At 61.8% G+C, this 57396-nt stretch carries 50 protein-coding genes and 5 tRNA genes (1 of these 55 cut by a window edge); 36 read left to right on the forward strand and 19 right to left on the reverse strand.

Annotated elements, in window-relative coordinates; translation table 11 throughout:
- Positions 1-432 precede the first annotated feature (432 nt).
- On the forward strand, positions 433-1851 hold the full coding sequence (locus J3A71_RS08470; protein ID WP_172901753.1) for an amino acid permease: 1419 nt from the start codon (positions 433-435) through the stop codon (positions 1849-1851).
- A gap of 75 nt (positions 1852-1926) precedes the next feature.
- On the opposite strand, the gene J3A71_RS08475 is transcribed toward J3A71_RS08470, so the two are convergent.
- The gene (locus tag J3A71_RS08475) at positions 1927-2811 is read right to left on the reverse strand and encodes a LysR substrate-binding domain-containing protein (RefSeq protein WP_016488508.1); all 885 of its coding nucleotides are present in this window, start codon (positions 2809-2811) and stop codon (positions 1927-1929) included.
- A 152-nt stretch (positions 2812-2963) separates the two neighbouring features.
- Here J3A71_RS08475 and J3A71_RS08480 point away from each other — a divergent pair, with 152 nt between their 5' ends.
- A complete protein-coding gene (locus tag J3A71_RS08480; protein ID WP_096426613.1) occupies positions 2964-5984 on the forward strand; it encodes an FAD-binding and (Fe-S)-binding domain-containing protein in 3021 nt (1006 codons plus the stop codon).
- 137 nt (positions 5985-6121) lie between these two features.
- Here J3A71_RS08480 and J3A71_RS08485 read toward each other — a convergent pair whose 3' ends face one another.
- From J3A71_RS08485 to phhA, 4 genes are all read right to left on the reverse strand, one after another.
- Positions 6122-7321: an MFS transporter gene (locus tag J3A71_RS08485; protein WP_096426612.1), complete on the reverse strand. Its 1200-nt coding sequence runs from the start codon at positions 7319-7321 to the stop codon at positions 6122-6124.
- Between the two features lie 90 nt (positions 7322-7411).
- Positions 7412-7540, reverse strand: coding sequence for a hypothetical protein (locus J3A71_RS31675; protein ID WP_016488505.1), 129 nt, complete (start codon positions 7538-7540; stop codon positions 7412-7414).
- 292 nt (positions 7541-7832) lie between these two features.
- Positions 7833-8189, reverse strand: a complete 357-nt coding sequence (locus J3A71_RS08490; RefSeq protein WP_016488502.1) for a 4a-hydroxytetrahydrobiopterin dehydratase — start codon at positions 8187-8189, stop codon at positions 7833-7835.
- 39 nt (positions 8190-8228) lie between these two features.
- Positions 8229-9017, reverse strand: a complete 789-nt coding sequence (gene phhA, locus J3A71_RS08495; protein ID WP_016488501.1) for a phenylalanine 4-monooxygenase — start codon at positions 9015-9017, stop codon at positions 8229-8231.
- A 257-nt stretch (positions 9018-9274) separates the two neighbouring features.
- On the opposite strand from phhA, the gene J3A71_RS08500 reads away from it, so the two are divergent.
- Complete coding sequence (locus J3A71_RS08500; RefSeq protein WP_016488500.1) at positions 9275-10834, forward strand: sigma-54-dependent phenylalanine hydroxylase transcriptional regulator PhhR; 1560 nt, start codon at positions 9275-9277, stop codon at positions 10832-10834.
- 151 nt (positions 10835-10985) lie between these two features.
- Here J3A71_RS08500 and J3A71_RS08505 read toward each other — a convergent pair whose 3' ends face one another.
- Entirely contained in the window at positions 10986-11240 is a 255-nt protein-coding gene (locus tag J3A71_RS08505; RefSeq protein ID WP_003254526.1) for a DUF2790 domain-containing protein, read from the reverse strand.
- A gap of 398 nt (positions 11241-11638) precedes the next feature.
- Here J3A71_RS08505 and acs point away from each other — a divergent pair, with 398 nt between their 5' ends.
- From acs to mgtE, 21 genes are all read left to right on the forward strand, one after another.
- Positions 11639-13600 (forward strand): acetate--CoA ligase, encoded by a 1962-nt coding sequence (gene acs, locus J3A71_RS08510; RefSeq protein ID WP_016488499.1) that lies wholly within the window; start codon positions 11639-11641, stop codon positions 13598-13600.
- A 505-nt stretch (positions 13601-14105) separates the two neighbouring features.
- Entirely contained in the window at positions 14106-14891 is a 786-nt protein-coding gene (locus J3A71_RS08515) for an ABC transporter substrate-binding protein (protein WP_016488498.1), read from the forward strand.
- A gap of 88 nt (positions 14892-14979) precedes the next feature.
- Positions 14980-15669 (forward strand): ABC transporter permease, encoded by a 690-nt coding sequence (locus tag J3A71_RS08520; protein ID WP_016488497.1) that lies wholly within the window; start codon positions 14980-14982, stop codon positions 15667-15669.
- A complete protein-coding gene (locus J3A71_RS08525; RefSeq protein ID WP_016488496.1) occupies positions 15666-16364 on the forward strand; it encodes an ABC transporter permease in 699 nt (232 codons plus the stop codon). Before J3A71_RS08520 ends, J3A71_RS08525 begins: the two co-directional genes overlap by 4 nt.
- A gap of 22 nt (positions 16365-16386) precedes the next feature.
- On the forward strand, positions 16387-17151 hold the full coding sequence (locus J3A71_RS08530; RefSeq protein ID WP_016488495.1) for an ATP-binding cassette domain-containing protein: 765 nt from the start codon (positions 16387-16389) through the stop codon (positions 17149-17151).
- Positions 17152-17249: 98 nt separating this feature from the next.
- Complete coding sequence (gene argR / locus J3A71_RS08535; protein WP_016488494.1) at positions 17250-18230, forward strand: transcriptional regulator ArgR; 981 nt, start codon at positions 17250-17252, stop codon at positions 18228-18230.
- 343 nt (positions 18231-18573) lie between these two features.
- Positions 18574-19794, forward strand: a complete 1221-nt coding sequence (locus J3A71_RS08540) for an aspartate aminotransferase family protein (protein WP_016488493.1) — start codon at positions 18574-18576, stop codon at positions 19792-19794.
- Positions 19795-19929: 135 nt separating this feature from the next.
- Positions 19930-20949 (forward strand): arginine/ornithine succinyltransferase subunit alpha, encoded by a 1020-nt coding sequence (gene aruF / locus J3A71_RS08545; protein ID WP_016488492.1) that lies wholly within the window; start codon positions 19930-19932, stop codon positions 20947-20949.
- 78 nt (positions 20950-21027) lie between these two features.
- Entirely contained in the window at positions 21028-22056 is a 1029-nt protein-coding gene (gene astA / locus J3A71_RS08550) for an arginine N-succinyltransferase (protein ID WP_096426610.1), read from the forward strand.
- A complete protein-coding gene (gene astD, locus J3A71_RS08555; protein ID WP_096426609.1) occupies positions 22057-23520 on the forward strand; it encodes a succinylglutamate-semialdehyde dehydrogenase in 1464 nt (487 codons plus the stop codon).
- Positions 23521-23543: 23 nt separating this feature from the next.
- Entirely contained in the window at positions 23544-24893 is a 1350-nt protein-coding gene (gene astB / locus J3A71_RS08560; protein WP_060519129.1) for an N-succinylarginine dihydrolase, read from the forward strand.
- A 14-nt stretch (positions 24894-24907) separates the two neighbouring features.
- Positions 24908-25198 carry a hypothetical protein gene (locus J3A71_RS08565; protein ID WP_016488488.1) on the forward strand — a complete coding sequence of 97 codons (291 nt, stop codon included), beginning with the start codon at positions 24908-24910 and terminating at the stop codon, positions 25196-25198.
- Positions 25199-25208: 10 nt separating this feature from the next.
- Positions 25209-26216 (forward strand): succinylglutamate desuccinylase, encoded by a 1008-nt coding sequence (gene astE, locus J3A71_RS08570; RefSeq protein WP_016488487.1) that lies wholly within the window; start codon positions 25209-25211, stop codon positions 26214-26216.
- A gap of 398 nt (positions 26217-26614) precedes the next feature.
- A complete protein-coding gene (alaS, locus tag J3A71_RS08575) occupies positions 26615-29239 on the forward strand; it encodes an alanine--tRNA ligase (protein WP_157754421.1) in 2625 nt (874 codons plus the stop codon).
- Between the two features lie 147 nt (positions 29240-29386).
- The gene (locus J3A71_RS08580) at positions 29387-30622 is read left to right on the forward strand and encodes an aspartate kinase (RefSeq protein WP_016488485.1); all 1236 of its coding nucleotides are present in this window, start codon (positions 29387-29389) and stop codon (positions 30620-30622) included.
- A gap of 166 nt (positions 30623-30788) precedes the next feature.
- On the forward strand, positions 30789-30977 hold the full coding sequence (gene csrA / locus J3A71_RS08585) for a carbon storage regulator CsrA (RefSeq protein WP_003254503.1): 189 nt from the start codon (positions 30789-30791) through the stop codon (positions 30975-30977).
- A 72-nt stretch (positions 30978-31049) separates the two neighbouring features.
- Positions 31050-31140 (forward strand) — tRNA-Ser (locus J3A71_RS08590).
- A 106-nt stretch (positions 31141-31246) separates the two neighbouring features.
- Positions 31247-31323, forward strand: a tRNA-Arg gene (locus J3A71_RS08595).
- Positions 31324-31395: 72 nt separating this feature from the next.
- Positions 31396-31472, forward strand: a tRNA-Arg gene (locus J3A71_RS08600).
- 72 nt (positions 31473-31544) lie between these two features.
- Positions 31545-31621 (forward strand) — tRNA-Arg (locus J3A71_RS08605).
- A gap of 420 nt (positions 31622-32041) precedes the next feature.
- Positions 32042-33484 (forward strand): magnesium transporter, encoded by a 1443-nt coding sequence (gene mgtE / locus J3A71_RS08610; RefSeq protein WP_016488484.1) that lies wholly within the window; start codon positions 32042-32044, stop codon positions 33482-33484.
- A gap of 219 nt (positions 33485-33703) precedes the next feature.
- Here mgtE and J3A71_RS08615 read toward each other — a convergent pair whose 3' ends face one another.
- The gene (locus tag J3A71_RS08615; protein WP_003254499.1) at positions 33704-34030 is read right to left on the reverse strand and encodes an Arc family DNA-binding protein; all 327 of its coding nucleotides are present in this window, start codon (positions 34028-34030) and stop codon (positions 33704-33706) included.
- A gap of 344 nt (positions 34031-34374) precedes the next feature.
- Between J3A71_RS08615 and phnN the strand changes: the two genes are divergently transcribed.
- Both phnN and J3A71_RS08625 read left to right on the forward strand, forming a co-directional pair.
- On the forward strand, positions 34375-34968 hold the full coding sequence (gene phnN / locus J3A71_RS08620; RefSeq protein WP_016488483.1) for a phosphonate metabolism protein/1,5-bisphosphokinase (PRPP-forming) PhnN: 594 nt from the start codon (positions 34375-34377) through the stop codon (positions 34966-34968).
- A gap of 111 nt (positions 34969-35079) precedes the next feature.
- Positions 35080-35156 (forward strand) — tRNA-Arg (locus J3A71_RS08625).
- On the opposite strand, the gene J3A71_RS08630 is transcribed toward J3A71_RS08625, so the two are convergent.
- The 4 genes from J3A71_RS08630 to J3A71_RS08645 form a co-directional block, all read right to left on the reverse strand.
- Entirely contained in the window at positions 35135-36547 is a 1413-nt protein-coding gene (locus J3A71_RS08630; RefSeq protein WP_096426607.1) for an amino acid permease, read from the reverse strand. The two genes, J3A71_RS08625 and J3A71_RS08630, sit on opposite strands and share 22 nt — an antisense overlap.
- Positions 36548-36862: 315 nt before the next feature.
- A complete protein-coding gene (locus tag J3A71_RS08635; protein WP_096426606.1) occupies positions 36863-37807 on the reverse strand; it encodes a dihydrodipicolinate synthase family protein in 945 nt (314 codons plus the stop codon).
- A gap of 37 nt (positions 37808-37844) precedes the next feature.
- Positions 37845-39218 carry a fosfomycin efflux MFS transporter AbaF gene (gene abaF, locus J3A71_RS08640; protein WP_096426605.1) on the reverse strand — a complete coding sequence of 458 codons (1374 nt, stop codon included), beginning with the start codon at positions 39216-39218 and terminating at the stop codon, positions 37845-37847.
- Positions 39219-39565: 347 nt separating this feature from the next.
- A complete protein-coding gene (locus tag J3A71_RS08645; protein ID WP_096426987.1) occupies positions 39566-40186 on the reverse strand; it encodes a GntR family transcriptional regulator in 621 nt (206 codons plus the stop codon).
- A 273-nt stretch (positions 40187-40459) separates the two neighbouring features.
- On the opposite strand from J3A71_RS08645, the gene J3A71_RS08650 reads away from it, so the two are divergent.
- Entirely contained in the window at positions 40460-41458 is a 999-nt protein-coding gene (locus J3A71_RS08650) for a diguanylate cyclase (RefSeq protein WP_016488479.1), read from the forward strand.
- A 115-nt stretch (positions 41459-41573) separates the two neighbouring features.
- Here J3A71_RS08650 and lpdA read toward each other — a convergent pair whose 3' ends face one another.
- From lpdA to J3A71_RS08670, 4 genes are read right to left on the reverse strand one after another with little or no spacing between them, the layout of a single operon-like run.
- Entirely contained in the window at positions 41574-42953 is a 1380-nt protein-coding gene (gene lpdA / locus J3A71_RS08655) for a dihydrolipoyl dehydrogenase (protein ID WP_096426604.1), read from the reverse strand.
- 2 nt (positions 42954-42955) lie between these two features.
- Positions 42956-44227: a dihydrolipoamide acetyltransferase family protein gene (locus J3A71_RS08660; protein ID WP_096426603.1), complete on the reverse strand. Its 1272-nt coding sequence runs from the start codon at positions 44225-44227 to the stop codon at positions 42956-42958.
- On the reverse strand, positions 44228-45286 hold the full coding sequence (locus tag J3A71_RS08665; RefSeq protein ID WP_016488476.1) for an alpha-ketoacid dehydrogenase subunit beta: 1059 nt from the start codon (positions 45284-45286) through the stop codon (positions 44228-44230). It lies immediately after the preceding gene.
- 1 nt (position 45287) lies between these two features.
- Complete coding sequence (locus J3A71_RS08670) at positions 45288-46520, reverse strand: 3-methyl-2-oxobutanoate dehydrogenase (2-methylpropanoyl-transferring) subunit alpha (protein ID WP_016488475.1); 1233 nt, start codon at positions 46518-46520, stop codon at positions 45288-45290.
- A 198-nt stretch (positions 46521-46718) separates the two neighbouring features.
- On the opposite strand from J3A71_RS08670, the gene bkdR reads away from it, so the two are divergent.
- The 3 genes from bkdR (at position 46719) to J3A71_RS08685 (ending at position 50189) form a co-directional block, all read left to right on the forward strand.
- Complete coding sequence (gene bkdR / locus J3A71_RS08675) at positions 46719-47204, forward strand: Bkd operon transcriptional regulator BkdR (RefSeq protein ID WP_012273540.1); 486 nt, start codon at positions 46719-46721, stop codon at positions 47202-47204.
- A 274-nt stretch (positions 47205-47478) separates the two neighbouring features.
- Positions 47479-48720 (forward strand): glutamine synthetase family protein, encoded by a 1242-nt coding sequence (locus J3A71_RS08680; protein WP_161775557.1) that lies wholly within the window; start codon positions 47479-47481, stop codon positions 48718-48720.
- A gap of 128 nt (positions 48721-48848) precedes the next feature.
- Positions 48849-50189 (forward strand): MFS transporter, encoded by a 1341-nt coding sequence (locus J3A71_RS08685; RefSeq protein ID WP_096426602.1) that lies wholly within the window; start codon positions 48849-48851, stop codon positions 50187-50189.
- A 152-nt stretch (positions 50190-50341) separates the two neighbouring features.
- On the opposite strand, the gene J3A71_RS08690 is transcribed toward J3A71_RS08685, so the two are convergent.
- The 4 genes from J3A71_RS08690 to flgA form a co-directional block, all read right to left on the reverse strand.
- Positions 50342-51085, reverse strand: coding sequence for a flagellar brake protein (locus J3A71_RS08690; protein WP_016488472.1), 744 nt, complete (start codon positions 51083-51085; stop codon positions 50342-50344).
- A gap of 79 nt (positions 51086-51164) precedes the next feature.
- Entirely contained in the window at positions 51165-51632 is a 468-nt protein-coding gene (locus tag J3A71_RS08695) for a flagellar protein FlgN (protein WP_016488471.1), read from the reverse strand.
- A gap of 49 nt (positions 51633-51681) precedes the next feature.
- On the reverse strand, positions 51682-51996 hold the full coding sequence (gene flgM / locus J3A71_RS08700) for a flagellar biosynthesis anti-sigma factor FlgM (protein ID WP_016488470.1): 315 nt from the start codon (positions 51994-51996) through the stop codon (positions 51682-51684).
- A gap of 162 nt (positions 51997-52158) precedes the next feature.
- A complete protein-coding gene (gene flgA, locus J3A71_RS08705) occupies positions 52159-52911 on the reverse strand; it encodes a flagellar basal body P-ring formation chaperone FlgA (protein WP_016488469.1) in 753 nt (250 codons plus the stop codon).
- A 76-nt stretch (positions 52912-52987) separates the two neighbouring features.
- Here flgA and J3A71_RS08710 point away from each other — a divergent pair, with 76 nt between their 5' ends.
- From J3A71_RS08710 to flgE, 6 genes are all read left to right on the forward strand, one after another.
- Positions 52988-53917, forward strand: coding sequence for a chemotaxis protein CheV (locus tag J3A71_RS08710; RefSeq protein WP_016488468.1), 930 nt, complete (start codon positions 52988-52990; stop codon positions 53915-53917).
- A 51-nt stretch (positions 53918-53968) separates the two neighbouring features.
- Complete coding sequence (gene cheR, locus J3A71_RS08715; RefSeq protein WP_016488467.1) at positions 53969-54796, forward strand: protein-glutamate O-methyltransferase CheR; 828 nt, start codon at positions 53969-53971, stop codon at positions 54794-54796.
- A gap of 367 nt (positions 54797-55163) precedes the next feature.
- A complete protein-coding gene (gene flgB, locus J3A71_RS08720) occupies positions 55164-55574 on the forward strand; it encodes a flagellar basal body rod protein FlgB (RefSeq protein WP_096426601.1) in 411 nt (136 codons plus the stop codon).
- 2 nt (positions 55575-55576) lie between these two features.
- Positions 55577-56020: a flagellar basal body rod protein FlgC gene (gene flgC, locus J3A71_RS08725; RefSeq protein WP_024087485.1), complete on the forward strand. Its 444-nt coding sequence runs from the start codon at positions 55577-55579 to the stop codon at positions 56018-56020.
- Between the two features lie 12 nt (positions 56021-56032).
- Positions 56033-56734: a flagellar hook assembly protein FlgD gene (flgD, locus tag J3A71_RS08730; RefSeq protein WP_016488464.1), complete on the forward strand. Its 702-nt coding sequence runs from the start codon at positions 56033-56035 to the stop codon at positions 56732-56734.
- A gap of 28 nt (positions 56735-56762) precedes the next feature.
- Positions 56763-57396, forward strand: partial view of a flagellar hook protein FlgE gene (flgE, locus tag J3A71_RS08735; protein ID WP_095117252.1) — the start only. The gene runs 689 nt beyond the window's last position; the window shows 634 of its 1323 coding nt (coding positions 1-634); it begins with the start codon at positions 56763-56765; its stop codon lies off the right edge, out of view.

Consider the following 57396-nt stretch of genomic DNA (forward strand, 5'->3'; position numbering starts at 1 on the left):
GGCGTCCATGTGCCAAAGCCGCGCCCCTGGCCCGACCCACCCTTGCCCAAACCCCCGTCCCCACGGTGTTATAGCCACCATTGCCGTGTGCAACAGCCCGTCCACAGCGCCGGGCTGACAAAACAACAAATGGAGGCGCCATGTACGCCGATCACTCCGCCTTTGAAGGCCCACACCACAGGATCGCTGCGTTTTTTCCGGATGGAAGGACGCAACGCGTTGACGCCTGCGCGTTTGCAGGGGTATACAGTGCGCCGCGTTTTACCTGTGACCCTCTTGCGTACCGCGCACTCTTGATCACGCCTGGTTGACCCGCTCCGGCGGCACCTGAGGTCAAGAAACCCAAGGTAACCACCTTGCTCATTCCGCTGCGCCACGAGCGCGGTGGGTCCGATTCCGTCACAGATAAAAACAATGCAGGTGACTTCGTTCATGAGTGGACAAAACATGCATTCAGGCGAGCTCAAGCGGGGCCTGAAGAACCGCCATATCCAGTTGATCGCCCTTGGTGGTGCGATTGGTACCGGCCTGTTCCTCGGCTCGGCAGGCGTGATGAAATCCGCCGGCCCGTCAATGATCCTTGGCTACGCCATTTGCGGCTTCATCGCTTTCATGATCATGCGCCAGCTTGGCGAAATGATTGTTGAAGAGCCGGTGGCCGGCTCGTTCAGCCATTTTGCCCACACCTACTGGGGTGGTTTCGCCGGCTTCCTGTCGGGCTGGAACTGCTGGGTGCTGTACATCCTGGTCGGCATGTCGGAGCTTTCGGCGGTCGGCAAGTATGTTCACTACTGGTGGCCGGAGATCCCGACCTGGGTCACGGCGGCGGCGTTCTTCGTGCTGATCAACGCCATCAACCTGATGAACGTGAAGTTCTTCGGTGAAGCCGAATTCTGGTTTGCCATCATCAAGGTCGTGGCCATCGTCAGCATGATCGGCCTGGGTGCCTACCTGCTCACCAGTGGCAGCGGTGGCCCGGACGCCACCATCGCCAACCTGTGGTCGCATGGCGGTTTCTTCCCGAACGGTGTCAGCGGGCTGGTAATGGCCCTGGCGTTCATCATGTTCTCCTTCGGTGGCCTGGAAATGCTCGGCTTCACCGCTGCCGAGGCCGACAAGCCGAAGACCGTGATCCCCAAGGCGATCAACCAGGTCATCTACCGCATCCTGATCTTCTATGTCGGTGCGCTGGTGGTGCTGCTGTCGTTGACCCCGTGGGACAACCTGGTTGCCAGCATCGATGCCTCGGGTGGCAGCTATGGCAGCAGCCCGTTCGTGCAGGTGTTCTCGCTGCTGGGCAGTGATGTGGCCGCCCACTTGCTGAACTTCGTGGTGCTGACCGCAGCGCTGTCGGTGTACAACAGCGGCACCTACTGCAACGCCCGCATGCTGCTGGGCATGGCCGAGCAGGGCGATGCCCCGGCGTCGCTGGCCAAGGTCGACAAGCGTGGCGTGCCAGTGCGTTCGATCCTGGTGTCGGCCGCGGTGACCTTTGTCGCCGTGCTGCTCAACTACCTGATGCCTCAGAACGCCCTGGAGCTGCTGATGTCGCTGGTAGTGGCCACCCTGGTGATCAACTGGGCGATGATCAGCTATTCGCACCTGAAGTTCCGTCAGCACATGGACCGTACCGGCCAGAAGCCGCTGTTCAAGGCGCTGTGGTACCCCTACGGCAACTATGTGGTACTGGCCTTCGTGGTGCTGATTCTGGGCATCATGCTGATGATCCCGGACATCCAGGTTTCGGTGTATGCGATCCCTGTGTGGCTGTTTGCGATGTTTGTTGTCTACATGGTCAAGCCGCGCCGCAGGATGAATGCCGGTGGGGTGGCGGGTACCGCAGCCAAGTAAGCAACCCAGCGTAGTAAGAAGAAACCCCAAGCCAGGTGACCGGCTTGGGGTTTTTTATTGCCTGTGCCGGCTTCTTCAGATCTGTTCCAGCAACCAGCCCCTGAATGCCCGTAACGACGGCAAGGCCTCATTCCTGGGCGGGTAGATCAGGTAGTAACTGCGCTGGCTGGCAAACGCCACCCCAGGGCTGTACAGCTCTGCCTTGGCCAATTCCTCCTCTACCAGAATGCGCGGCACCAGGCCAATGCCAATCCCGGCGCGCACTGCCTGAATCAGGTGCGAAGTCAGCTCAAAGCTCGGCCCCAGGCGCATCGAGCGGTGCGGCAGGCCATGGTGCGAGAACCACTCGCCCCAGGCGTGCGGGTTGTTCGCCACATTCAGCAGCACCTCTTCGCTTATCCTTGCCGGGCTCCAGGCCTGGCTGTCCGCGGCGGCCTCTGGCGGCAGGATCACCACCAGTTCCTCGGCATGCAGGCGATGGCAGATGAGCCCCGGCAGATCGTGGCTGGCCACACCGATGGCCGCATCGATTTCGCTGGTGTCGAAGTTGATGGCTTCGATGCGTGAATGAATGTGCACCAGCATGCCTGGGTGGGCGTTATAGAACGCATGCAACCTCGGCAGCAGCCATTTCGAGCCGAAGGTAGGCAGCGTGGCCAGGCGCAAGGTGCCTACCCCTGACTGGTAGGCCAGTGCCTGCAGGGTGGCGCTGCGGATGCGCCCCAGTGCCTCACTGAGCTCGCGCTGGTACAGGCGGCCGACATCGGTCAGTTGCACCTGGCGGCCCTCGCGGCGGAACAGGGTCAGGCCCAATTGCTGTTCCAGCGCCTGCACCTGGCGGCTGACCGCGCTCTGGGTCAGTGACAGCTCGGCAGCGGCGCGGGTGTAGCTTTCATGCCGGGCGGCGGCCTCGAATGCCAGCAGCAGCGACATGGAAGGTGTCAGGTGGCGGTAATTCATTCATGAAAGTCATTGATAGCGGCAGGATTATCCGTTTGCCCTTGAGGCGAAACTACAGGAACATTGGCCTATACGTCATCCCCGCATGGCAACACTTATGCTGCGGTGACAGGAATCCCGTGAATTAGCCAATATCAAGAGGCCATCCTTCGATGATCGCCCAGCTGCCGACCGTTGCACCGAGCGCCGACTACCCAGAATTCCTCGAAGCCTTGCGCAACAGCGGCTTCCGTGGCCAGATCAGTGCCGACTACGGCACCCGCACCGTACTGGCCACCGATAACTCGATCTACCAGCGGTTGCCCCAGGCGGCGGTGTTCCCGCTGGACGCCGATGATGTGGCGCGGGTTGCCACGCTGATGAGCGAGGCGCGCTTCCAGCAGGTCAAGCTGACCCCGCGCGGCGGTGGCACCGGCACCAACGGCCAGTCGCTGACCGATGGCGTCGTCGTCGACCTGTCGCGGCACATGAACAAGATCCTCGAAATCAATGTCGAGGAGCGCTGGGTACGGGTGCAGGCCGGTACGGTGAAGGACCAGCTCAATGCTGCGCTCAAACCGCACGGTCTGTTCTTCGCCCCCGAGCTGTCCACCTCCAACCGCGCCACCGTTGGCGGCATGATCAATACCGACGCCAGCGGGCAGGGCAGTTGCACCTATGGCAAGACCCGCGACCACGTGCTGGAGTTGCACAGCGTGCTGCTCGGTGGCGAGCGCCTGCACAGCCTGCCGATTGACGATGCCGCGCTGGAACAGGCCTGTGCCGCCCCCGGCCGGGTCGGCGAGGTCTACCGCATGGCCCGCGACATTCAGGAAACCCAGGCTGAGCTGATCGAAGCCACCTTCCCCAAGCTCAACCGTTGCCTGACGGGCTACGACTTGGCGCATCTGCGCGATGAGCAGGGCCGTTTCAACCTCAACAGCGTGCTGTGTGGCGCTGAGGGCTCGCTGGGCTATGTGGTTGAAGCCAAGCTCAACGTGCTGCCGATCCCCAAGTACGCGGTGCTGGTCAACGTGCGCTACACCAGTTTCATGGATGCCCTGCGCGATGCCAACGCGCTGATGGCGCACAAGCCGCTGTCGATCGAAACCGTCGACTCCAAGGTGTTGATGCTGGCGATGAAAGACATCGTCTGGCACAGCGTTGCCGAATACTTCCCGGCCGACCCCGAGCGCCCGACCTTGGGTATCAACCTGGTGGAGTTTTGTGGCGATGAGCCGGCCGAGGTCAACGCCAGGGTGCAGGCCTTTGTCGAACACTTGCAGGCGGACACCAGCGTCGAGCGGCTGGGGCATACCTTGGCCGAAGGCGCCGAGGCGGTCACCCGTGTCTACGTCATGCGCAAGCGCTCGGTGGGCCTGCTGGGTAACGTCGAGGGCGAGGTGCGCCCGCAGCCGTTTGTCGAAGACACCGCGGTGCCGCCGGAGCAGCTGGCCGACTACATCGCCGACTTCCGCGCGCTGCTCGATGGCTACGGCCTGGCCTACGGCATGTTCGGCCACGTCGATGCCGGCGTACTGCACGTGCGCCCGGCGCTGGACATGAAAGACCCCGCGCAGGCTGCGTTGGTCAAGCCGATTTCCGATGCAGTGGCGGCGCTGACCAAAAGTTACGGTGGCTTGCTGTGGGGCGAACACGGCAAAGGCCTGCGCTCCGAGTACGTGCCGGAGTACTTCGGCGAGCTGTACCCGGCGCTGCAGCGCCTGAAAGGTGCCTTCGACCCGCACAACCAGCTCAACCCGGGCAAGATCTGCACTCCGCCGGGCAGCACCGAGGGCCTGACCCCGGTCGATGGCGTGACCCTGCGCGGCGACCTCGACCGCACCATCGATGAGCGTGTGTGGCAGGATTTCCCCAGTGCCGTGCACTGCAACGGTAACGGCGCCTGCTACAACTACGACCCCAACGACGCCATGTGCCCGTCGTGGAAGGCCACCCGCGAACGCCAGCATTCGCCCAAGGGCCGTGCTTCGTTGATGCGCGAGTGGCTGCGCCTGCAGGGCGAGGCGAACATCGACGTGCTGGCCGCGGCGCGCAACAAGGTGTCGTGGCTCAAGGGCCTGCCAGCGCGGCTGCGCAACAACCGCGCACGCAGCCAGGGGCAGGAAGATTTCTCCCATGAAGTGTACGACGCCATGGCCGGTTGCCTGGCGTGCAAGTCGTGCGCCGGGCAGTGCCCGATCAAGGTCAACGTGCCGGATTTCCGTTCACGCTTCCTTGAGCTGTACCACGGCCGCTACCAGCGCCCGCTGCGTGACTACCTGATCGGCTCGCTGGAGTTCAGCATTCCGTACCTGGCCCACGCGCCAGGGCTTTACAACGCGGTGATGGGGTCGAAGTGGGTAACCCGGCTGCTGGCCGACAAGATCGGCATGGTCGACAGCCCGCTGATCAGCCGTTTCAACTTCCAGGCCACCCTGACCCGCTGCCGCGTTGGTGTGGCCAGCGTACCGGCCCTGCGTGAACTGACCCCGGCCCAGCGCGAGCGCAGCATCGTGCTGGTGCAGGACGCCTTTACCCGCTATTTCGAAACGCCGCTGCTGTCGGCCTTCATCGACCTGGCCCATCGCCTCGGTCATCGGGTGTTCCTGGCGCCGTACAGCGCCAACGGCAAGCCGCTGCACGTGCAGGGTTTCCTTGGCGCATTCGCCAAGGCGGCGATCCGCAACGCCACCCAGCTCAAGGCCCTGGCCGACTGTGGCGTGCCGCTGGTGGGCCTGGACCCGGCGATGACCCTGGTGTATCGCCAGGAATACCAGAAAGTGCCGGGGTTGGAAGATTGCCCTAAGGTGCTGTTGCCGCAGGAGTGGCTGATGGATGTGCTGCCCGAGCAGGCGCCGACCGCGCCGGGCAACTTCCGCCTGATGGCCCATTGCACCGAAAAGACCAACGTACCGGCCAGCACACGGCAGTGGGAGCAGGTGTTTGCCCGGTTGGGCCTGAAGCTGGTGACCGAGGCGACGGGTTGCTGCGGCATGTCCGGTACCTACGGGCATGAGGCGCGTAACCAGGAAACATCGCGGACCATCTTTGAGCAGAGCTGGGCCACCAAGCTGGACAAGGAGGGGGAGCCGCTTGCAACGGGCTACTCGTGCCGTAGCCAGGTCAAGCGCATGACCGAGCGCAAGATGCGCCACCCGCTGGAAGTGGTGTTGCAGTACGCCCAGCGTTAACCTTCAGGGGCTCGGGGCTGCTTTGCAGCCCATCGCCGGCAAGCCAGCCCCCACAGGATCACCACAGGCTTGAACTTTGTGGTGATCCTGTGGGGGCTGGCTTGTCGGCGATGGGGCCAGTGCAGGCAATGCAAGGGTCAGGCTTCTTGCTCCCGATCTCTAGGCCGCCGCGCCTGCCTGTACAAATACAGGCTCAACACCAGCCCGCAAGCCGCGGCAGCCGCCGCAAACAGAAACATCGAAGCAAACCCGAACCCCGCCGCCACCGCGCCCACCAGTGGCCCGGTCACCCCCAGCGACAAATCGATGAACAGCGAATACGCCCCCACCGCCGCGCCGCGGTTGGCCGCCGACACCTGGTTCACCGCCTCCACGCCCAATGCCGGGAACACCAGCGAGAAACCAAACCCGCTCAGTGCTGCACCCGCCAATGCCAGTTCGGCACTGGGGGCCAGCCACAGCATCAGCAGCCCGAGTGTTTCCACCGACAGGCAGGCAATCGCCACCCGGAACCCGCCAATCCGGTTGATCAGGTTGCCGAACAGCAATCGCGCGCTGATGAAGCTGGCGCCGAACAGGCTCAGGGTCAACGCCGCATCGGCCCAGCCACGGCTGGCGTAGTACAGGGTGATGAAGGTGGCGATGGTGCCAAAGCCGATTGAGCCCAGGGCCAGTCCCGAGCCATGCGGGAACACCTTGCCCAGCACCCGCAGGAACGGCAGGCGTACACCGCTGACAATAGGCGCGGCCCGCTTGGGCCAGGCCAGCAGCAGGCCGAGGGCGCACAGCAGGATGATGCTGACGCCCATGCTCCACAGCCCCAGGCTCTTGACCATCAGTACGCCCAGCGGAGCGCCGATGGCCAGGGCGCCATAGCTGGCGATGCCGTTCCAGGAGATGACCTTGGCGGTGTTTTCGGCGCCTACCCGGCCGATGCCCCAGCCAATAGCGCCCGAGCCCACCAGGCTTTCGGCGCTGCCCAGCACCAGGCGGCCAACCAGCAGGCAGGTCAGGCTCAGCCAAGGCAGGTGGGTAAGGAAGGCGCACGCCAGCATGAACACCCCGCTAAGCCCGCAGCCGACCAAGCCATAAATGACTGCTTTCTTGCTGCCATGGTTGTCGATGATGCGGCTGGCGGTAGGGCGGCTGAGCAGGGTGGCGAGGTACTGCACGCTGATCACCAGGCCGGCGACTACGGCGCTGAAACCCAGGTCGTTATGCACATAGCCGGGCAACACGGCCAGTGGAATGCCGATGTTCAGGTAGCCGATGAAGGTGAAGAGGACGATGGAGACGACTTGCAGGGTGACCGCAAGGGGGCGCGGTGAGTCGGGCATGGGGACCTACGTGTGTTCAGGACGGTGTGAAAACGTGATGACGGGGGTAGCCCGCAGGTCAGCCGTTTTCACACAGTCGGGGATGCGCAGTTATTCCTGGTCAGCGCTGGATTGATCGTCACCATCCTGCTCGACGGCAGCTGCCGGTTCGGCGTGAACGGTCACGGATGGCTCTTCTGGGTTCAGGCTTGGGAAGGGAAGATTCGGGATTTCGTGCATCTCGTCGTTCCTCGCAAGTGTGAGTGAAAAGTCTGCGCCAGGCGCGGTTGAAGCTTCGCAAAGCTGGGGCAGGATACACAAGTCTGGATGACAGTTTGGATTTTTTACCGGTCGCTTGTCGGTTTTGCGGGCGAACAGCGCACATTTTTCCTGCAAATAATTGGGGCCGCTTCGCGCCCCTTCGCGGGCTTGCCCGCTCCCACAGGGACCGCGAAAACCAGGGGCGCGCGCCGTCTTTGTGGGGGCGGGCAAGCCCGCGAAGGGGCGCGCAGCGGCCCCACTTCCTAAGCGATTACTTACGGCCTTCAGCCGTTTCAGCCACTTTGTCAGTGCGTGCGCACATGATGAAGTCGTTGCGGTGCAGGCCTTTGATCGAGTGGCTCCACCAGGTCACGGTAACTTTGCCCCACTCGGTCAGCAGCCCCGGGTGGTGGCCTTCGGCTTCGGCGATTTCGCCCACGGCGTTGGTGAACGCCAGGGCGTGCTTGAAGTTCTTGAACAGGAACACGCGCTCAAGCTCCATGTGGCCGTCACGCACTTCGATGTTCCAGTCCGGGATTTCGCGAATCAGTTCGGCCAGCTCGTCGTCGGAGACTTTCGGTGCGTCGGCGCGGCAGGCTTCGCAATGGGCTTGATTCAAGGCATTCATGAGATGTTTTCCGGTTCGAGTTGTTATCGGCAAGGTTGATCAGGCAGCGACCTTGGGTGGAAACTTCGGCGCGTGCAGGCCCAGCTGCATGGCTTTGTGGACCATGCCCATGATGTCTTCGTGGGCCAGGTCGAACAGGCGCTTCATGTTCGGCAGCACGAAATACACCGGCTGCAGGATGTCGATGCGGTATGGCGTACGCATGGCTTCGATCGGGTCGAAGGCCTGGTGCTCAGGCGCGTCAGACAGACTGTAGACGGTCTCTTTCGGCGACGAGAGAATGCCGCCGCCATAGATCTTGCGGCCTTGCGGGGTTTCCATCAGGCCAAACTCGATAGTCATCCAGTACAGGCGCGCAAGGTAGACGCGTTGTTCCTTGGTCGCGGCCAGGCCGAGCTTGCCGTAGGTATGGGTGAATTCGGCGAACCATGGGTTGGTCAGCAGCGGGCAGTGGCCGAAGATCTCGTGGAAGATATCGGGCTCTTGCAGGTAGTCCAGCTCCTCCGGGGTACGAATGAAGGTGGCAACCGGGAAGCGCTTGCTGGCCAGCAGTTCGAAGAAGGTCTGGAAGGGGATCAGTGCCGGTACCCGGGCAACTTGCCAGCCGGTGGTGGCGCCCAGCACCTTGTTGACCTCGCCCAGTTGCGGGATACGGTCATGGGGCAGCTTGAGCTGGTCGATGCCGTCCAGGTATTCCTGGCACGCGCGGCCCTCGATCACTTTCAGCTGGCGGGTGATCAGGGTGTTCCATACCGCGTGCTCTTGCTGCGGGTAATCGATAAAACCATGCGCATCGGGCTCGCGTGCCACGTATTGCGTCTGTTTCATGAGGCTCTCCTGGTGAGGGCTTTTCTTGTTATGTGCAGGACATGACTCAGTAATATCCCCGCCCGGATCGGTTTGCACGATGGACCGCACGCCCTATCGCGCGTTATCACCCTCATTTTCGTAACGATAATTTTACAAAATGCGGCAGGTGTCGGAAAATCCAAGGCATCTGGCTGATGGTTACACTGTTTTTGTCAGCTTATCTTTACAACTTTTCTGCGCGGTGTTGAAAAACATTGGCGTTTCGCGGGCCCCACATGCGTATCAAAGTCCATTGCCAGAACCGGATTGGCATTCTGCGCGACATCCTCAACCTGCTGGTGGAGTACGGCATCAACGTGCTGCGTGGCGAGGTGGGCGGTGACCATGGCAACGCCATCTACCTGCATTGCCCGAACCTGATCAATCTGCAGTTCCAGGCATTGCGGCCCAAGTTCGAGGCGATTGCCGGCGTGTTCGGCGTCAAGCGCGTAGGGCTGATGCCCAGCGAGCGCCGCCACATGGAGCTGAATGCGCTGCTGGGGGCGCTGGATTTCCCGGTGCTGTCGATCGACATGGGCGGCAGTATCGTCGCCGCCAACCGCACGGCGGCGCAGCTGCTGGGGGTGCGGGTGGATGAGGTGCCGGGCATGCCGCTGGCACGCTATGTGGAAGACTTTGACCTGCCGGAGTTGGTGCGGGCCAACAAGTCGCGCATCAATGGCATGCGTATCAAGGTCAAAGGTGATGTGTTTCTGGCCGATATCGCGCCGCTGCAGTCCGAGCACGATGACAGTGAGGCGTTGGCGGGTGCGGTACTCACCCTGCACCGTGCAGACCGCATCGGCGAGCGTATCTACAACGTGCGCAAGCAAGAGCTGCGCGGCTTCGACAGCATCTTCCAGAGCTCGCGGGTGATGGCCGCCGTGGTACGTGAGGCGCGGCGCATGGCACCGCTGGATGCACCCTTGCTGATTGAAGGCGAGACCGGCACTGGCAAGGAGCTGCTGGCGCGCGCCTGCCATTTGGCCAGCCCGCGCGGGCAGTCGCCGCTGATGGCGCTCAATTGCGCCGGGTTGCCCGAGTCGATGGCCGAGACTGAACTGTTCGGTTACGGTCCCGGCGCGTTCGAAGGGGCGCGGGCCGAGGGCAAGCTGGGGCTGCTGGAGCTGACCGCCGGCGGCACGCTGTTTCTTGACGGAGTAGGGGAGATGAGCCCGCGCCTGCAAGTGAAGCTGCTGCGCTTTCTGCAAGACGGCTGCTTCCGCCGGGTAGGCAGCGATGAAGAGGTGTACCTGGATGTGCGGGTGATTTGCGCGACCCAGGTGGATTTGTCGGAACTGTGTGCCCGTGGCGAGTTTCGCCAGGACCTGTATCACCGCCTGAACGTATTGTCGCTGCACATTCCGCCTTTGCGTGAATGCATGGATGGGTTGGAAGGGCTGGTACAGCACTTTCTCGATCAGGCCAGCCGGCAGATCGGCTGCGCCATGCCCCGCCTGGCGCCAGCAGCAATGGAAAAACTTGGGCAATACCATTGGCCGGGTAATGTAAGGCAGTTGGAAAACGTATTGTTTCAGGCGGTTTCTTTATGTGAGGGCGGCGTGGTCAAAAGCGAGCATATTCGCTTGCCGGATTATGGCGTGCGGCAACCGTTGGGGGAGTTTTCGCTGGAAGGGGATCTTTCGCAGATTGTCGGGCGCTTTGAAAAGGCGGTACTGGAAAGTTTGATGGGGGAGTTTTCGAGTAGTCGGGCTTTGGGGAAAAGATTGGGTGTTTCGCACACGACAATTGCCAACAAGTTGAGGGATTACTCGCTTAACAAGTCTGCGGATTAGTTGTCAGGCAAAGAACTTGGGACTGCTTCGCAGTCCTTTCGCGGCGCAAGGCCGCTCCTACAGGTACGGCGCGGGTTTGAGGATTGCGCAATACCTGCAGGAGCGGCCTTGTGTCGCGATAGGGGCCCGAAGGGCCCCGATTCACAAGGTATCAGCCGTTGGAGCAGCCGTTCCCCATCACGCGGTATTCGAGAATGTGCTTCTGGCCCTGGGAGTCCTCGTAGGTCATGCGGGCTGGCACGACTTCGCACACATTGGGCACTTCGCTCATGGAGATGACGCGGGCAATGTCCAGGTGTTGCGAGTAACTGTATTGTTCAACCGGAATCTGCTCGGCATCTTTGGCTTCGCCGGCCATCGCCGCGCCGCAAAGACTGCCAAGTACCAATACCAGTAAAGCTTTCATTTTCTATTTACCTGTCTAAGGTCGTGAGGGGGCACGCGGCGCTTATGGCGCCGCGAGTACAGCGAGTTTTAACTATCGGGATGAGATGGAGATTAACGCTTGCCTTCGTGGGGGCTGTTACCAGTTGTTAATCGCCTTGCCGTTGCTGGCGAGGTGAATTTTATGGCGGTGGCCAAGGCTGAAACAGTGGGTCTTTTGATAAAGTGTTTTGACAGAATCTGTAACAATCCCCTATTAACCGCCTCTTTTTTTTCGACGCAGGGTCTGTAATGCCCGGGCCAGAGCGCTTGGGCGGAACGGGCGTACCAAATTACTACCAACGTCGAATGGCTTTTGTCGCTCTGGTACAGTTACAAACGGTTCCATACAAAAACAACTATTACACCGAGGTAACACAGATGAGTGCGGCTCCACTGTATCCCGTTCGTCCCGAGGTTGCGGCCACTACCCTGACCGACGAGGCCACCTACAAGGCCATGTACCAGAAATCGGTGATCAACCCGGACGGCTTCTGGCGCGAGCAGGCCCAGCGTATCGACTGGATCAAACCGTTCACCAAGGTCAAGCAAACCTCCTTTGATGACCATCACGTCGATATCAAATGGTTCGCCGACGGCACTCTGAACGTTTCCTCCAACTGCCTGGACCGCCACCTTGAAGAGCGTGGCGACCAGCTGGCAATCATCTGGGAGGGCGACGACCCTTCCGAGCACCGCAACATCACTTACCGTGAGCTGCACGAGCAGGTCTGCAAGTTCGCCAACGCCCTGCGTGGCCAGGACGTGCACCGTGGTGATGTGGTCACCATCTATATGCCGATGATCCCCGAGGCCGTGGTCGCCATGCTGGCCTGTGCCCGTATCGGTGCGATCCACTCGGTGGTCTTCGGTGGCTTCTCCCCTGAGGCCTTGGCTGGCCGCATCATCGATTGCGAGTCCAAAGTGGTGATCACCGCCGACGAAGGCGTACGTGGCGGCCGTCGTACCCCGCTCAAGGCCAACGTCGACCTGGCGCTGACCAACCCTGAAACCAAAAGCGTACAGAAGATCATCGTGTGCAAGCGCACCGGTGGTGAGATTGCCTGGCACCAGCACCGCGACATCTGGTACGAAGACCTGATGAAAGTGGCCTCCAGCCACTGCGCGCCAAAAGAAATGGGTGCTGAAGAAGCGCTGTTCATCCTTTATACCTCCGGCTCTACGGGCAAGCCCAAGGGTGTGCTGCACACCACCGGTGGTTACCTGGTGTATGCCGCGCTGACCCACGAGCGCGTGTTCGACTACCGCCCGGGCGAGGTCTACTGGTGCACCGCCGACGTCGGCTGGGTCACTGGCCACAGCTATATCGTCTACGGCCCGCTGGCCAATGGCGCCACCACCTTGCTGTTCGAGGGCGTGCCAAACTATCCGGACATTACCCGCGTGTCGAAGATCGTCGACAAGCACAAGGTCAACATCCTCTACACCGCCCCAACCGCCATTCGCGCGATGATGGCCGAAGGGCAGGCCGCCGTTGAGGGGGCCGATGGTTCCAGCCTGCGCCTGCTTGGCTCGGTGGGCGAGCCGATCAACCCTGAGGCCTGGAACTGGTACTACAAGACCGTTGGCAAGGAGCGGTGCCCGATCGTCGACACCTGGTGGCAGACCGAGACCGGCGGCATCCTGATCAGCCCGCTGCCGGGCGCTACCGGCCTCAAGCCGGGCTCGGCAACCCGTCCGTTCTTTGGCGTGGTGCCTGCGCTGGTGGACAACCTGGGTAACCTGATCGAGGGCGCGGCCGAAGGCAACCTGGTGATCCTCGACTCCTGGCCGGGCCAGTCGCGTTCGCTGTACGGCGACCACGACCGCTTCGTCGACACCTACTTCAAGACGTTCCGTGGCATGTACTTCACCGGTGACGGTGCGCGCCGCGACGAAGATGGCTACTACTGGATCACTGGCCGTGTGGATGACGTGCTCAACGTGTCTGGCCACCGTATGGGTACTGCCGAAATCGAAAGCGCCATGGTGGCGCACTCGAAAGTTGCCGAGGCGGCAGTGGTTGGCGTGCCGCACGACATCAAGGGCCAGGGCATCTATGTGTATGTCACCCTGAATGCCGGTGTCGAGGCCAGCGAGCAACTGCGCCTGGAGCTGAAAAACTGGGTGCGCAAGGAAATCGGCCCGATTGCCTCGCCGGACGTGATCCAGTGGGCGCCGGGGTTGCCGAAGACGCGTTCGGGCAAGATCATGCGCCGTATCCTGCGCAAGATTGCCACCAGTGAGTATGATGCTTTGGGCGATATCTCCACCTTGGCCGACCCGGGTGTGGTGCAGCACCTGATCGATACCCACAAGGCCATGAGCCTGGCTTCGGCCTGATAGCCTCGCCGCTTACGCGGTGGGAGCGCCACGACCAGACTAAACCCCGCCCGGGCAACCGGCGGGGTTTTTGCTTTACTGTTACCCGACATTCATCGGTAACTGTTCTGTCACCGGTCCCGCACAGGTTCGGGGCGCGAAGAAACACATCTGGCCCGTTTTGGTGCATTTGCGTAGCCAATTTGTGCAACACAGCACGCTCCACTTGCCGTAGTACAAGGCTTTGCCAATAATAGGCCCAGGAATTGCTAGGTCTATAGGTTCTATTTCTTGCGCTTCTGCATATTTTGCATTGGCTGTCAACATCGCCCGCAGCGGTTTCAGGCGCTTCTGTAAGTAGTTGTCGCTTTGAAGAAATATCGACTACCGGGCTGTCGCTAAAATGCCACTCACTCGCTCGTGGTCTGCGACCTTGGTCGAACCCTGCGCGGCTCGCGTTGTACCCATTCGCATATCGGGCAGTTGTTACCTGCCTTGTATTGCCCCGTACCGATGGAGTTACCTGATGAAGAAGCTCGCACTGCTTGGCGCCCTGGCGCTGTCTGTGTTTTCCCTGGTGTCGCAGGCCGATGAAAAACCACTGAAAATCGGCATTGAAGCCGCCTACCCACCCTTCGCCTTCAAGCAGCCTGACGGCAGCATCGCCGGCTTCGACTACGACATCGGCAACGCCCTGTGCGAAGAGATGAAGGCCAAGTGCACCTGGGTCGAGCAGGAGTTCGACGGCCTGATCCCTGCGCTTAAGGTGCGTAAGATCGACGCCATTCTGTCCTCCATGTCGATCACTGAAGACCGTAAGAAGTCGGTCGACTTCACCAAGCGCTACTACCTCACCCCGGCGCGCCTGGTCATGAAGGACGGCACCGCTGTCAGCGACAGCCTGGATGAGCTCAAAGGCAAGAAGATCGGTGTGCAGCGTGGCTCGATCCATGACCGCTTCGCCAAGGAGGTGCTGGGCGCCAAAGGGGCCACCGTGGTGCCTTACGGCACCCAGAACGAAATCTATCTGGACGTGGCGGCCGGTCGCCTCGACGGCACCGTGGCTGACGCCACCCTGCTGGAAGACGGGTTCCTCAAGACCGACGCCGGCAAGGGCTTCGCCTTCGTAGGCCCGGCTTTCACCGACGCCAAGTACTTCGGTGACGGCATCGGCATTGCCGTACGCAAGGGCGACAAGGCCAACGTCGACCGCATCAACGCGGCTATCGACGCCATCCGTGCCAACGGCAAGTACAAGGAAATCGAGAAGAAGTACTTCAACTTCGATATCTACGGTCCAGACTCGAACTAAGACGTCGGGTTTCACCTGTGCAATGGTGCAAACAGCAGAAGCTCTGAGGTTTGCACCATTTTTCATTCTCTAGGTCGAGGACCTCATCATGTTGAAAGGCTACGGGGCAGTCATCCTCGACGGGGCGTGGCTGACGCTGCAGCTCGCCCTGTCGTCGATGGCCCTGGCCATCGTGCTCGGCCTGATCGGTGTGGCGCTGCGCTTGTCGCCGGTGCGCTGGCTGGCCTGGCTGGGCGATCTGTATTCCACGGTGATCCGTGGTATTCCGGACTTGGTCCTGATCCTGCTGATCTTCTACGGCGGGCAAGACATCATCAACCGGGTGGCGCCGCTGCTCGGCTACGAAGACTACATCGACCTCAACCCGCTGGTTGCGGGTATTGGCACGTTGGGCTTCATCTTTGGCGCGTACCTGTCGGAAACCTTCCGCGGTGCCTTCCTCGGCATTCCCAAAGGCCAGGCCGAAGCGGGCGTGGCGTATGGCATGAGCAACCGCCAGGTGTTCTTCCGCATCCAGGTGCCGCAAATGATTCGCCTGGCGATCCCGGGCTTCACCAACAACTGGCTGGTGCTGACCAAGGCCACCGCGCTGATCTCGGTAGTCGGCCTGCAGGACATGATGTTCAAGGCCAAGCAGGCGGCCGACGCCACCCGCGAGCCTTTCACCTTCTTCCTGGCGGTGGCGGCCCTGTACCTGGTGCTGACCAGTGTCTCGCTGCTGGCCCTGAAGTATCTCGAGCGCCGCTACTCGGTGGGCGTCAAGGTGGCTGAACTATGATCTTCGACTACAACGTCGTCTGGGAGGCATTGCCGATGTACTTCGGCGGCCTGCTGACCACCCTCAAGCTGCTGGCGATTTCGCTGTTCTTCGGCCTGCTGGCGGCCATTCCGCTGGGCCTGATGCGCGTGTCCAAACAGCCTGCGATCAACCTCGTGGCATGGCTCTACACCTACGTGATTCGCGGCACGCCAATGCTGGTGCAGCTGTTTCTGATCTACTACGGCCTGGCGCAGTTCGAGGCGGTACGCGAAAGCTTCCTGTGGCCGCTGTTGTCCAGCGCCACGTTCTGCGCCTGCCTGGCGTTCGGTATCAATACCAGTGCCTATACCGCCGAAATCATCGCCGGCAGCCTCAAGGCCACGCCGCACGGCGAGATCGAGGCGGCCAAGGCCATGGGCATGTCACGCATGAAGATGTACCGGCGCATCCTGCTGCCGTCGGCCCTGCGCCGCGCGCTGCCGCAGTACAGCAACGAAGTGATCATGATGCTGCAGACCACCAGCCTGGCGTCGATCGTCACCCTGATCGACATCACCGGTGCCGCACGCACGGTCAATGCCCAGTACTACCTGCCTTTCGAGGCCTATATCACGGCGGGCGTGTTCTACCTGTGCCTGACCTTCATCCTGGTGCGCCTGTTCAAGATGGCCGAACGCCGCTGGCTCGGCTACCTGGCGCCGCGCAAGCACTGACCGCTTTGTGAGAATCGACAGCATGTACAAACTCGAAGTCCAAGACCTGCACAAGCGCTACGGCAGCCATGAAGTGCTAAAGGGCGTGTCCCTGGCGGCCAAGGCCGGCGACGTCATCAGCATTATCGGCTCCAGCGGTTCGGGCAAGTCGACCTTCCTGCGCTGCATCAACCTGCTGGAGCAGCCGCACGCTGGCAAGATCCTGCTCAACAACGAAGAACTCAAGCTGGTCGCCGCCAAGGACGGTGCGCTGAAGGCCGCCGACCCGCGCCAGCTGCAGCGCATGCGCTCGCGCCTGTCGATGGTGTTCCAGCACTTCAACCTGTGGTCGCACATGACGGCGCTGGAGAACGTGATCGAAGCGCCGGTCCATGTACTGGGTGTGAACAAGAAAGAAGCCCTTGAAAAGGCCGAGCACTACCTGGCCAAGGTGGGGGTGGCCCACCGCAAGGACGCTTTCCCCGGGCATATGTCGGGCGGTGAGCAACAACGTGTGGCAATTGCCCGGGCCCTGGCCATGGAGCCGGAGGTCATGCTGTTCGATGAGCCGACTTCGGCGCTCGACCCGGAGCTGGTGGGGGATGTGCTCAAGGTCATGCAGGCGCTGGCTCAGGAGGGCCGGACCATGGTGGTGGTGACTCACGAAATGGGCTTTGCTCGTGAGGTGTCCAACCAGCTGGTGTTCTTGCACAAAGGCCTGGTGGAAGAGACCGGCTGCCCTCGCGAAGTACTGGCCAACCCGCGGTCGGAGCGCCTGAAGCAGTTCCTCTCGGGCAGCCTGAAGTAAAAGCTGCATTTTTGCACCAGAATAGGGCATGCTGCGCTGCGAGCGCAGCCTGACCCGGCGCACAGACTCGAACGACCTCAGGTTTCGGACCGCACCCTATGACCACCCAGCGAATCGGTTTTCTCATCTGGCCCAGCACCAAGCCCTTGACCCTGGCGCTGGCCGAGGAAGTGTTGCAGGTGGCGCAGCGGGTGCATCCGGATGTGGTTTACGAACTGGCCTTTCTACAGGCGGAGCCAGCGCAAGAAGGCGGTTGGCGCCTGCCCGGCGAGCCGTGGGCCGGCCGCCTGGAGGGGTGCCACAAACTGTTCCTGGTTGCTGATGAGCCGCCTGCGGCGGTAGGGGCGTCCCTGTCGACTGCGCTCAAGCAGCTGGCGCGCAGTGGCTGCATGATCGCCGGCTTGTCTGCAGGGGTTTATCCGCTGGCGATGCTGGGCCTGCTCGACGGTTACCGGGCTGCGGTGCACTGGCGCTGGCAGGACGATTTTGCCGAACGCTTCCCCAAGGTCATCGCCACCAGCCACCTGTTCGACTGGGACCGTGATCGCCTGACGGCCTGTGGCGGCATCGCCGTGGCCGACCTGCTGCTGGCAGTGCTGGCCCGTGACCACGGGGCGGAGCTGGCGGGTGCGGTGTCGGAAGAACTGGTGGTGGAGCGCATCCGTGAGGGTGGCGAGCGTCAGCGCATTCCGCTGCAAAACCGCCTGGGTTCGAGTCATCCCAAACTGACCCAGGCGGTGCTGTTGATGGAAGCCAACATCGAAGAACCGCTGACCACCGACGAGATTGCTCAGCATGTGTGCGTGTCGCGTCGCCAGCTGGAGCGTATCTTCAAACAGTACCTGAACCGCGTGCCTAGCCAGTACTACCTGGAGCTGCGGCTCAACAAGGCGCGGCAGATGCTGATGCAGACCAGTAAGTCGATCATCCAGATCGGCTTGTCCTGTGGCTTCTCCTCGGGGCCGCATTTTTCCAGTGCCTATCGCAACTTCTTTGGCGCCACGCCACGGGAAGACCGCAACCAGCGACGCAGCAGCAGCCCGTTCGAACTGAGCTCGGCGCCTGCCGAAAAGGGCTGAAACGTTGCTGTCAGTGCTGGCCCTTTCGCGGGGCAAGCCCGCTCCCACAGATGCTCGTTGCCATCTGATTCAGTAGTGAATCTGTGGGAGCGGGCTTGTCCCGCGAAAGGGCCGGTGCAGGCAGCGTTCAATCCCAATGTGAACACCCGTTCACCCAGCATCCTCTCTCCCGTACACTGCGCGATTGCGACAGTGTTTGTCGCATTGCCGAAAGCCTTGTCAAAACTGGGTTTTGCGCTGTAACAAGTTGTCGCTTGGCCGCAAGGACAGGCGCGGATCAGTCCTTACAATCCCCCCATCGCTCGCCCACTTCCAGGCCAGCGTTCCTCTTCAGGAGACTCAGATGTCCGTTGAGCAAGCCCCGGTGCAACGTGCCGATTTCGACCAGGTCATGGTCCCCAACTATTCTCCGGCGGCCTTCATTCCTGTGCGAGGCGAGGGTTCCCGTGTGTGGGACCAGTCGGGTCGCGAGCTGATCGATTTTGCCGGTGGCATCGCGGTAAACGCCCTGGGCCACTGCCACCCGGCACTGGTCAAGGCCCTGACCGACCAGGCCAACACGCTCTGGCACGTATCCAACGTGTTCACCAACGAGCCGGCCCTGCGCCTGGCTCACAAGCTGGTGGACGCTACCTTTGCCGACCGGGCGTTCTTCTGCAACTCCGGCGCCGAGGCCAACGAGGCCGCTTTCAAGCTGGCCCGTCGCGTCGCCCATGACCGCTTCGGCCCGGAAAAGCACGAAATCATCGCCACGGTGAACAGCTTCCACGGCCGCACCTTGTTCACCGTCAGCGTTGGTGGGCAGCCGAAGTACTCCGACGGTTTCGGTCCGAAGATCACTGGCATCAGCCACGTGCCGTACAACGACCTGGAAGCGTTGAAGGCAAAGATTTCCGACAAGACCTGCGCCGTGGTGATCGAGCCGATACAGGGCGAGAGCGGCGTGGTGCCGGCCGACAAGGCCTACCTGGAAGGCGCGCGCAAGCTGTGCGACGAGCACAACGCCCTGCTGATCTTCGACGAAGTGCAGACTGGCGTGGGCCGTACCGGTTCGCTGTATGCCTACCAGCACTACGGCGTGACGCCCGACATCCTGACCAGCGCCAAGAGCCTGGGCGGGGGCTTCCCGATCGGCGCCATGCTGACCACCACCGAACTGGCCAAGCACCTGGCGGTCGGCACACACGGCACCACCTACGGCGGTAACCCGCTGGGCTGCGCCGTCGCCTGCGCGGTGCTGGATGTGGTCAATACCCCTGAAACCCTGGCCGGCATCAAGGCCAAGCACGCACGCTTCAAAACCCGCCTGGAACAGATCGGCCAGAAGTACAACCTGTTCACCCAGGTACGTGGTGTTGGTCTGCTGATCGGCTGCGTACTTGCCGAGGCTTGGCAGGGCAAGGCCAAGGACGTGCTCAACGCTGCCGAGAAAGAAGGCGTAATGGTGCTGCAGGCCGGCCCGGACGTGGTCCGTTTTGCGCCAAGCCTGGTGGTTGAAGACGCCGACATCGATGAAGGCCTGGACCGCTTCGAGCGCGCTGTGGCTGCCTTGACCAAAGGCTGATCCGCCTGCGGTCCCGTCGCCGGCCCAGGCCATTAGCGGGCCTGGCCGGCGATAACCGATTCCACTGCAGGTGCCTGTGTACCTGCCGTTTTTCCGTGCCGCGGTGAGCGGCCCGTATTCCAAAGGAGTGACACCATGCTGGTGATGCGCCCCGCGCAAATGGCTGATCTGAACGAAGTGCAGCGCATGGCTGCAGACAGCCCCATTGGTGTCACCTCGCTGCCGGACGACGCTGCTCGCCTGGGCGACAAGATCGCCGCTTCCGAGACTTCCTTCGCCGCCGAGGTCAGCTTCAACGGCGAGGAAAGCTACTTTTTCGTGCTTGAAGACAGCGAGACTGGCAAGCTGGCCGGCTGCTCGGCCATTGTCGCTTCGGCTGGCTACTCCGAGCCGTTCTACAGTTTTCGTAACGAAACCTTCGTGCATGCCTCGCGCGAACTGAAGATCCACAACAAGATCCACGTGCTGTCGCTGTGTCATGACCTGACCGGCAACAGCCTGCTGACCAGCTTCTATGTATTGCCGGAGCTGGTGAACAGCGGCTGGGCCGAGCTCAATTCGCGCGGTCGCCTGCTGTTCATGGCCGCGCACCCGGAGCGTTTCGCCGACTCGGTAGTGACCGAAATCGTCGGTTACAGCGACGAGAATGGCGAATCGCCGTTCTGGGATGCCATCGGCCGCAATTTCTTCGACCTTAACTACTCCGACGCCGAGCGCCTGTGTGGCCTGAAGAGCCGCACTTTCCTCGCCGAACTGATGCCGCATTACCCTATCTACGTGCCGCTGCTGCCCGATGAGGCGCAGGAAGCCATGGGGCAGGTGCACCCGCGCGCGCAGATCACCTTCGACATCCTCATGCGCGAAGGCTTCGAGACCGAGCATTACATCGACATTTTCGACGGCGGCCCGACTCTGCATGCGCGCACTTCGGGCATTCGCTCGATTGCCCAGAGCCGCTCGGCGCCGGTGAAAATCGAGGACGCGCCGGGCAAGGGGGGGCGCCCGTACCTGGTGTGCAACGGCCAGTTGCAGGACTACCGCGCAGTGCTGCTGGACCTGGACTGGGTGCCCGGCAAGCCGGTGTGCCTGAGCCTGGCTGCGGCCGATGCGCTGGGTGTGGGCGAGGGTGGCAGTGTGCGCCTGGTCGCAGTCTGAGGTCTGGTAACAGACGTTTCGGGATTGATGCGTTAGAAGAGTTTTGCGCCGGCCGCCGCCGCCGCACAAGGAGATAGCATGATCGTTCGTCCTGTACGCAGCAGCGATTTGCCTGCGTTGATCGAATTGGCACGCAGCACCGGCACCACCGGGCTGACCACGCTGCCGGCCAACGAAGAACGCTTGGGGCATCGCGTTGGCTGGGCGGAAAAGAGCTTCCGTGGCGAAGCCGAGCGTGGCGACACCGACTACCTGTTCGTGCTGGAAAACGACGAAGGCTTGGTGGTGGGCATCAGTGCCATCGCGGGTGCCGTCGGCCTGCGCGAGCCGTGGTACAACTACCGGGTCGGCTTGACCGTCAGCGCCTCGCAGGAGCTGAAGATCTATCGCGAAATCCCCACCCTGTTCCTCGCCAACGACCTGACCGGCAACTCTGAACTGTGCTCGCTGTTTCTGCGCAGCGACTACCGCTCCGGGCTCAATGGCCGCCTGCTGTCGCGCGCGCGCATGCTGTTCATTGCCGAGTTCCCGGAGCTGTTCGGCAAAAAGATCATCGCCGAAATGCGTGGCATGTCCGACGAGAATGGCCGTTCGCCTTTCTGGGAAAGCCTTGGCCGGCATTTCTTCAAGATGGAGTTCAGCCAGGCGGACTACCTGACCGGCGTAGGCAACAAGTCGTTCATCGCCGAGCTGATGCCCAAGTTCCCGCTGTACACCTGCTTCCTGTCCGAGGCGGCGCGCGAGGTGATCGGCCGCGTGCACGTCGACACCGAGCCGGCGCTGGCCATGCTCAAGCAGGAAGGTTTCAACTATCAGGGCTATGTCGACATCTTCGACGCAGGCCCCGCCATCGAGTGTGATACCGCCAAGATCCGCGCCGTGCGCGAGAGCCAGACCTTGGTGCTGGCAGTCGGCACGCCGGGCGATGACGCTACCCCTTACATCATCCACAACCGCAAACGCGACGATTGCCGCATCACTGCCGCTCCGGCGCGGCTGGCCGCCGGTACCCTGGTGGTCGACCCGTTGACCGCCAAGCGTCTGCGCATGGGGGCTGGCGACAACGTGCGTGCCGTGCCGCTGTCGGCCAGCCGGGAGGCCCAATAAATGACCACGCATTACATCGCAGGCAATTGGCTGGCGGGGCAGGGCGAAGCCCTGCAGTCGCTGAACCCGGTAACCCAGGCTGTCATCTGGCAAGGGCAGGGCGCTGACGCCAGCCAAGTGGAGGCCGCTGTGCAGGCAGCGCGCCGGACCTTCCCAGCGTGGGCACAACTGAGCCTGGAAGCGCGCATCGATGTGCTGGAGAAGTTCGCCGAACAGCTGAAAAAGCATGCCGAAGCGTTGGCACAGTGCATCGGTGAGGAAACCGGAAAGCCCCTGTGGGAGTCGGCGACCGAAGTCACCAGCATGATCAACAAGGTGGCGATCTCGGTACAAAGCTACCGCGAGCGCACCGGGGAAAAGAGCGGCCCGCTGGCCGACGCCACGGCCGTGCTGCGGCACAAGCCCCATGGCGTGGTGGCGGTGTTCGGCCCCTACAACTTCCCCGGTCACTTGCCCAATGGCCATATTGTGCCGGCGCTGCTGGCGGGTAACTGCGTGGTGTTCAAGCCCAGCGAGCTGACGCCCAAGGTCGCCGAGCTGACCGTCAACTGCTGGATCGCCGCCGGCCTGCCGGCGGGCGTGCTGAACCTGGTGCAAGGCGCGCGTGAAACCGGTGTGGCACTGGCCGCCAACCCGGGGATCGATGGCCTGTTCTTCACAGGTTCCAGCCGCACCGGCAACTTGCTGCACCAGCAGTTCGCCGGTCGCCCGGACAAGATTCTGGCCCTGGAAATGGGGGGCAACAACCCGCTGGTGGTAGACGAGGTCAAGGACCTCGACGCTGCGGTGTACACCATTATCCAGTCGGCGTTCATTTCTGCCGGGCAGCGTTGCACCTGCGCGCGGCGCCTGCTGGTGCCGCTAGGCGCCTGGGGTGATGCGCTGATCGCACGCCTGGTCGAGGTGTGCAAAACCATCACGGTGGGTGCATTTGACGATCAGCCAGCGCCGTTCATGGGCTCGGTCATTTCGCTGCAGGCGGCGCGGGCGCTGATTGCGGCCCAGGCCGAACTGGCCGCCAAGGGTGGCGTGAAGCTGCTGGAAATGACCCAGCCGCAGGCCGATGCCGCGCTGCTGACCCCGGGCATTGTCGATGTCACAGGCGTGGCCGAGCGCCCGGACGAGGAGTTCTTTGGCCCGCTGTTGCAGGTGATCCGTTACGCCGACTTCGATGCCGCCATCGATGAAGCCAACAACACCCAGTTCGGTCTGGCCGCCGGCTTGCTGTCCGACTCGCGTGCCCGCTACCAGTACTTCTGGCTGCGAAGCCGCGCCGGCATCGTCAACTGGAACAAGCAACTGACCGGCGCCGCCAGCAGCGCGCCGTTCGGTGGCGTGGGTGCCAGTGGCAACCACCGCGCCAGTGCCTACTACGCGGCTGACTACTGTGCTTACCCCGTGGCTTCGCTGGAGACCGCCAGCCTTGCCTTGCCGGCGACACTCACGCCGGGCGTCACCCTATAACAACAGGTCACGGAGCCTAGCCGATGAAATCCTATGAAGTGAATTTTGATGGCCTGGTGGGGCCTACCCACAACTATGGCGGCCTGTCTTACGGCAACGTGGCTTCGCAGAGCAACAGCCAGCAGGGTTCCAGCCCGCGCGAAGCCGCGCGTCAAGGTCTGGCAAAAATGAAAGCGCTGGCCGACATGGGCTTCAAGCAGGGCGTGCTGGCGCCGCAAGAGCGCCCGGATGTGGCCGCGCTGCGCCGCCTGGGGTTTAGCGGCAGCGATGCCGAGGTCATCCAGCGTGCTGCGAAAGACGCCATGCCGTTGCTGGTGGCCAGCTGCTCGGCCTCGAGCATGTGGGTGGCCAATGCGGCCACGGTCAGCCCCAGTGCCGACACGGCGGATGGCCGCGTGCACTTCACCGCCGCCAACCTGAACTGCAAGTACCACCGCAGCATCGAGCACCCGACCACCAGCCGTGTGCTGGGCGCCATGTTCAACAACGAGAAACACTTTGCCCACCACGCAGCATTGCCGGCCGTGGCACAGTTCGGTGACGAGGGCGCGGCCAACCACACGCGCTTCTGCCGTGCTTATGGTGACCCCGGCGTGGAGTTTTTCGTTTACGGCCGCAGTGCCTTCGACAGCCGTTACCCGGCGCCGCAGAAGTACCCGGCCCGGCAAACCCTGGAGGCTTCGCAGGCCGTGGCCCGGTTGCATGGGTTGAGCGATGGCGGTGTGGTCTACGCTCAACAGAACCCCGCCGTGATCGATCAGGGCGTGTTCCATAACGACGTGATTTCGGTGGGCAACGGCGAAGTGCTGTTCTATCACGAGGACGCGTTCCTCGAGACTGACGCGGTGCTTGGTCAGCTGCGCGCTAAACTGGCCAACAAGGGCGGCCACTTCCAGGCCATCTGTGTGCCACGTGCGGCGGTGGCGGTAGAGGATGCCGTGCGCTCTTACCTGTTCAACAGCCAGTTGCTCAGCCGCGATGACGGCTCCATGCTGCTGGTGGTGCCGGAGGAGTGCCGCAACAACGAGCGGGTCTGGGCCTACCTGGGCCAGCTGACCAGCCAAGGTGGCCCGGTCAGGGAGGTCAAGGTATTCGACCTCAAGCAAAGCATGCAGAACGGCGGTGGCCCGGCTTGCCTGCGTCTGCGCGTGGCGTTGAAGGAATCGGAACTGGCGGCGGTGAACCAAGGCGTTATCATGACCGCCCCGCTGTACGACACCCTGGTGCAGTGGGTCGACAAGCATTACCGCGATCGCCTGGGCGAAGCGGACCTGGCCGACCCGCAGTTGCTGGTGGAATGCCGTACGGCACTGGACGAATTGACCCAGATCCTGAAGTTGGGCTCGGTATACCCGTTCCAACGCCAACCTTGAAGAGAGACTTTGCAATGACCGATGCCCTGCGCCTGATCCTTGAAGATGAAGACGGCACCCAGCTGGAAACCTCCTGCACCCGTTTTGCCGTGGTCTGGCAAGGCAAGGAAGTGTGGATTCAGCAGGACGGCCGTGGCCAGCTGCTGATCGGTGTAGATGTCGATGAAGATGACACCGAGTACGCCAACCTGCTGCTGCGCCCGATGGCCACCAACCTGGTCAGCCTGCAGCTGGAAATGGAGCCGGCCGAGGTTGGCGAAGACGACGATCACGTCCATGGCCCTGACTGCGGCCACCACCACTAAGGAAGCCCCTATGCTCGCCCTTGGCAAATTGCTTGAGCTGACACTCACCGATCACGAACCGGCCGAGAAGACCCAAGTGACACCCAAGGGCGCGCGTTTGCGCTGGCTGGGGGAGGGCGCGCTCGAAGTGCGCCCCGCCGAAAGCGATGATTGCGGGCTGGACTTGTTATTGTCTGCGGGCATTCATGGCAACGAAACGGCGCCGATCGAATTGCTCGAACGGCTGTTGCACGGTGTGGCCAACGGCAAGATCAAACCCAAGGCACGGCTGCTGTTCCTGTTTGGCAACCCGGCGGCGATCCGCAAGGGCGAACGGTTCATCGAGCAGGACATCAATCGGCTGTTCAACGGCCGCCATGAGCTTTCCAGTGGCTTCGAGGCATTACGTGCCGCCGAGCTGGAACAGTTCGCCCGGGTGTTCTTCAGCAAGCCGGAGCGCAGCCGCCTGCACTACGACCTGCATACCGCCATCCGCGGTTCGAAGATCGAGCAATTTGCCTTGTACCCCTATAAAGAAGGGCGCAAGCACTCCCGTCGTGAACTGGCGCGCCTGGCAGCGGCAGGCATGGAAGCGGTGCTGCTGCAGAGCAAATCCTCCATCACCTTCAGTGCCTTTACCTACGAACAGCTGGATGCCGAAGCTTTCACTCTGGAACTGGGCAAGGCCCGCCCGTTTGGCCAGAACGAGCAGGTCAACCTCGACCGGCTCGAAGAGCGCCTGATCCAGATCATCGAAGGCACCGAGCCAGAGGGTGAAGGCTCGCTGGATGGCCTGCAACTGTTCAGCGTTTCGCGTGAGATCATCAAGCACAGCGACAGCTTCCACCTGCACCTGCCGGCGGACATCGAAAACTTCTCAGAGCTGAGCAAGGGTTACCTGCTGGCCGAAGACCTGGCCGAAATGCGCTGGGTGGTCGAGGAGGAGGGGGCGCGCATCATTTTTCCCAATCCCAAGGTCAGGAACGGCTTGCGGGCCGGCATCCTGATCGTGCCGGATTCGGGGCAGCGGCTGGGCTGATTACCTGTCTTCCTGCCCCGGCCCTATCGCCGGCAAGCCAGCTCCCACAGGGACTGCATGACAGCCAGACATATGGTTATCCTGTGGGAACTGGCTGGCCGGCGATAGGGCCCTGACAGGATGAATTGGATCCTTCATTCCCCATGAAACTCTTTTAATTCACCGCCTGTTCCATTTTCCCTTCCCATCGGCGGTAATTGGCTTGCCAGTGGCGAAAGACAGGATTTAGCATCCGGTCATGTCATTTTCGTTTGCATAGCCCGAAAAACCGTCCAAACGATGGTTTCTATCGTATAAACACACTGCATCGAGATTGCAGGACCGATATAATGCGGCCCTTTGCCGTCGTTTCGTCGACGCGTTTGCCCGACAGGGCCGCCGTTTCCGTGGAAGAACCTATGAAAAGCGCAGAAATCCGTGAAGCCTTCCTTCGCTTCTTCGAAGAGCAGGGACACACCCGAGTCGCCTCCAGTTCGCTGATCCCGAACAACGACCCAACCCTGCTGTTCACCAATGCCGGCATGAACCAGTTCAAAGACTGTTTCCTCGGCGCGGAGAAGCGTGCCTACACCCGGGCTGTCAGCAGCCAGAAGTGCGTGCGCGCCGGTGGTAAGCACAACGACCTGGAAAACGTCGGTTACACCGCGCGTCACCATACGTTCTTCGAAATGCTGGGCAACTTCAGCTTCGGCGATTATTTCAAGCGTGATGCCATCACCTACGCCTGGAACTTCCTGACCTCGGACAAGTGGCTTAACCTGCCCAAGGAAAAGCTCTGGGTCACCGTCTACGCCACTGACGACGAAGCCTACGACATCTGGACCAAGGAAATCGGCGTGCCGGCCGAGCGCATGGTGCGCATCGGCGACAACAAGGGCGCCCCTTACGCCTCCGACAACTTCTGGACCATGGGTGACACTGGCCCGTGCGGCCCGTGCACCGAAATCTTCTACGACCACGGCGCTGACATCTGGGGCGGCCCGCCCGGCTCGCCAGAAGAAGACGGCGACCGCTACATCGAGATCTGGAACAACGTCTTCATGCAGTTCAACCGCACCGCCGACGGCGTACTGCACCCGCTGCCAGCCCCGTCGGTGGACACCGGCATGGGCCTGGAGCGCGTCAGCGCCGTGCTGCAGCACGTGCACTCGAACTACGAGATCGACCTGTTCCAGAACCTGCTGGCGGCTGCGGCCAAGGCTATCGGTTGCAGCAATGACGGCCAGGCGTCGCTGAAGGTGGTCGCCGACCATATTCGCTCGTGCGGCTTCCTGATCGCCGACGGTGTGCTGCCGTCCAACGAAGGCCGTGGCTATGTGCTGCGGCGCATCATTCGTCGCGCCTGCCGCCACGGCAACAAGCTGGGCGCCAAAGGCAGCTTCTTCTACCAGATCGTTGCCGCACTGGCCGCCGAAATGGGCGAGGCCTTCCCTGAGCTGAATAGCCAGCAAGCGCACATCGAGCGTGTGCTGAAGGCTGAAGAAGAGCAGTTCGCCAAGACCCTGGAGCAAGGCCTGCGCATCCTCGAGCAGGACCTGGCCCAGCTGAAAGGCGACGTGGTACCGGGCGATGTGGTGTTCAAGCTGTATGACACCTACGGGTTCCCGATGGACCTGACGGCCGACATTGCCCGTGAGCGCGAGCTGACCATCGACGAAGCCGGCTTCGAGCGCGAGATGGACGCCCAGCGTGAGCGTGCGCGTTCCGCCAGCGCCTTCGGTATGGACTACAACAGCGTGGTCAAGGTCGACAGCGCCACCGAGTTCCTCGGTTACGACGCCACCGAAGGCCAAGGCAAGATCATCGCCCTGTACAAAGACGGCCAGGCCGTCGACCAATTAGGTGAAGGCGAGCAGGGCGTGGTCGTGCTCGACCGCACGCCGTTCTATGCCGAATCCGGTGGTCAGGTGGGTGACACCGGCTTCCTGCAGGCCGGCGCTGCGCGCTTCGATGTGCGCGACACCACCAAAACCGGCGGTGCCTTCCTGCACCACGGCGTGGTCGCCAGCGGTGCATTGGTGATCGGTTCGCCGGTCGTGGCCAAGGTCGATGCCGAGGTGCAGCACGCCACTTCGCTCAACCACTCTGCTACCCACCTGCTGCACGAAGCGCTGCGCCAGGTGCTGGGCGAACATGTACAGCAGAAGGGCTCTCTGGTGGATAGCCAGCGCCTGCGTTTCGACTTCAGCCACTTCGAGGCGCTGAAGCCAGAGCAGATCAAGGCCCTGGAAGACATCGTCAACCGCGAAGTGCGCAAGAACACTCCGGTGCAAACCGAACTGACCGACATCGAAACCGCCAAGGCCAAAGGTGCCATGGCGCTGTTCGGCGAGAAGTACGGCGACACCGTGCGTGTGCTGAGCATGGGCGGTGATTTCTCGGTAGAGCTGTGCGGCGGTATCCACGCCAAGCGCACCGGTGACATCAGCCTGTTCAAGATCATCAGCGAAGGCGGCGTAGCCTCTGGTGTGCGCCGTATCGAAGCCGTGACCGGCGCTGCTGCGCTGGCCTACCTGAATGCTGCCGAAGAGCAGGTCAAGGAAGCCGCGCAACTGGTCAAGGGCAACCGCGACAACCTGATCGACAAGCTGTCGGCTGTGCTCGAGCGCAACCGTCAGCTGGAGAAGCAGCTGGAACAGTTGCAGGCCAAGGCTGCCAGCGCCGCCGGGGACGATCTCTCCAACGCGGCTGTTGAGGTCAAGGGTGCCAAGGTTCTCGCCGCCCGCCTGGATGGGCAGGACGGCAAGGCCTTGCTGGCCCTGGTCGATCAGTTGAAAAACAAGCTCGGCCACGCAGTGATCCTGCTGGGCAGCGAGCATGAGGGCAAGGTTGTGCTGGTGGCCGGCGTGACCAAGGACCTCTCCAGCCAACTCAAGGCTGGCGATCTGATGAAACAAGCCGCTGCGGCGGTGGGTGGCAAGGGCGGTGGTCGTCCGGACATGGCCCAGGGTGGTGGCGTCGACGTCGCTGCACTGGACCAGGCCCTGGCGCTGGCCGTGCCATTCGCAGAGCAGGGACTTTGAGATGAAGGGGTGGGTGGTCTGGTGGCCTGTACGGCTAATTCGTGCGCTCAGTTTCGGGTGCAAGGCTTAGCCACACAGGCCACTCCCGTCCACTCCTTCATGTTGGATTGTTTTTTGAGGCCCTGTATGGGCTGAGGCACCATTGAAATGGCGTTGATCGTACAGAAATTTGGCGGCACCTCTGTCGGTTCCATCGAGCGGATCGAGCAGGTTGCCGAAAAGGTCAAGAAACACCGTGAGGCAGGCGACGACCTGGTGGTTGTGCTGTCGGCCATGAGCGGTGAAACCAATCGCCTGATCGACCTGGCCAAGCAGATCACCGATCATCCGGTTCCGCGTGAACTGGACGTGATCGTGTCGACCGGTGAGCAGGTCACCATTGCCCTGCTGACCATGGCCTTGATCAAGCGTGGTGTGCCAGCCGTGTCCTACACCGGCAACCAGGTGCGCATCCTCACCGACAGCTCGCATAACAAGGCGCGCATCCTGCAGATCGACGACCAGAAGATTCGTGCCGACCTCAAGGAAGGCCGCGTGGTCGTGGTAGCAGGCTTCCAGGGCGTCGACGAGCACGGCAGCATCACCACCCTGGGCCGTGGCGGCTCCGACACCACGGGTGTGGCCCTGGCGGCAGCGCTGAAAGCTGACGAGTGCCAGATCTACACCGACGTCGATGGCGTCTACACCACTGACCCGCGCGTCGTGCCACAGGCCCGACGCCTGGAGAAGATCACCTTCGAAGAGATGCTGGAAATGGCCAGCCTCGGTTCCAAGGTGCTGCAGATCCGTTCGGTGGAGTTCGCCGGCAAGTACAACGTTCCGCTGCGCGTGCTGCACAGCTTCAAGGAGGGTCCGGGTACCCTCATTACCATTGATGAAGAGGAATCCATGGAACAGCCGATCATTTCCGGTATCGCCTTCAACCGTGATGAAGCCAAGCTGACCATTCGCGGCGTGCCGGACACCCCGGGCGTGGCCTTCAAGATCCTCGGCCCGATCAGCGCTTCGAACATCGAAGTCGACATGATCGTGCAAAACGTTGCCCACGATAACACCACCGACTTCACCTTCACCGTACACCGCAACGAGTACGAGAAGGCGCAAAGCGTGCTGGAAAACACTGCCCGCGAAATCGGTGCCCGTGAAGTGATCGGCGATACCAAGATCGCCAAGGTCTCGATCGTTGGCGTCGGCATGCGTTCGCACGCCGGTGTTGCCAGCCGCATGTTCGAAGCCCTGGCCAAGGAGAGCATCAACATCCAGATGATCTCCACCTCCGAGATCAAGGTTTCGGTCGTGATCGAAGAGAAGTACCTGGAGCTGGCCGTGCGTGCGCTGCACACCGCGTTCGAGCTCGACGCACCTGTCCGACAGGGCGAGTAAGGCGCTGCCAGGAAGGGCGCGGCTTGCCGCGCCCTTCGCGTTTCTGCTCGCCACGCATGGCCTGTCCTGCCCTGTGTGGCGAGTAACCGGGGCCTGGTCGTCGTCCACGACCAGGCCCTGATACCAAAGACTGTTACCCCTGAATGTTTTGCGTAAGGAGAAAGCTATGTTGATTCTGACTCGTCGGTGCGCCGAGAGCCTGATCATTGGAGACGGCGAGATCACCGTGACGGTGCTTGGCGTCAAAGGCAACCAGGTGCGTATTGGCGTCAGCGCCCCTAAAGAAGTGGCCGTTCACCGCGAGGAAATCTACCTGCGGATCAAGAAAGAGAAGGATGAAGAGCCAAGCCTTTAATTTTTTTGAAGTTTTTTTCAAAAAAAGGGTTGCAAAGGTGAAAGAGGTTCTTTAATATTCGCCTCGTGTTGCGGTGAGGTGGCCGAGTGGCCGAAGGCGCTCCCCTGCTAAGGGAGTATACCTCATAAGGGTATCGGGGGTTCGAATCCCCCCTTCACCGCCATTATTCGCTTAGGGCGCTGTAAACGGTAAGAACGCTAAGTAGTTGATTTTAAACGAAAAAGTTCTTGCAAAAATGTTTCAGCGACCTATAATGCGCGGCAAGACACGGACTCATAGCTCAGCTGGATAGAGTACTCGGCTACGAACCGAGCGGTCACAGGTTCGAATCCTGTTGAGTCCGCCACTTTTTGAAGTGGCTTTGTTTGCAAGGCTGCTTCAAGAAACCAGTGGTAATCTGGTCTAAAACTACCAATGCGGACTCATAGCTCAGCTGGATAGAGTACTCGGCTACGAACCGAGCGGTCGCAGGTTCGAATCCTGCTGAGTCCGCCACTTTTTGAAGTGGCTCTGCTTGCAAAGCTGCTTCAGTCAACCAGTGGTAATCTGGTCTAAAACTACCACCACGGACTCATAGCTCAGCTGGATAGAGTACTCGGCTACGAACCGAGCGGTCGCAGGTTCGAATCCTGCTGAGTCCGCCATACCCCATCAAGAAGCCCGCTCAATTGAGCGGGCTTTTTGTTTTTTGCGCCACTGAATTGTTGGCGATGTCGATCTAAGCTCTTCTGTAATGAGCAGGGTGTAGCGTGTGGCTGTAAGGCAGCCCCAAATTGATCAGGCGCAGCGTACCTGAACTTCAATGTGCTTCCCCATCCACAACAATCGTCGCACTCATAGCTTCGAGCGTTGTCCCACCTTTATCACGCAAACGATTGTTCTGACCAAAATTTTAAGCGATCTGACAGCTTGAGCAGTGTATGATTGCGCCCGTCAGCCCCGCCGGGGCTTGTGGAAAACCACCATGGACTTACCCAGTAGTTACTCGCTAACAAGATTCATACAGAAAGATCTGACCGATTGATTCTCCCGGCGTGCTCCGCTGCTGGGAGTGGAGTTCGCCTATGACTGAAGTAGAAGTAAAAAAAGCGCAAGAAAGCCTGCAGGATCGCCTGGCCCAGGTGGTCGAACTGCTGCAACGCCAGCGTGTGGTCGAGGACCTGACGCACCGCCAGGAAGGCGCGCACAATGACCTGGTAGAAAACCTGGTCCACCGCCAGAACCTCGTCGAGCTGCAGCGCAAGCTTGATGACCTGCATCCCGCCGACATCGCCTATATCCTCGAAGCCTTGCCCCTGGAAGACCGCCTGACGGTCTGGCAGCTGGTGCGCTCGGATCGCGATGGCGACATCCTGCTGGAAGTTTCCGACTCGGTTCGTCAATCGTTGATCGCCGACATGGACGATCACGAGCTGCTGGCCGCCGCCAAGGAAATGGACGCCGACGAGCTGGCCGACCTGGCCCCTGAGCTGCCGCGTGACGTTGTTCACGAGCTGATGGAAACCCTCGATGCCCAGCAACGCGAGCGTGTGCGCTCGGCGCTGAGCTACGACGAGGAGCAGGTCGGTGCGCTGATGGACTTCGAGATGGTCACCATCCGCGAAGACGTCAGCCTGGAGGTGGTACTGCGCTACCTGCGCCGCCTGAAAGAACTGCCCAACCACACCGACAAACTGTTCGTGGTCGATTATGACGGCATCCTGAAAGGGGTATTGCCGATCAAGCGCCTGCTGGTCAACGACCCAGAGAAGAAGGTAGCGGAGGTCATGGCGACCGACCCGGTGTCCTTCCAGCCTGAGGAAGATGCCTATGATGCGGCGCAGGCTTTCGAGCGTTATGACCTGGTATCGGCACCTGTAGTGGACAAGAGCGGTCGTCTGATTGGCCGTTTGACCATTGACGAGATGGTCGACCTGATCCGTGAGGAGAGCGAGAGCGAAGTCCTCAACATGGCGGGTCTGCGTGAAGAGGAAGATATCTTTGCCTCGGTCTGGCGCTCGTTCCGCAACCGTTGGGCATGGCTGGCGATCAACCTGATCACCGCCTTTGTTGCCTCGCGCGTGATCGGGCTGTTCGAAGGCTCGATCGAAAAGCTGGTGGCGTTGGCGGCGTTGATGCCGATCGTTGCGGGTATTGGTGGCAACTCGGGTAACCAGACCATCACCATGATCGTCCGCGCCATGGCGCTGGACCAGGTGTCGCCGGGCAACACCAGTCGCCTGATGCGCAAGGAGCTGGCGGTGTCGCTGATCAACGGCCTGGTTTGGGGGGGCGTGATTGGTGCGGTGGCTTTCTGGTTGTATGGCAGCTGGTCACTGGGTGTGGTGATGACCGCAGCGATGACCTTGAACCTGTTACTGGCGGCGCTGATGGGTGTGCTCATCCCGATGACGTTGGCCCGCCTGGGGCGCGACCCGGCGATGGGGGCGAGTGTGATGATCACTGCCGTGACGGACAGTGGCGGCTTCTTCATCTTCCTTGGCCTGGCTACGCTGTTCCTGCTGTAAACCCCTTTTCTTGCAGTTGCGCGGCCCTGTGGGAGCGGCCTTGTGTCGCGAAAGGGCTGCGAAGCAGCCCCAGAAATCTGTGCATTGCTGCTGATGCCCCGGGGCTGCTTTGCAGCCCTTTCGCGACACAAGGCCGCTCCCACAGGGGCTGCAGCGCGGCTAGTCAGGCGCCCACAAAAAAGCCAGCTTACGCTGGCTTTTTCATGTTCGCTGCACGCCTCAGGAAGCGTCGGCGGCCATTTCCACATCGTGAGCGATGAGGGCAACCAGGGCGTTCTGCTGTCGGTGGGACAGTTGGCGGAAGCGCTGCAGCAACTCGCGCTCATGCAGGGACAGCTCAGGGCTGTCCAGGCGCATGCTCAGCTCGTCACCCAACGCACCTTCCTGGATAAGGCTCTGTTCCAGGCGCGCGATAATTTCAGAGTTCATGCTGCGGTGATGGTTGCGCGCTACCTCGGCAATGCGCTCACGCATCCCGTCTGGCAGGCGGACGACAAATTTGTCAGCGGTGCGGCTTGAATAAATAGCCTGTTTCATTGGGCGCATATAAATTGACCAGATTTTGGTTCAGGGGAAGCGGTTCTCAAATTGGCCGCACGGGGTGGAAATACGACCGTGGCGACGACAAAATGTTCAACCGTCAGTAAAAATGGATGCTCATCTTGCCTTATGGTCGCCGTTTCCTTGGCGTCAATTCTGTGACAAATAGTGAGCCGGATAAAGGCTTTATGCCAGTACCAATTATCAGAAATGAGCACTGGTTTGAAAAGTTTTACATGCTCCGGCTTGCCCAACCGTCAGACTTTTGCCGTCAAAAACAGGTAAAACGCAGCAAAAGGCCAGGAAAACACCTAGAATGCGGCGGTTTCCCTTCATAGAGCATAGTGGCTATGCAACATGACGCAAGCGACCGTCGATCAGGGACAGGCCGGTTGATATTTCTGGTAGGACCGTCGGGTTCGGGGAAAGATTCCCTGATCGACGCTGCACGTGAGCGGCTGGCGGCTGCCGGGGTAGAAATTGCCCGGCGTGTCATTACCCGTTCGGCCGAAGCCAAGGGCGAAGCCGCCCATGGTGTCACGCCTGAACAGTTCGAGACCCTGCGCGTGCAGGGTGCTTTTGCCATGCACTGGCACGCCAACGGCCTGGACTACGGGATTCCCCGGCAGGTGGACGACTGGCTGGCGGAGGGCCGGGCAGTGCTGGTGAACGGCTCGCGCGCTTACCTGGCCGAAGCGCGTCAGCGTTATCCGGGCCTGTTGGCGGTGCTTGTGCAGGTCAGGCCGCAGGTGTTGCGCCAGCGCCTGGTGGCCCGTGGCCGCGAAACCGCCGAGGAAGTCGAGCAGCGCCTGGCTCGCAGCGCCCGCTTGCAGGCACTGCCTGATCCGTCGGTGCACCTGCTGGACAACTCTACAACCCTGGAGGCTGCGGTATCAGCCCTGTTCGGGGTGCTTCGCGATGAAGGTGTGCTGCCGCAGGTGTAGCAGTGCCAGAAAAGGATTACGCGAAAAAGCCCGGTAGGTGCATGACAAATGCCAGCATGCTGGTTAACATGCTGGCCGTCCCGCTGTGCAGCGCTCGCTGCCGGTCGTAGCGTCTCAGTAGCTCAATTGGATAGAGCATCCCCCTCCTAAGGGGAAGGTTGCAGGTTCAATTCCTGCCTGGGACGCCATTTCTTGTCTCTCCTGTCTTGACCTCCGCCTCCTTTGCAGCGGCCGCCGTTCGCTGGCGCATCAGGAAGTACCCCGCCACAACCAGCAGTAGCGTCAGCACCGTGAACCAGAACTGGAAACGCGACGCCGGGTCGAACGCCTGGGTGCCGATCACTGCCAGCAGGGCGAACAGCGCAACGATGTTGGCGTACGGGAACAACCAGGCGCGAAAGGCCTTGGGGTCGACCGCTTCGTGACGGGTTCTCCAGCGCATGGCCACGTGGGCGATGATGATGAAGATCCATACGACCATCACCAGGCTGCCGGTACTCTTGGCCAGGGTCATGAACAGGTCACCGGCGCTGATAAAGTGCACGGTCAGGATCATCGTGCAGATCGACAGGCTCAGCAGCAGTGCATTGATCGGCACGCCCTTGGCGCTGGTGCGCGAGAACAGCTTGGGCGCGTGCCCGCGCTGGCTAAGCGAGAACAGCATGCGCGAGTTGGAGAACATGAACGAGTTCATCACCGACATGAACGAGACGAACAGCACCAGTTTCATGGCCACCGCAGCACCGCCGAACCCGGCCAGGGTGAAGAGCGAAACATAGGGCGAGGCCAGGTTGGCCTTGTCGGTCCATGGCAGGCACAGGATCAGGATCGACACGGAGCCAACGTAGAACAACATCACTCGCAGGATCACGCTCTTGATCGCGCGAATCACGTTCTGCCGCGGGTTCTCCGATTCACCTGCGGCCACCGCGGCAATTTCGCTGCCGCCCAGGGAGAATATCACCACGATGACACCCGCCATGACGGGCGACAGGCCATTGGGCATGAACCCGTCGTGGGCGGTGAGGTTGACCAGGCCAGGCGAAGGAATGTCGTTGTGCAGGCCCAGCAGGATCGAGATGCCCAGCAGCATGAAGATGAGGATGGTGGCGACCTTCATGGCCGCCAGCCAATACTCCACTTCGGCAAACGAACGCACCGAGTAGGCGTTGCTGGCCATCAGTGTCACCAACATCAGGAAGGCGCCTGCCCAGATCGGCAGCCAGGGTAGAAAGTCATGCAGGATGGCGCCCAGCAGTACCGCTTCGAGGGTGATGGTCATCATCGACTTGAACCAGTACAGCCAGCCGACTGAAAACCCTGCCCAGTCGCCGAGCCAGGTGTTGGCATAGGTCGAGAACGACCCCGCATCCGGGTTGCGACAGGCCATTTCGCCCAGCATGAACATCACCAGAGTGACCACCAGGCCACCAATGAAATACGACAGGATGGCCGCAGGCCCTGCCGATGCGATCAGTGCGCCCGAGCCCATGAACAGCCCTGCACCGATCACCCCGCCCAGTGCGATCATGGTGATGTGCCGCTGCTTGAGGCTTTGCTTCAAACCGTTGGATTGCATTTCCTTGTCCTCTCTTATTGTTGGGGGGATCCGACAACGTCCCCCAACGCAGGCATCGTCATGCGCCTGCGTCCACGCGTGGCAAATAGCTACCAGCCTGCCACCATGGACAATAAGGCCAAGGACCTCAAACGAATTCTCTGCACAACATCCTGCCGATTTTTCCTGAGGCGTGTTGCCTCAGGCGCTGCTGCACCGCCATCCCTGTGGGAGCGGGCGTGCCCGCGAACACCGGCAAAGCCGGTGCCAGGCACCGCGTCGCCTGCTTCGCGGGCCAAGCCCGCTCCCACAGAGAACGCGGCGGGGCCTTGGTAATCAGGCGATGTTCTGCTCGGCCGACCAGTTGGCGTACCAGCTGCGGAACAGCGCGTATTGCTGCTCGGCATAGTTGCGCTGGGCGTCGCTCAGCACGTCGGTTTCGTTGAAATGCAGGCTGTACTCGCTGTCGCCGTTCAGCACCATCAGGTGCTTGTAATACAGCACCAGGTCGCAGCCCTCATCGAACGACGACAGCACCGCCAGCGCCGCTTCCAGTTCGCGCGCCAGGCGACGGGCCTTGGCATCGCCTTTGGCCGCCTGCTTGCTCAGGCTCACCAGGTGCAGCACCTCACGGGGCAGGGCATTGCCGATGCCGGTGATGGCGCCGGTGGCGTTGCAGTTGACGAAGCCATGCACCACCTGGGTATCCACGCCCACCATCAGGGTCACGTCGTCATCCTTGGAGGTGATGTGCTCGGCGGCATAACGCAGGTCGGCACCACCGCCGAACTCCTTGAAGCCGATCAGGTTGGGGAATTCGCGGCGCAGCTCGAAGAACAGATCGGCGCGGGTGGCGAAGCCGTAATAGGGGCTGTTGTAGATCACCGCTGGCAGCTTGGGCGCGGCGGCGAGGATGGCCGAGAAGTGGTGCTTCTGGGCGATCAGCGAGGCACCGCGGCTGAGCACGCGAGGGATGACCATCAGGCCGGCGGCGCCGACCTTGGCGGCGTGGGCGGCATGGGATACCGCTTCACGGGTGTTCACCGCGCCAGTGCCGACAATGGTCGGGATGCCGGCGGCCACCAGGCGCGCCACGCCTTCCTGGCGCTCGGCCTCGGTCAGCAGTGGCCAGTCGCCCATCGAACCGCAGTACACCACGGCGCTCATGCCGGCCTCGATCAGCTGGTGGCCCATGCGCACCAGGGCGTCGAAGTCCGGTTTGCGCTCGGCGGTGCACGGGGTCATCAGGGCGGGCATGGTGCCGTTGAAGATATTGCTCATGGTGGTTACCTATTGTTGTGTGATTTTTATGGGTTGCTTAACGGCCGGCGTTGCGGGCCGCGGATTCTTCGTCAACGGCGCGCAGCGACTTGCCGCGGGTTTCCTTGGCTGCCGCCACGGCAACAATCGAGATCGCTGCCGCGCCCACCAGGTACCAGGCAATAGGCGTGGAGCTGTTGTATTCCTTCAGCAAGGTGACGGCGATCAGCGGGGCCAGCGAGCCAGCCAGGATTGGCGCCACCTGGTAGCACAACGACAGGGCGGTGTAGCGCACGTGGGTGGGGAACAGTTCGGCCATCAAGGCCGAGTACGGCGCATAGGTCATCGACTCGATGGCCAGGCCCAGCGTGATGGCCGCCATGATCAGCCAGTCGTTGCCGGTGTCCATCATCGGGAAACCGACAAAGCCCCAGAACGCGGTGAGCACGGCGCCGATCAGGTACACCGGCTTGCGGCCGATGATGTCTGAGAGGTAGCCCATGGCCGGGATCATGAAGAAGTGCAGCAGGTGAGCGCCGAACATCAGCAGCAGAATTTGCGAAGTGTCTTTGTGCACCACCAGTTTCAGGTAGGTGATGGAGAACGTGACCACGGTGTAGTAGAGGATGTTTTCCGCAAAGCGCGCGCCAATGCCGATCAGCACTTCGCGCCAGTATTTGGTGACCACCTCCACTACGCCCAGTTGCTGGCTTTCCAGCTTCTGCTGCTTGGCCTGGGCTTCCTTGAAGATGGGGGCATCATCGACTCGGGTGCGGATCCAGTAACCGATCAGCACCACCACTGCCGAGAACCAGAAGGCCACCCGCCAGCCCCAGTCCAGGAACTGCGCCTCGCTAAGGTTGGACGACAACAACAGCAGGATGATAGTGGCGATCAGGTTGCCGGCCGGCACGCCCGCTTGCGGCCAGCTGGCCCAGAAGCCGCGGCGGTTGTCCGGGCTGTGCTCGGACACCAGTAGCACCGCGCCGCCCCATTCGCCGCCGAAGGCGAAGCCCTGGATCAGCCGCAACACCACCAGGAGGATGGGCGCGGCATAGCCGATGCGCTCGAAGGTGGGCAGGCAGCCCATCAGGAAGGTGGTTATCCCGACCACGATCAGGCTGATCTGCAGCAAATGCTTGCGGCCGACCTTGTCGCCGTAATGGCCAAACACCAGGCCACCGATGGGGCGGGCGAGAAAGCCCACTGCGTAGAGGGCAAAGGCGGCAATGATGCCGTCCATGGCGCTGCCCGTCTGGCGAAAGAACAGCTGGCCGAACACCAGCGCCGAGGCGGTGCCGTAGAGGAAGAATTCGTACCACTCGGCGACTGCGCCGGCCATGGCCGCAGCTACCACACGCTTGATGCCCGCAGGGGCCTTGTCTGCTGTGTTTGCGACATTCGCTGATGCCGCCGAATAGGGTGTGGCCATGGTTTTGCACTCCGATACGTAATTATTGGAAGAAGGAGTAGGCAGGGTGGCGCCGGGGAAATCGGAGCCGCCGATTCCTTATATGGTATTTCGTATACGATATCTAGATAAGCAAAAACGAAGCCAGAAAGGGAGATTTCCAATCGAGCCATTGGCAGGATAGAACGGGGTCATTGTGGGAGCGGGCTGGTCCCGCGAAGGGGGCCACGGGGTGTATGGCACCGGCTTTGCCGGTGTTCGCGGGGCAAGCCCGCTCCCACAGCGTCCCCGTTAAATCAATACGTCATGGTTTTTCTGTAAGGGCCGCAGGAGGCTGCTCCTGCACGGGGCGGTGATAGCCTGTCGGGTCAGTTATGGGGCAGGTGCTCGTACAGGCTCTGGCACACGCCATTGATGTGTTCTTCTATCAGCCGCGCCGCCAGTTCTACATCCCGCGCCCGGCAGGCGGCAACGATATCCCGGTGCTCGTGATCCGCGCGCAGCTTGCCCGCTGACAGGCTCATTTGCATGCGCAGGTAGCGTTCCACCTTGTCATGGATCGAGCGGATAAGGCCGACCAGGTAAGGCCGCCGCGCCGGTTCGTACAGGCAGGCGTGCAGCGCCCAGTTCAGGTCGGCCCAGCGGCCCACATCGTCCTCGCCGATGAACTCCGCGCAGATGGCTTCGGCCTGGGCAAAATGTGCTTCGGTCATGTTCGGAATCGCCAGGCGAATCGCTTGCACTTCCAGCAACACACGTACCTCGAACATCTGCGCCAGTTCAGGTTCCGAGATGCGGGTAACCAGCGCGCCACGGTTGCGCTGAAAATCCACCAGGCCTTCGGCTTCCAGGCGCTTCAGGGCTTCGCGCACCGGGATCTTGCTGACGTTGAACGCCTGCGCCACTTCGTCCTGACGCACCGGTTCGCCTTCGGCCAGCTGCCCCGAGATAATTGCCTCGCGCAGGTGTTTGGCGATGATTTCCGACATCGAGGGCGTTGCACCCAGGTCGGTAGCTTTGAAAGACGGCAACGGCACGGGAAATTCCAGAATCAGGCGGTGCGGATATCTTATACGAAACACTTCGGCAGCCATACCGCCTGCAGCGGTGGGCGAAAATAGCGCGTTGCGACTATTTCCGGTGGCAGCACGGGGGGCATATGCTTGCCGGTTCAAGCATCCTCTTGCCGCCTGCGGCAATTACCACCACTGTCGGCAGCCCCGTGAACGGGGCGCAGTTGCTGGGCATCAGGGAGAGCGTCCATGAATCAGGAAACCGGGCCGGCACCCGCCGGCTTCAGTGAACAGCAATTGCACACCTTGTTCGAGTTGATCAGCGATGGCATCTGGGACTGGAATGCCAATACCGGCTACGTCTATCGCAACCCGGGCTGGTACGCCATGCTCGGCTACACCAGCCATTCAATGGCCAATTCAGTCCTCACCTGGGAAAGCGTGATCCATCCGGAGGACTACCCGCGGGTAATGGCGCATTTCGAGGCGTATATCAACCAGCGCAACGAGCGCTACCTCATCGAATACCGCTGTCGTTGCCAGGATGGCAGCTATCTGTGGATCGAAGACAGCGGCTACATCATTGCCCATAACCAGGACGGTTCGGTGGCGCGCATGCTTGGGGCGCACCGTAATATCGATGCCGGCAAACGCCGGGTGGCCCAGTTGGAACAGAAGAACCAGTCGCTGGAGTGCCTAGTGGCCGAGCGCACTCGCGAGCTGTCCTGGGTGAACCAGCAGTTGCAGCGGCAACTGGACGAAAACCGCGAGTTGGCCGAGCGCGATGCATTGACCCGCATTGCCAACCGCTATCGGTTGGACAAGACCCTGCAACTGGAGTGCGAGCGGGCCAAGCGCTTCCGCCAGCCGTTGTCGCTGATCGCCATGGACATGGATGACTTCAAGCCGATCAACGACCGCTACGGCCATGCTAGGGGCGATGCGGCGCTGGTGCGGGTGGCCGAAAACCTGCGCACCTGCCAGCGTGAACTGGACCTGTTGGCCCGCTGGGGCGGGGATGAGTTTGTCCTTGTACTGCCGCAGACCACGCTGAGGGATGCACTTGAGGTGGCGGTACGCTTGCGTCAGGTGATTGAGCAGCTGGAGCCTGTGGGCGATTGCCGGCTGACCCTGAGCTATGGCGTGGTCCAATGGCAGGAAGGAGAGGACCAGCCTGCGCTGCTGGCGCGCGCCGACAAGGCGCTGTACCGGGCCAAGGCGGCAGGCAAGAACGCCATAGCCGAGTAGCGCGCGGTGATTGTGGGAGCGGTGCCTGTTACTGGATCGTCCTGTGGCCTGAATGAAAAAAGACCCGCGGCGCCTCTCGGCGCAGCGGGCCAAATCGGCCTCGGCCGCTTCAGTGTCAGATATGCAGGGCGTGGCCCAGGGCGCGCAATGCCGCTTCCTGTACCGCCTCACCCAGCGTCGGGTGGGCATGGATGGTGCCGGCCACATCCTCCAGGCACGCGCCCATCTCCAGCGACTGGGCAAACGCCGTAGACAGTTCGGAAACCGCCACGCCAACCGCTTGCCAGCCCAGGATCAGGTGATTGTCCCGGCGCGCCACCACGCGCACGAAACCGCTCTTCGATTCCAGGCTCATTGCCCGGCCGTTGGCGGCAAACGGGAAGTGCGCGACGATGCAGTCCAGCCCTTGCTGGTTGGCCTGCTCCGGGGTTTTGCCGACCACTACCACTTCCGGGTCGGTGAAGCACACAGCAGCAATCGCGGCAGGCTCGAAGCGGCGTGCCTTGCCGGCGACGATTTCGGCCACCATCTCGCCCTGGGCCATGGCCCGGTGCGCCAGCATCGGTTCGCCGGCCACGTCGCCGATGGCCCACACGTTGTGCATGCTGGTCTGGCAGCGTTCGTCGATGGCAATGGCGGCGCCGTTCATTTTCAGGTCCAGGCATTCCAGGTTGAAGCCTTGGGTGCGTGGCCGGCGGCCCACGGCCACCAGCACCTGGTCGGCTTCCAGGCGCAGTTGCCCGCCCTTGCCGTCGTTGGCGAGCAGGCAACCATTTTCGTAACCTTCGACGCTGTGGCCAAGGTGCAGGGCGATGCCCAGCTTCTTCAACGACTCGGCCACCGGGGCGGTCAATTCGCTGTCGTAGGTCGGCAGGATGCGCTCACGCGCCTCCACTACGCTGACCTGCGCGCCCAGTTTGCGGTAGGCAATGCCCAGCTCAAGGCCGATATAGCCCCCGCCCACCACCACCAGGTGTTGCGGCAGTGCCGTCGGTGCCAGCGCTTCGGTTGAGGAAATCACTGGCCCACCCAGCGGCAGCATCGGCAGTTCGACGCTGCTGGAACCGGTGGCCAGCAACAGGTGTTCGCACTGGATGCGCTGGCCATCAACCTCGACCTGCTTGCCATCAAGCACCTTCGCCCAGCCGTGAATCACTTTGACCCCGTGCTTCTTCAGCAGGGCAGCTACCCCGCTGGTCAGGCGGTCGACGATGCCGTCCTTCCAGGCCACGCTCTGGCCGATGTCCAGGCGCGGCGAAGCAACGCTGATGCCCAGGTCCGACGGCCCGGCAAAGCGTGAAGTCTGGTGGAACTGCTCGGCCACATGGATCAGCGCCTTGGACGGAATGCAGCCGATGTTCAGGCAGGTACCGCCCAGTGCCTGGCCTTCCACCAGCACGGTAGGGATGCCCAGTTGCCCGGCGCGGATGGCGGCCACGTAGCCACCAGGGCCACCGCCGATGATCAACAGGGTAGTCTGGATAGTCTGTTGCATGCTCACTCCACGAACAGGCAGGCGGGTTGTTCGAGCAGGCCACGCACGGCCTGGATGAACAGCGCGGCGTCCATGCCGTCGACCACGCGGTGGTCGAACGAGCTGGACAGGTTCATCATCTTGCGTACGACGATCTGGCCGTCGATCACCACCGGCCGCTCAACCATGCGGTTGACGCCGACAATTGCCACTTCCGGGGTGTTGACCACCGGAGTGCTGACGATGCCGCCGAGGGCGCCCAGGCTGGTCAGGGTGATGGTTGAACCCGACAGCTCCTCGCGGTTGGCCTTGTTGGTGCGCGCAGCGTTGGCCAGGCGCGAAATCTCGCCGGCATTGGCCCACAGGCTGCCCGCTTCGGCATGGCGCAGCACTGGCACCATCAGGCCGTTGTCACCCTGGGTAGCAATGCCTACATGCACCGCGCCATGGCGGGTGATGACCTGCGCTTCGTCGTCGTAGGTGGCGTTGATCTGCGGGAAGTCACGCAGCGCCACGACCAAGGCACGCACCAGGAACGGCAGCAGGGTCAGCTTGCCGCGGCTGTCGCCGTACTTGCTGTTGAGCTGCTGGCGCAGGGCTTCCAGGGCGGTGACGTCGATTTCTTCCACATAGCTGAAGTGCGCGACCCGGCGCTTGGCATCCTGCATGCGCTGGGCGATCTTGCGGCGCAGGCCGATCACCGGCACCTGCTCGCTGTCGGTGCGCTTGGTATAGCCATTGGGGGCTTGCCCGGCGGCGCTCTGCGGCTTGCTCATGAAGGCGTCAAGGTCTTCGTGCAGGATGCGCCCGGCCGGGCCGCTGCCGTGCACATAGCGCAGTTCGATACCGGTATCCAGCGCACGCTTGCGCACCGCCGGTGAGGCCAGCGGCTTGTCGCCCGGCTGACGCGGCACGATGGGCGCAGCTTCGTGGTTGACGGGTGCCTGGTACGCAACGGGTTTTACGTCTTTCTGCAGTTCTGGCTTGGCTGCCACAGGGGCGGCGGGCGTTTCTATCTGTTTGGCCTGAGGCACATCCACATGGTTGCCGCTGCCTTCCACTTCGATGCGGATCAGTTCGCTACCGACCGCCATCACTTCACCGGGCTGGCCGCCCAGTGCCAGCACCTTGCCGCTGACCGGCGAAGGGATTTCCACGGTAGCCTTGTCGGTCATGACGTCGGCCACCACCTGGTCTTCGGCGATCATGTCGCCGACCTTGACGAACCATTCCACCAACTCGACCTGTGCGATGCCTTCGCCAATGTCCGGCATCTTGATGACGTGCGTGCCCATTCAGACCTCCATGACCTTTTTCAATGCCGCACCTACCCGCGAAGGCCCTGGGAAATACGCCCATTCCTGCGCGTGAGGGTAGGGGGTGTCCCAGCCGGTGACGCGCTCGATGGGCGCCTCCAGGTGGTGGAAGCAGTGCTCTTGCACCAACGACACCAGCTCGGCACCGAAGCCGCAGGTACGGGTGGCCTCGTGCACCACCACGCAGCGGCCGGTCTTTTTAACCGACTCGACGATGGTGTCCAGGTCCAGCGGCCACAGGCTGCGCAGGTCGATCACTTCAGCATCGACGCCGCTTTCCTCGGCGGCCACCTGGGCCACGTACACCGTGGTGCCGTAGGTGAGCACGGTCACGTCATTGCCGGGGCGGGTAATGGCGGCCTTGTCCAGCGGTACGGTGTAGTAGCCGTCTGGCACAGCACTGTGTGGGTGCTTCGACCACGGCGTTACCGGGCGGTCGTGGTGGCCGTCGAACGGGCCGTTGTACAGGCGCTTGGGCTCCAGGAAGATCACCGGGTCGTCGCATTCGATCGAGGCAATCAGCAGGCCTTTGGCGTCATACGGGTTGGATGGCATGACAGTGCGCAGGCCGCACACCTGGGTGAACATCGCTTCCGGGCTCTGGCTGTGGGTCTGGCCGCCATAGATGCCACCGCCGCACGGCATGCGCAGGGTCAGCGGGGCGATGAACTCGCCGGCTGAGCGGTAACGCAGGCGCGCCATTTCCGAGACGATCTGGTCGGAGGCCGGGTAGAAGTAGTCGGCGAACTGGATTTCCACGACCGGGCGCAGGCCGTAGGCGCCCATGCCCACGGCGGTACCGACGATACCGCTTTCGGAGATTGGCGCGTCGAACACGCGGGACTTGCCGTACTTGTTCTGCAGGCCTTCGGTGCAGCGGAACACGCCACCGAAGTAGCCGACGTCCTGGCCGTAGACAACCACATTGTCGTCGCGCTCAAGCATGACATCCATGGCCGAGCGCAGGGCCTGGATCATGGTCATGGTAGTGGTGGCCATGGCGGTTTCCGGGTTGATGCTGTTGTTGTGATCGTTCATCTCAAACCCCCAGTTCCTGGCGTTGACGGCGCAGGTGGTCGGGCATCTCCTTGTACACGTCCTCGAACATCGAGGCGGCGCTTGGGATGTGACCGTTGGCCAGGGTGCCGTACTGCTCGGCTTCTTTTTGTGCGGCAATGACCGCAGCCTCGAATTCGGCCGTGGTGGCCTGGTGCTCTTCCTCGGACCAGTGGCCGATCTTGATCAGGTGCTGCTTCAGGCGGGCGATCGGGTCGCCCAACGGGAAGTGGCTCCAGTCATCGGCAGGGCGGTACTTGGAGGGGTCGTCCGAGGTCGAGTGCGGGCCGGCACGGTAGGTGACCCACTCGATCAGACTTGGGCCTAGGCCGCGGCGGGCGCGTTCGGCTGCCCAGCGCGAGGCGGCGTAGACAGCGACAAAGTCGTTGCCGTCCACCCGCAGCGAGGCAATGCCGCAGCCCACGCCACGGCCGGCGAAGGTGGTCGATTCACCACCGGCGATGGCCTGGAAGGTAGAAATGGCCCACTGGTTGTTGACCACGTTGAGGATTACCGGGGCGCGGTACACGTGGGCAAAGGTGAGGGCGGTGTGAAAGTCTGACTCGGCCGTGGCACCGTCGCCGATCCACGCCGAGGCGATCTTGGTATCGCCCTTGATCGCCGAGGCCATGGCCCAGCCGACCGCCTGCACGAACTGGGTCGCCAGGTTACCGCTGATGGTGAAGAAGCCAGCCTCGCGTACCGAGTACATGATTGGTAGCTGGCGGCCCTTGAGCGGGTCGCGTTCGTTGGACAACAGCTGGCAGATCATTTCGACCAGCGACACGTCTCGCGCCATCAGGATGCTTTGCTGGCGGTAGGTAGGGAAGCACATGTCGGTGCGGTTCAGCGCCAGCGCCTGGCCGCTGCCGATGGCTTCTTCGCCCAGGCTCTGCATGTAGAAGGACATCTTCTTCTGGCGCTGGGCAACCACCATGCGGCTGTCGAAAATCCGCGTCTTGAGCATGGCACGCATGCCTTGGCGCAGGACTTGCGGGTCGATGTCTTCAGCCCAAGGGCCTTGGGCGTCGCCCTGCTCATCGAGCACGCGGACCAGGCTGTGAGCCAGGTCGGCAGTGTCGGCAGCCTCGACATCGACGGGGGGTTTACGGGCTTGACCTGCGTCGTTGAGGCGCAGGTAGGAAAAATCGGTCTGGCAGCCTGGCCGGCCGGTGGGCTCGGGCACATGCAAACGCAGGGGGGCGTACTCGTTCATGCTTTTTACGCTCGCTCGGGTATTTGTTTTTGTGAGCTCTGAAGCGGCCGCCGCTGAACACCGGCTTGTGACTGGTAGGTCAGCGTCATCTACATCTTAGTGGTCCGGCAGGAGAATTTTTCTCTCAAGTTGATTGCCTTTGCCGAGCGGTGCAGATAAACATTCCGCATAAACACAAAAAACCGGTGATTTTGTCTCATGCGCAAACTCGATCGTACCGATATCGGCATTCTCAACAGCCTGCAGGAAAACGCCCGCATTACCAACGCCGAGCTGGCCCGCTCGGTCAACCTGTCGCCCACGCCCTGTTTCAACCGCGTGCGGGCCATGGAGGAACTTGGGGTAATCCGCCAACAGGTGACGTTGCTGTCACCCGAAGCGCTGGGGCTGGATGTAAACGTGTTCATCCATGTCAGCCTGGAAAAGCAGGTGGAGCAGTCGTTGCACCGCTTCGAGGAGGAAATTGCCGAACGGCCCGAGGTGATGGAGTGCTACTTGATGACCGGGGACCCGGATTACCTGTTGCGGGTACTGCTGCCGAGCATTCAGGCGCTGGAGCGGTTTCTTGACTACCTGACGCGGTTGCCGGGGGTGGCGAATATCCGCTCGAGTTTTGCCTTGAAGCAGGTGCGGTACAAGACGGCTTTGCCGCTGCCGGCCAACGGCATGACCTTGCGGGAATAGAGGTTGCCAGTGCTGGCCTCTTCGCGGGCGCGCCCGCTCCCACACGGATCTCGCTAACTTCAAGGGCGGCGCCGTACCTGTGGGAGCGGGCATGCCCGCGAAGGGGAGCACGCGGTGTTGAAAGCGGGTGCTTGATATTTTAAACACCCCCAGCCTATGTTGTTGTCAGCGTACAACAACAAGGACAAGCGTCATGAGCACTGCTCAGCTTCACGGCATCGATGAAATCGAATGCGTCACCCCCGACCTCAACGGCGTCCCGCGCGGCAAGGTGATGACTGCCGAAGGCTTTTTGGAGGGCCGCCGCCTGCAGATGGCCCGGGGAGTGTTGCTGCAATGCATCATGGGCGGTTACCCACCGGCGAAATTCTACGGCAGCGACGACGGTGACCTGGCGCTGGTGGCCGAACCCAGCCAGGTGCATCGCCTGCCCTGGAGCAGCGACGGCCGCGCCCTGGCCATCTGCGATGCCAATGAACTGGATGGCCGGCCCTCGGCACTGTCCACCCGGGGCCAGCTCAAGGCGGTGATCGCCCGCTATGCCGCGCTGGGGTTGGCGCCTGTGGTGGCGACCGAGCTCGAATTCTTCGTGTTTGCCCCCAACAGCGACCCGCAGCAGCCGTTCCAGCCTCCCGTTGGCAGCGATGGCCGCCGCGAGCTAGGCCATTCGGCGTTCAGTGTCAGCTCCAACAACGGCCTGCGACCGTTCTTCAAAGAGGTGTACCACTGCATGGCTGCGCTCGGCCTGCCGCGCGACACGTTCATGCACGAAATGGGCGTCAGCCAGTTCGAGATCAACCTGTTGCACGGCGACCCGCTGGTGCTGGCTGACCAGACCTTCCTGTTCAAGCACCTGCTCAAGGAAGTGGCGCTCAAGCATGGGCTGACCGTGGTGTGCATGGCCAAGCCGTTGGCGCGCACGCCCGGCAGCTCCATGCACATTCACCAGAGCCTGGTCGAAACCGGCAGCGGGCGTAACGTGTTTAATGACGAGCAAGGCCGGCCGACCGACACCTTCCACCATTTCATCGGTGGCCTGCAGGCGTGCATGGCCGACTTCACCGCGCTGTTCGCGCCCAACGTCAATTCCTATCAGCGCCTGTGCCACCCCTATGCCTCGCCAAACAATGCCTGCTGGTCCGAGGACAACCGTGCCGCCGGCCTGCGCATTCCGGCCAGTGCACCGGCAGCGCGGCGGGTCGAAAACCGCCTGCCCGGCGCCGACGCCAACCCCTATCTGGCCATCGCCGCCAGCCTGGCCGCCGGGTTGCACGGCATCGAGCAGCGCCTGCAGCCATCGCCGGCCATCCAGGGCGAGTTTGAAGTGCCCGAGCACCTGAGCCTGCCATGTACCCTGCATGCCGCCCTCGAACGGCTCAAGCGCAGCGCGCTGGCACGGGAACTGTTCGGCAGCGAGTTCATCGAAGGCTACATCGCCAGCAAAACCCTGGAGCTGACTGATTTCTTCGACGAGATCACCCCGTGGGAGCGCCGGGTGCTGGCGGCGCAGGCCTGATCGCGACATCACCTGCACCGGACACGCCCTGGCAGCGCTATTTCGCTGCCGGGGCCTGCGCGACACAATTTTTGCCCGTATGCTTCTAGCACCCAACCGTCACCTGATCAGGGAGCTTCTCGGTACGTATGCGAAATGTATGGAAGCCGTTTCAGTCGTTGTATTTCGCCGCGCTGATGATGTTGATCGGTTCTGGCCTGCTCAGTACCTACCTGGCCCTGCGCCTGGCGGCCGACCATGTCGACAGCCTGTGGGTGGGTGCGTTGATGGCGGCCAACTACTTTGGCCTGGCCGTCGGCGGCAAGGTCGGCCACCGGCTGATTGGCCGGGTAGGGCACATTCGCGCTTATGCCACCTGCGCCGGTATCGTCGGTGCGGCGGTACTTGGCCATGGCATGACCAGTTGGCTACCGGCCTGGGTCGGGCTGCGGATGATCGTCGGCCTGGGGATGATGTGCCAGTACATGGTCATTGAAAGCTGGCTCAACGAGCAGGCCGATGTGAAGCACCGCGGCGCGGTGTTCAGCGGCTACATGATCGCCTCGTACCTGGGGCTGGTGCTCGGTCAGCTGATTCTGGTGGTGCATCCTGAGCTTGGCCCGGAGCTGCTGATGCTGGTGGCGATGTGCTTTGCCCTGTGCCTGGTGCCGGTGGCAATGACCCGGCGCATTCACCCGGCACCCTTGCGCCCGGCACCGATGGAGCCGAAGTTCTTCATCAAGCGCGTGCCGCAGTCGCTCAGTACGGTATTGGGCTCGGGGTTGATCGTTGGCTCGTTCTACGGCCTGGCGCCTTTGTATGCCTCAAGCCAAGGGATGACGACCGAGCAGATCGGTCTGTTCATGGGTAGCTGCATTTTTGCCGGCCTGCTGGTGCAGTGGCCGCTGGGCTGGTTGTCTGACCGTTACGACCGGGCGGTGCTGATCCGCAGCGTGGCAGTAGGCCTGGCGCTGGCCGCTGCGCCATTGGCGATACTGCCCAGTGTGCCGCTGGAGTTGCTGTTCGGGTTCGGCTTCCTGATTTCGTTGCTGCAGTTCTGCCTGTACCCGCTGGCGGTGGCGTTTTCCAACGACCACGTGGAAAGCGAGCGGCGGGTGTCGCTGACGGCCATGTTGCTGGTCACCTACGGCGTAGGCGCGTGCATCGGGCCACTGGCGGCGGGCGTGCTGATGAAGGTGCTGGGCGCGCAGATGCTGTATGCGTTCTTTGTATTTTTCGCCTTGGTGCTGGTGTGGCGCATTCGGCCGAAGGCGGTTACCGGGCTGCACCAGGTGCAGGATGCGCCGCTGGGCCACGTGGCGATGCCGGCAGCCGGTTCGCCCTTGTCGGCAGCGCTGGACCCTCGGGTGGATGAGCAGACCGTGCAGGACGTGATGCAGGCGCCGGTGGCGGCTGAGGATACCGAGGAAGAAGATAAAGGTGCTGAGCAACAGGCTGCTGAGCCGGAGGAGGTCAGCAAGTCGGTATAAGCCTGCACTGGCCTCTTCGCACAGGTACTGTATAGCCTCAGGTTTGACGCTACCACTGTGGGAGCGGGCTTGCCCCGCGAAGAGGCCGGGGCAGGAAGAACGCAAATGAAAACGCCACCTCAGCAGGTGGCGTTTTCGCATTCAGGCGACGATCAATAGTCGTCTTTGTCAAACCGCCGCGCCTCACGCTGCAGCTGATACACAAAGCTCTCGATCTTGCGCTGTGCCTGCCCGCTCAGGTTGTGGAAGCGCACGCCGGCAAAGGTGGTATTGATGCGCTCTTCATAGTGCAGGTGCCGCAGTTCGACCATGGTGTCCACCAGGCCCAGCGGGTTACCCGCCTTGAAACGTTCGTACACCTGGCCCAGCTGCAGGCGATCTTCGACATTGCCTTCGAAGCGCAGTTTGCACCCGGTGGCCGAGATGTCCAGCAGCTTGCCACGCAGGGCGCCGTTACCCTTCAGGTGGGTGCCATCGAGAATGATGTCGACCAGTTGCGACAGCTTCAGCGCGGCGCGGAAGGCGTTGCGGCGCTGGTGGTAGGTCATCTCCTGCGGCATGGCACCGCTGTAGCAGCGGTGGCCGTTGACTTCGGTGATCTTCAGCGCGTGGTCGCATTCCCAGGCGATGCGTACGCCATCGTGAAAGCCCTCAACGCGGAAGTGCTCGCCGTTTTCGATGAATTTTTCACCGTCGCGCGGGATCATCTCGTCCAGTGCCAGGGTGTTGCTTTCACGGTCCACGTGCACCACATAGCTCTGGAAGCGCTGGCTGCGGTCATGGAAGGTGATGATCAGGGGGTCGTGGCTTTCCTGCAGCTGCCGCAAGTTGGCCGCAATCTCCAAGGGGGTGTTCAGCACCTTTGGCGGTTGCGGGGCTTCGGTTTCATTGAACACGGCTTATCGTTCTCCAGGCAAAAGCGACACACGCAAGTAACGGCATTTTGCCAGTATGTTCCGTGCCTTGATAGAAAAATCACACTTGGCTGAGGGCCCGTGGCTTGGCCAGCGGCGAGGTGCTGCCTCGGCTATCGTAGAGCGACGGTGAGTCGCCGCCCATGAGGATTCTGATCTGGTTGTTGGTGACGTGTTGCTGTACCTGGATGATCCGGCCGTTGGTCTGGTTGACCTGCTGGCAGTCGTCCATCAGTTTCGACAGCATGTCGAGCCGCTGCAGCATCGCGTCGCCATGGGGCGATTGTGCGGCTACCGCCTGCACGCCAGTGCGATCGGCACTCAGGCCCAGGCTGCCGAGCAACTGGCTGCGGCGCTGGCCATGCTGCTCGAGCAAGATGATCAGCGACTGCTTGCGCGCCAGGATCTGTTCCAGCAGCGGCATGTCGCGGCCATGCAGGGCGATCGCTTCTTTATTCAGAAGGTCGAGCAGTTCCTGCATCGGGGCAATGTCATCTTCGATCAGTTGCAGCAAGGTGGTGTCGTGCATGGCTAACTCTTGGCTTTTCTAGCGTCCGTGAAGTCAGCGCGCCGAAGGGTCAGCGCTGGGCTTCGAAATCGAGCAGTTTGCTGGCGACCCGGCCGGCATCGACCTGGTAGCTGCCGTCGGCGATCGCCTGTTTCAACTGGGCCACACGGGCACTGTTGACAACCGGCTCGTCGCGCAGCTTGTCGCTGACCTTTTGCAACTGCTGTGCCTCTTGGCTGAGGTGTACCGCTTCTCCGCTGGCGCTGGTGTCTTTCACCGCTTCCTGGCTGGCTGCCGGTTTTTCGGCATTGCCCGCCGCGGTGTTGCCGCGCACGCCGCCCGTGACGGACGGAGAGTTATTCAAACGACTGAAGTCGATGACCATGATCAGGAACCTCTGGGTATTTGGACGCTTGCCTTGTTTTCGGCCAGCCCGAAAGAAACTTTAGGCACAAATGCTTGGCCGCCTGTCAGCAAGCTCGCCAACCCGTTCTCTGACACAGTTTAGGAAAAGCGGTTCCTCCCTGCCAGCGCAATCTGTGGCGGGCTACATGCTCACCTCGACCTGGCCCGGGCCCGTCACCCTGGCCTTGACCACCCGTTTGGAATTCAGGTTGCGTACCCGTATCTGTTCGCTCAGGCCGCCTTTGCTCAGGGCCTCGCCCGGCATGCGCACGCTCAGGCTGCCGCTGCGGGCGATGATCACCACCTGGTCGCCCTTGCGCACCACCTCGGCCTGCTCCAGATGTTGCGGGGTAAGTACCTGGTCGATCACCGTGGGGCGCAGCATCTTCATGCCCACTGCCTGGTCCAGTTCGGTCAGAAAACCCTGGCCAAGGGTGCCGACATCGCGCTCGCGCAGGGCCACGTCGCCTTCGCCCACTGTGTTGTCGCGCTTGAGCGGGCGGGTGACCACCACCACGTCGCGGAACAGCCGTACCGTGGCCGGGACAAACACCGTCCACGGGGCCGCACTGTCGCAGCGCACCCGTACCGTTACCCGGCCAAGTGGCAGGGAAGGGCTTTCCAGCGAGGCGTCCAGCTGCTGGCTGCACAACGGCATGCGCAGGCGTGGGTCCAGCGGGTTGACCTGGATTTCATAGCGGCCGGGGGTCTGGGTGGTAGCCAGGTAATCTTCGACGGTGAATTCAAGAAACCCTTGGGTGACACCGATAAGCTGTTCAGGCAAGGTGAGCGCGTCCGCTACCGTGCGAACGCCGGGCACCAGCAGGCACAACGTGGCCAGCGAGCCCGTCAGCAGGCGCGTCAATCGTCGGAAAAATGTCGTTTTCGTATGCATGACGCTCAAAAAAGCAAAGCCCGTGCCGACTCGTAACCTGAGTTGCAACGAAAGGCTGAAAGATAAGGAGTCTGGCATGGCGGGTGTTATGGATTCGGTCAACCAGCGCACGCAGCTGGTGGGGCAGAATCGCCTGGAATTGCTGCTGTTCCGCCTCAACGGCGAACAGCTTTACGGCATCAACGTGTTCAAGGTCAGGGAAGTGCTGCAATGCCCTGCGCTGACCCTGCTGCCCAAGGCGCACCCGGTGGTGCGTGGCGTTGCCAACATTCGCGGGGCGACCATCCCGATCCTCGACTTGTCGATGGCCACCGGGTTGCGGCCGCTGCAGGAAGAGACGCGCAACAGCTTCGTGATCATCACCGAGTACAACACCAAGACCCAGGGCTTTCTGGTGCACTCGGTGGAGCGCATCGTCAACATGAACTGGGAAGAGATCCATCCGCCACCCAAGGGCACCGGCCGTGACCACTACCTGACGGCGGTCACCCGGGTGGACAACCGCATGGTCGAGATCATCGATGTGGAGAAGGTGCTGGCCGAAGTGTCGCCGTCGTCCGAGTCGGTCTCGGCCGGGGTGATCGATGCCGAGACGCAGGACAAGGCCGTGCTGATGCGGGTGCTGACCGTGGACGATTCGTCGGTGGCACGCAAGCAGGTCAGCCGCTGCCTGCAGACCGTGGGGGTGGAGGTGGTGGCGCTCAATGATGGCCGTCAGGCCCTGAACTACCTGCGCCAGCTGGTGGAGGAGGGCAAAAAGCCGGAAGAAGAGTTCCTGATGATGATCTCGGACATTGAAATGCCGGAAATGGACGGCTATACGCTAACGGCGGAGATCCGCAGCGACCCGCGCATGCAAAAATTGCACATCTGCCTGCATACTTCGCTTTCCGGGGTGTTCAACCAGGCAATGGTCAAGAAGGTCGGTGCCGATGACTTCCTGGCCAAGTTCAAGCCGGACGACCTGGCCCAGCGGGTGGTCGACCGGATCAAGGCAGCGCATTGAAGCAGCTGGGGGCACGCCCCCGGCACCAGTGATTGAAAAGAGGCGGCAAGAGTGTCTACGGGTAATTTGGATTTCGAACAGTTCCGGGTATTCCTGGAGAAAGCCTGTGGCATCCTGCTGGGCGAGAATAAGCAGTACCTGGTTTCCAGCCGTCTCAACAAGCTGATGGAGCAACAGGGCATCAAAAGCCTGGGCGAACTGGTGCAACGCATCCAGGCCCAGCCGCGCGGTGGTTTGCGTGAGCAGGTGGTGGATGCGATGACCACCAACGAAACCCTGTGGTTTCGCGATACCTACCCGTTCGAAGTGCTGAAGAACAAGGTGATTCCCGAGTTCATCCGCAACAACCCCGGCCAGCGCCTGCGCATGTGGTCGGCGGCCTGTTCGTCGGGCCAGGAGCCGTATTCCATTTCGATGGCCATCGACGAGTTCGAGCGCAGCAACCTTGGCCAATTGAAGATGGGCGCGCAGATCGTTGCCACCGACCTGTCCGGCACCATGCTGACCAACTGCAAGACCGGTGAGTATGACAGCCTGGCCATCGCCCGCGGCTTGTCCCAGGAGCGCCTGCAGCGCTACTTCGACCCCAAGGGGCCGGGGCGCTGGGCGGTCAAGCCGGCGATTCGCAGCCGCGTCGAGTTCCGCTCGTTCAACCTGCTCGACAGCTATGCCGCCCTGGGCAAGTTCGACATCGTGTTCTGCCGCAACGTGCTGATCTACTTCTCGGCGCAGGTGAAACGGGACATCCTGCTGCGCATTCACAGCACACTGAAGCCAGGTGGCTACCTGTTCCTTGGTGCTTCGGAAGCGCTGAACGGGTTGCCGGACCATTACCAGATGGTCCAGTGCAGCCCGGGGATCATCTACCAGGCCAAGTAATCCAGAAGGCCGGCAGCGAACGTTGCCGGCCTTTTTGCTGCCTGTGTCGGCCTCTTCGCGGGCTTGCCCGCTCCCACAGGTATTGTGCTGGCTTTGGGCTGCGTAGGGATTTCTGTGGGAGCGGGCAAGCCCGCGAAGAGGCCGGCACAGGAAAATCCCTGACGTCAATTTTTTGATTTGCCGCATTTGCCGCCCGGCAATTGCCGCTTTCGCCGCCGTGGGCGGAAGGCCTTTGCCGCTTTTCTGGCATCACCCTGACAGCACTGCGCCTCGTAGCCCCGTATTTGCGGGCTTTGCATGGGTTGGCACAGCCCTTGCTATACCTTGCTCAACGATATTCCGGTCAACCTCCGAAGGTTTCCCCGACATGAGCATCAGCTTCGACAGGGCGCTTGGTATTCACGAAAAGGCTCTGGGCTTCCGCGCCCAGCGCGCCGAAGTGCTGGCCAACAACATCGCCAACGCCGACACGCCCAACTACAAGGCGCGTGACATGGACTTCGCCTCTGTGCTGGCCGCCGAAAGCGACAAGCAGCAAAGCGGCCGTTTCGCCATGGATCGCACCAATAGCCGCCACATCGAAGCCGAAGGCCTCGCCATCGCAGCCGACGATACCCTCAAGTACCGCACGCCGCTGCAGCCGTCGATCGACCAGAACACCGTGGACGCGCAGATCGAGCAATCGAACTACACCGAAAACGCCATTGGCTTCCAGGCCAGCTTCACCTTGCTCAACAGCAAATTCAAAGGGCTGGTATCGGCCCTGCGGGGAGAATGACCATGTCCCTTTCCAGTGTCTTCAATATTGCCGGTAGCGGCATGAGCGCGCAGAACACGCGCCTTAACACCGTCGCTTCCAACATTGCCAACGCCGAAACCGTTTCTTCGAGCATCGACCAGACGTACCGCGCCCGCCACCCCGTGTTCGCCACCACCTTCCAGGATGCGCAAGCCGGCAGCAGCCAGTCGCTGTTCGAAGACCAGGGCGAAGCAGGGCAGGGCGTGCAGGTAAAAGGCATCGTCGAGGATCAGAGCACCCTGGAAGCACGCTACGAGCCCAATCATCCGGCGGCGAACAAGGACGGCTACGTCTATTACCCGAACGTCAATGTGGTCGAGGAGATGGCAGACATGATCTCCGCTAGCCGTGCGTTTCAGACCAACGCCGAGCTGATGAACACGGCCAAGAGCATGATGCAGAAAGTCCTGACCCTGGGGCAGTGATAGGAAGCCGACATGACCACCACCAATTCCACCTCTGACGTCAGCAGCGCGTACCTGACCTCGCTGCAGAAGCAGACGTCCAAGACCGACAGCAGCACCGGCGCTGCCGGCAGCGCGCTGGGCAAAGATGCTTTTCTGCAGTTGCTGGTTACCCAGATGAAGAACCAGAACCCGCTCGATCCACAGGAAAACGGCGAGTTCGTGGCGCAGCTGGCGCAGTTCAGCAGCCTCGAGAGCATGCAGTCGCTGAACGATTCTGTGACCTATATCGCGGCAGGGTTGCAGTCTTCCCAGGCGTTGCAGGCCTCGTCACTGGTCGGGCGCAATGTAATTGTCCAGACCGACAAGGCTGTGGTCGACACCAGCAAGGATATGAAAGGCACGGTCAACCTGACGTCGTCCAGCACCGCCACCTCGGTGGGCATCTACGACAAGGATGACAAGCTGGTACGCACCCTCGACCTGGGTACCCAGAAAGCCGGCAAGGTCGACTTTACCTGGAATGGCCTGAACGACGACGGCGAAGCGGCGCCAGCCGGTACCTACACCTTCAAGGCCACCGCTTCGATCGACGGCAAGGCCACGGCCATGACCACCAACCTGCCGGCCTCCGTTACCAGTGTGACCATGGGCACCAACGGTTCTGAGATGACGCTCAACCTGGCTGGGCTGGGCAGTGTTGCGCTTTCCAAAATCCAAAGCATCGGCATCTAGGGCCTGAGCAAAACGACAGGAGTTACACATGTCTTTCAATACCGGCCTTAGCGGCCTCTATGCAGCGAACAAGGCCCTGAACGTTACCGGCAACAACATTGCCAACGTTGCCACTACTGGCTTCAAGTCCTCGCGCGCCGAGTTCGCCGACCAGTATTCCAACTCCATCCGCGGCACCAGTGCCGGCAAGAACGTAGTCGGCACGGGTGTGAAGACTGCCGCTGTGTCGCAATTGTTCACGCCGGGCAACATCAATGGCACCGGCCAGGCGCTGGACATGGCTATCGATGGCAACGGCTTCTTCGTGATGAACGACAACGGCTCGAAGATCTACACCCGTGCCGGTGCTTTCTACAGCGACAAGGACGGCTACGTGGTCAACTCGTCGGGCGCCAACCTGCAAGGTTATGCAGTGGATGCCAACGGTAAGATCGTCCAGGGCGTGCTGACCAACCTGCAGATCGACACCTCGAACCTGACGCCCAACCCGACCGGGCGCATCTCCGAGAACGTCAACCTCAACTCCACTGCGACTGCGCCCAGCCAGACGCCGTTCGATCCGACCAATACCAGCACCTATAACTACACGTTCAATACCGACGTGTATGACAGCCAGGGTAACGCGCACCAGCTGAACCAGTACTTCGTCAAGGACGCCACCA

The sequence above is a fragment of the Pseudomonas sp. PvP089 genome, from assembly GCF_017875165.1.
GTDB classification, from domain to species: domain Bacteria; phylum Pseudomonadota; class Gammaproteobacteria; order Pseudomonadales; family Pseudomonadaceae; genus Aquipseudomonas; species Aquipseudomonas fortuita.

Bases quoted from the DNA above. Each gene is read 5' to 3' on its own strand.
- J3A71_RS08470 (WP_172901753.1), top strand. From the start codon at position 433: ATGAGTGGACAAAACATGCATTCAGGCGAGCTCAAGCGGGGCCTGAAG.
- J3A71_RS08475 (WP_016488508.1), bottom strand. From the start codon at position 2,811: ATGAATTACCGCCACCTGACACCTTCCATGTCGCTGCTGCTGGCATTC.
- J3A71_RS08480 (WP_096426613.1), top strand. From the start codon at position 2,964: ATGATCGCCCAGCTGCCGACCGTTGCACCGAGCGCCGACTACCCAGAA.
- J3A71_RS08485 (WP_096426612.1), bottom strand. From the start codon at position 7,321: ATGCCCGACTCACCGCGCCCCCTTGCGGTCACCCTGCAAGTCGTCTCC.
- J3A71_RS31675 (WP_016488505.1), bottom strand. From the start codon at position 7,540: ATGCACGAAATCCCGAATCTTCCCTTCCCAAGCCTGAACCCAGAAGAG.
- J3A71_RS08490 (WP_016488502.1), bottom strand. From the start codon at position 8,189: ATGAATGCCTTGAATCAAGCCCATTGCGAAGCCTGCCGCGCCGACGCA.
- phhA (WP_016488501.1), bottom strand. From the start codon at position 9,017: ATGAAACAGACGCAATACGTGGCACGCGAGCCCGATGCGCATGGTTTT.
- J3A71_RS08500 (WP_016488500.1), top strand. From the start codon at position 9,275: ATGCGTATCAAAGTCCATTGCCAGAACCGGATTGGCATTCTGCGCGAC.
- J3A71_RS08505 (WP_003254526.1), bottom strand. From the start codon at position 11,240: ATGAAAGCTTTACTGGTATTGGTACTTGGCAGTCTTTGCGGCGCGGCG.
- acs (WP_016488499.1), top strand. From the start codon at position 11,639: ATGAGTGCGGCTCCACTGTATCCCGTTCGTCCCGAGGTTGCGGCCACT.
- J3A71_RS08515 (WP_016488498.1), top strand. From the start codon at position 14,106: ATGAAGAAGCTCGCACTGCTTGGCGCCCTGGCGCTGTCTGTGTTTTCC.
- J3A71_RS08520 (WP_016488497.1), top strand. From the start codon at position 14,980: ATGTTGAAAGGCTACGGGGCAGTCATCCTCGACGGGGCGTGGCTGACG.
- J3A71_RS08525 (WP_016488496.1), top strand. From the start codon at position 15,666: ATGATCTTCGACTACAACGTCGTCTGGGAGGCATTGCCGATGTACTTC.
- J3A71_RS08530 (WP_016488495.1), top strand. From the start codon at position 16,387: ATGTACAAACTCGAAGTCCAAGACCTGCACAAGCGCTACGGCAGCCAT.
- argR (WP_016488494.1), top strand. From the start codon at position 17,250: ATGACCACCCAGCGAATCGGTTTTCTCATCTGGCCCAGCACCAAGCCC.
- J3A71_RS08540 (WP_016488493.1), top strand. From the start codon at position 18,574: ATGTCCGTTGAGCAAGCCCCGGTGCAACGTGCCGATTTCGACCAGGTC.
- aruF (WP_016488492.1), top strand. From the start codon at position 19,930: ATGCTGGTGATGCGCCCCGCGCAAATGGCTGATCTGAACGAAGTGCAG.
- astA (WP_096426610.1), top strand. From the start codon at position 21,028: ATGATCGTTCGTCCTGTACGCAGCAGCGATTTGCCTGCGTTGATCGAA.
- astD (WP_096426609.1), top strand. From the start codon at position 22,057: ATGACCACGCATTACATCGCAGGCAATTGGCTGGCGGGGCAGGGCGAA.
- astB (WP_060519129.1), top strand. From the start codon at position 23,544: ATGAAATCCTATGAAGTGAATTTTGATGGCCTGGTGGGGCCTACCCAC.
- J3A71_RS08565 (WP_016488488.1), top strand. From the start codon at position 24,908: ATGACCGATGCCCTGCGCCTGATCCTTGAAGATGAAGACGGCACCCAG.
- astE (WP_016488487.1), top strand. From the start codon at position 25,209: ATGCTCGCCCTTGGCAAATTGCTTGAGCTGACACTCACCGATCACGAA.
- alaS (WP_157754421.1), top strand. From the start codon at position 26,615: ATGAAAAGCGCAGAAATCCGTGAAGCCTTCCTTCGCTTCTTCGAAGAG.
- J3A71_RS08580 (WP_016488485.1), top strand. From the start codon at position 29,387: ATGGCGTTGATCGTACAGAAATTTGGCGGCACCTCTGTCGGTTCCATC.
- csrA (WP_003254503.1), top strand. From the start codon at position 30,789: ATGTTGATTCTGACTCGTCGGTGCGCCGAGAGCCTGATCATTGGAGAC.
- mgtE (WP_016488484.1), top strand. From the start codon at position 32,042: ATGACTGAAGTAGAAGTAAAAAAAGCGCAAGAAAGCCTGCAGGATCGC.
- J3A71_RS08615 (WP_003254499.1), bottom strand. From the start codon at position 34,030: ATGCGCCCAATGAAACAGGCTATTTATTCAAGCCGCACCGCTGACAAA.
- phnN (WP_016488483.1), top strand. From the start codon at position 34,375: ATGCAACATGACGCAAGCGACCGTCGATCAGGGACAGGCCGGTTGATA.
- J3A71_RS08630 (WP_096426607.1), bottom strand. From the start codon at position 36,547: ATGCAATCCAACGGTTTGAAGCAAAGCCTCAAGCAGCGGCACATCACC.
- J3A71_RS08635 (WP_096426606.1), bottom strand. From the start codon at position 37,807: ATGAGCAATATCTTCAACGGCACCATGCCCGCCCTGATGACCCCGTGC.
- abaF (WP_096426605.1), bottom strand. From the start codon at position 39,218: ATGGCCACACCCTATTCGGCGGCATCAGCGAATGTCGCAAACACAGCA.
- J3A71_RS08645 (WP_096426987.1), bottom strand. From the start codon at position 40,186: ATGTCGGAAATCATCGCCAAACACCTGCGCGAGGCAATTATCTCGGGG.
- J3A71_RS08650 (WP_016488479.1), top strand. From the start codon at position 40,460: ATGAATCAGGAAACCGGGCCGGCACCCGCCGGCTTCAGTGAACAGCAA.
- lpdA (WP_096426604.1), bottom strand. From the start codon at position 42,953: ATGCAACAGACTATCCAGACTACCCTGTTGATCATCGGCGGTGGCCCT.
- J3A71_RS08660 (WP_096426603.1), bottom strand. From the start codon at position 44,227: ATGGGCACGCACGTCATCAAGATGCCGGACATTGGCGAAGGCATCGCA.
- J3A71_RS08665 (WP_016488476.1), bottom strand. From the start codon at position 45,286: ATGAACGATCACAACAACAGCATCAACCCGGAAACCGCCATGGCCACC.
- J3A71_RS08670 (WP_016488475.1), bottom strand. From the start codon at position 46,520: ATGAACGAGTACGCCCCCCTGCGTTTGCATGTGCCCGAGCCCACCGGC.
- bkdR (WP_012273540.1), top strand. From the start codon at position 46,719: ATGCGCAAACTCGATCGTACCGATATCGGCATTCTCAACAGCCTGCAG.
- J3A71_RS08680 (WP_161775557.1), top strand. From the start codon at position 47,479: ATGACTGCCGAAGGCTTTTTGGAGGGCCGCCGCCTGCAGATGGCCCGG.
- J3A71_RS08685 (WP_096426602.1), top strand. From the start codon at position 48,849: ATGCGAAATGTATGGAAGCCGTTTCAGTCGTTGTATTTCGCCGCGCTG.
- J3A71_RS08695 (WP_016488471.1), bottom strand. From the start codon at position 51,632: ATGCACGACACCACCTTGCTGCAACTGATCGAAGATGACATTGCCCCG.
- flgM (WP_016488470.1), bottom strand. From the start codon at position 51,996: ATGGTCATCGACTTCAGTCGTTTGAATAACTCTCCGTCCGTCACGGGC.
- flgA (WP_016488469.1), bottom strand. From the start codon at position 52,911: ATGCATACGAAAACGACATTTTTCCGACGATTGACGCGCCTGCTGACG.
- J3A71_RS08710 (WP_016488468.1), top strand. From the start codon at position 52,988: ATGGCGGGTGTTATGGATTCGGTCAACCAGCGCACGCAGCTGGTGGGG.
- flgB (WP_096426601.1), top strand. From the start codon at position 55,164: ATGAGCATCAGCTTCGACAGGGCGCTTGGTATTCACGAAAAGGCTCTG.
- flgC (WP_024087485.1), top strand. From the start codon at position 55,577: ATGTCCCTTTCCAGTGTCTTCAATATTGCCGGTAGCGGCATGAGCGCG.
- flgD (WP_016488464.1), top strand. From the start codon at position 56,033: ATGACCACCACCAATTCCACCTCTGACGTCAGCAGCGCGTACCTGACC.